This window comes from Niveispirillum sp. GW835-FHT14G11 (assembly GCF_058793615.1).
Genome location: NZ_JBXAFZ010000007.1, coordinates 1 through 57,671, shown reverse-complemented (window position 1 = coordinate 57,671; position 57,671 = coordinate 1). Strand labels below are relative to the sequence as shown.

Below are 57,671 nucleotides of genomic sequence, written 5' to 3'. Positions count from 1 at the left end.
AGGGGTTCGAGGTCGAGCTGAACGGCCGCATCACCACCGAATGGACGATCAGCGGTGGCTATAACTACAACAAGAACGCCGTTCTGTCGGATACCAACCCGCTGCTGGTCGGCACACAGTTCACGCCGGTCACACCCAAGCATTCCATCAAACTGTTCACCGACTATGCCTTCGCGCAGGAAACCACGCTGGCGGGCTTCAGCGTCGGCGGTGCCATCACGCTGAACAGCAAGCAGCGCGGCACCAGCGTTGAACAGGATGGGTATTTCGTGGCCGACCTGCGGGCAGGCTATGATTTCACCGAGAACCTGACCTTGTCGGTCAACGTCAACAATGTGTTCGATAAGAAATATTATTCCGAAATCCGCGACTTGCGTTTCAACAACTGGTACGGCACGCCGCGCAGCGCCTTCGTGACACTGAACGCCAAATATTAATGCCTGAATGCGCCCGTTGGCCGACTGTAGTCAACGGGCGCTTCCCCTTTCCAAAACCGGGATGATCCCATGCTTTCCGCACCCAATTCGGACCTGCGTTCACGGCTGGGCGATGGCACCATCGTGACGGATATGGTCTTCGTCTATGAGCCGCCGATCGGCAATGATGGCAGCCTGTTTGCGCATTACCGGGCGGCGGGGGTTGATTTCATCCAGTGCCATCCCGCCGGTGACGATCATAATATCTCCCAGGCTATCCAGCGCATCGCCCGGCTGCGCCGGGATATTGCGACCCGCTCGGATTGCCTGCTGGTCCACAGCATCGCCGATATCGAACGGGCCAAGGCAGCGGGCAAACTGGCCGTCGGCATCCAGTTGGAAGGGTTCCGCTGTATCGAGCGCAACCTGGACATGATCGATCTTTATTACGATCTGGGCGTTCGTCTTTGCCATCCGATCTTCAATATCGTCAATTCCATCGGCGGCGGCTGCACCGATGGCGATGAATTGGGGCTGACCCGTTTCGGTCGGCGCGTCATTGAGCGTATGAACGATGTCGGCATGATCATCGACGGTGCCCATGCCGGTATGCGGTCGCAACTGGACATGATCGAACTTTCCCGGGCCCCGATAGTCTGTTCCCACCATGGCATGCGCGCCATCCATCCCCACCCCCGCAACCTGACCGATGAAGTGGTGCGGGCCTGTGCCGCGCGCGGCGGGGTCGTGGGGTTGACGGGTGCCGGGTATTATCTGGGCGGTCAACCCGACGCCGACCGTCTGTTCACCCATGTCGACTACGCGGTGCAGATGGTGGGGGCCGACCATGTCGGCCTGGGGCTGGACTGGACCGCCGATGCCGGGCTGCTGGAACGCGCCTTTGCGGCCGCCCCAGATGTCTGGGGAGCGCTGGAACAGTGGCAGCCCATCGCCTTTTTCGGCCCGCAGATGCTCTGGGATCTGGTGGCGAAGATGGATGCTGCCGGCTATGGCGATGCGGCGATTAAGGGCATCATCGGCGGCAACTGGATGCGTATTGCCGGAGCCGTGTGGAAATGAAGCCAATCTTCCGTCTGTTCGTCGCCACCTTTCTGCTGCTGCCGGGATGCGGGACGGCGGGACCGGAAAAGACGGCCGTGCAGGCCGTGGCGACCCAGCAGTTTGACGGCTATCGCCGCGGCGTTCCCTATTACCAGCTGGAAATCGGGGCTGCGGCGGACGGAGAGCGTTACACACTGCGGCGCTGGAACCTGAAGGATGCCATGTGGGGGGCAAATGTCTCCGCGGACGAGGGGGAGATTGCCCAGCATCCGCAGGAGTTCACGCTCAACGGCGCCCTGGCCGGCTTGATCCCAGCCCTGCCCCGGATTAATGCCGTCGGCTGGCGTACCCTGGATGCCGCCTCCTGGCAAGGGTCCAGCGCCATCTATGTCCGCCACGCCCGGATCATGCGGATGATCGGCGGGCAGGAGGTGACGGTGACGCGCTGGGCGCAGAAGGATGCCACCGACCCGATGGACCTGTTCATCGCCGATGACGGCACGCTGGTCGCCGCCATCGATGTCAATGATGATACGGTCCTGGTCCGCCGGGGGTACGAGGCTTTTACCAATGTCGCCGCGTGGCAGGCACCGGGCATGTCGCAGCCGGCCTATGGCTATCAAGCGCTCGACCTGCAGATGATGGCGACGCGCAATGGCGAACGTCTGGCCACGCGCGTCTATCTGCCCAAGGGGGCGGATGCCAAGGGCCCCTTCCCCACCATCCTGGTCCGCAACCCCTATGGTATTTCCGACCTTCTGGGCCGGTATGAACAATATGTGGTCAAGGGCTATGCCGTGGTTTTACAGGCGGTACGCGGTACCGCCTATTGGGACCCGGCGTCACAGTCCGAAGGGACGGCGCGCTTGCAGTTGCAGGAGCGCGATGACGGGGCCGACACGCTGGACTGGATCACCAAACAGCCTTGGTCAAACGGATCCATCTGTATGCAGGGCCTCTCCTATCACGGCTTCACGCAATGGGCCGCCGCCATGGCGCGCAACCCGGCGCTGAAATGCGTGGTGTCGGAAAGCACGCTGGGCACGGCCTTTGGCGATCAGCCCTATATGGGTGGTACCTTCATCCAGGGCACGCCCTTCTACCTGTTCTGGATGTTCGACCGGAAGCTGCTGCCTGGCCGCACCTGGTCGGACGTGCTGCGCCACCGGCCCATCCGCGATCTGGATGTCTATGCCACGGGGGCCGAGCTGCCGGCCTGGCGCGGCGCCGTGGAACATTGGAAGAATGACGAATATTGGCAGCCGCAGGACTGGTTTCAGGACCAGGGCCCGCGTGACTTTGCAGCACTTGAGATCAGCGGCTGGTTCGATGACGATTTCCCCGGCACGCGCAGTACCTGGGCGATGATGAGCAGGTACGGAACCAAGCCCAACCGACTGATGATCGGTCCGTGGAAGCACAGTTACAACCATGACCGCACATTGAACGGCTATGCATTTGGTGCCAACGCGCTGCGCGACGATATCTGGCTGACCAAGCAGAAATGGTACGACCATCATCTGAAGGGCGTGGCCAATGGGGTCACCGACACAATGGTCGATTACTTCGTCCTTGGCAGCAATGAATGGCGTCAGGCCAGCGCTTGGCCACCCGCGGAGGCCCGCCCCCGCGCCTATTATCTGCACAGCGACGGCAAGGCGGCCCGGGATTCCAATGCCGGCCGGTTGAGCAGCACGGCACCGGAAGGGCCGCAGCCGGTGGACGATTATCGCTACGATCCGGCCGATCCGCCGCGCAACTGGTACAATTTTGACCTGATGGGCGAATATGCCGACGTCCAGACATTCCCTTATGATTTCAAGGATATAGAGGATCGCGGCGATGTCGTGACCTATACCAGCGCCCCGCTGGAAGAAGACCTGACCATCGCCGGCGATGTGAAGCTGATCCTCTATGCCTCCACGGATGTGAAGGATACCGACTGGTGGGCGCATCTGTCGGATGTCGATGCGGACAACCGCTCCAACCGACTGACCATGGGCGTCATCCGCGCCCGTTTCCGCAAGCTGGAGGACCCGGATTTCCATGTCTTCGGAAAGAACTTCACCGAGGCGCATCCGCTGTCCGGCCAGTTGAAGGATGTCGTGCGCTATGAGGTCAGCCTGAAAGCCATCGCCAATACCTTCCGCAAGGGCCATCGCATCCGCATCGCAGTGATGAACGCAATGGATAACTACTCCTTCCCCAATTCCAACACCGGCGGGATCGAGGCTGACGTGACCGAGACCAAGGTTGGGCGGATGCAGATCCATCACGTCCCCGGTGCCGCCAGTCATGTGATCCTGCCCGTGATGCCGCAATGAAAGGGTACCGCATGCAGCCGCATTTCCGCCTGGGCATTATCGGTCTGGGACTGGTGGCCAAGGAACATATCGCCGCCTATCAGAAACTGGACGGCGTCCAGATCATCTCCGTCTGCGACGTGAATGCGGATGCGGCCGCACAATGGGGCCAAACGCTGGAGGCAGCATATTATACCGACTATCGGGACCTGCTGGCCAAGGGCGGGATCGATCTGGTCCTGGTCCTGACACCCGCTTCCACCCATCGCCCGATTGTCGAGGCCGCCGCAGCAGCCGGTTTCCCCATCCTGTGCGAGAAGCCGCTGGCCGTGACGGTGGCGGATGGAGTGGCCATGGTTGCCGCCTGCGCCCGCCATGGGGTGAAGCTGTTCTACGGCTCCATCTATCGCTACCTGCCGGCGGTGCAGACAGCCAAGGCGATGATCGACCAGGGAGCCATTGGCAAGATCCAGGTGATGACGGAGCAGATGATCGGGGGCCACGGTGCCGCAGGCTATCGCCAGCTGAGCCCTGTCCACTATCCCCATGGCGGGCCGGGCGGGTCGGGCATGGGGCTGGTCGATCACGGCATCCACCTGATTGACGTCTTTTCCTGGTTCACCGGCGGCGAACCGGTGCAGGTGACGGGCAGCGGCCAGATCTCAGGTGCCCCCTTGCAGTCCGAACATCTGACCATGCGGTTTGCCGGCGGGGCCATGGGGCACCTGATCTATAATGCCGGCACCTACTCCACTTATCTGCCCAATGAGGGCATGTTCGCGGGCGGGATGAGTTGGCTGACCGATGGCAGTCTGGCGCCGCCGGGTACCTGGCTGGGGGAGCCGGGATCAATCTCCGTCCATGGCACCACCGGCAGCCTGCGCATCTTCCATTTCGCCAATGCCCTGTTCTTGAACCAGGGCAAGGGCATGCGCCAGATCCCGCTGGTGGGGCGCCCCTGCCCCGACCATTTCGCCACGCAGTTGGAGGATTGCATCGCCGCCATGCGCGATGACCGGTCGCCCTCCATTGGTGGCGATGACGCGGTACGGGCGCTGCGCGTCCTTGAAGCCGCCTATCGCTGAGCAATTTAGGGAGATGACAATGGACCGGATCGAACTCGCATCCTTCATGAGCGGTCTGCGCGAGACCGTGCGCAACGCTACGCCCGACCAATGCCTGGAACCGATGAACGGCACCGTCACCCAGGTTCGCGGCTTCCAATCCGTCGCCCGGTTCGGCGATGTCGAGACCATTGTCGATGAGCCCACCGTGTTCGGCGGCACCGGCACCGCCCCCAACCCGGCGGAAATCGCTCTGGCCGGCCTGGGCGCCAGCATCCAGGTGACGATGCTGTGCTATGCAGCACATCTAGGCATCGATGCCACCGACATTGTCGTGAAGCTCGCGGGCGCCCTGGATGCGCGGGGTTTCTTCGACCTGTCGCCCGACGTGCCCGTCGGCTTTTACGAGGTGACGGCGGACGTCACCTACAAGGGCTCCGCCAGCGAGCAGCAGGTGGCGGCATTGCTGGACTATGTGAACCGCTGTTGCCCGGTGCTGGCCGTGTTCCGTCAGCCGATGCGGGTGCAATTATCGATGCGGCAGGTCCCATGAAGGGGTGGACGATCCGCGCAGCCCTCTGCGTCCTCTCCCTGCTCTGTGTCGCCCCGGCTTTCGCCACGGCAGCACAGAGCCCGCGCCTTGAGGCGCTGGCTCGCGAAACCAGGCCGGAACGGTTGGCGCGGTTCTGGGCGACGGTGCAGACTGAAGGCACGCCACTGGTCGAACCGTTGGCGGGTGATCCCGGCCGCGTGATCGTCACCTTCCTGTGGCGGGGTTCGGCAGAAGCGTCAGCGCCCGGCGTGTTCGGTGTGTTCAACGCGGAACCGTGGACCAGCGGCGATCCGATGCAACATCTGGCTGGCACCGATATCTGGTTCCGCACCTACATTCTGCCGGCGGCCCTGCGCGCACCCTATACGCTGATCGGCTCCCGCGCCGCCCTGCCGCAATTGGCATGGCAGCGAGAATGGCAGGGGGCATCGGCGCATCACGACCTATTCCTGGACCCGCTGAACAAGCGGACCATCGACGACGTCTATTATCGCCGCCTGACCCACGACAATGTCTTCGAAGGGCCGGCGGCACCGCCGGAAACCTGGCGGAACGCGACCCCATTGCGCGGACAGGTCGTCGAGTTCGAACTGGCCAGCAAGGCCCTGGGCAACAGCCGCAAGATCATTGTGTACCAGCCGCCCATAGACGGGTCTGGTCAAAAGCCGGGATTGCTGCTGCTGTTCGACGGCCTGTCCTACCGCACACCGGGCATGGTGCCGGAGATGCTGGACGGGCTGATCGCGCAAGGCAAAATCCCGCCCCTGGTGGCGGTGATGGTGGACAGCCTGTCCCCCGACAGGCGCCAAACGGAGTTGAACGCCAGCGAACCGTTCGAACGGTTCGTCGCTGCGGAACTGATGCCCATCATCCGGCAGCGCTTTGGCATATCGCCCGACCCGCGCCAGGCCATCGTCGCCGGCGCCAGCCGGGGCGGACTGGCCGCCGGATCGCTGGCACTGCGCCATCCCGACCTGTTCGGCAATGTCATCGCCCAATCCGCCGCCTTCTGGTCCGCCCCGCAGGAAAAGGATCATGAAACCGACTGGCTGGCCCGGCAGTATCTGGCCCTGCCCCAGACACTGCCGATCCGCTTCTATATCCAACCCGGCTCCATGGAGAGTACCGACGGCATGCGCGGTCCCAACCGGCGGTTCCGTGACATGCTGGCGGCCCAAGGCTACCAGGTCTGCTATCGGGAGTTCCTGGGCGGTCACACCTTCTTGCACTGGCGCATGGCGTTACCCGAAGCCATCATCGCGATGGCTCAACCCGGAAATGGCACAGATTTATGCAATGCCGGACTGCCGCCGGACTAAGATTTGGCTGGCGGAAGGGCCGAGCCGACTGTTAAAAAGTACGAAATAATTATCCTGGAGATAATGTTATGCCCCGCCCCAAGGCCGACCATGAAGAACGGCGCGCACGTCTTGCCAAAGCGGCCTGCGAGGTCATCCTCGATATCGGCCTGGAAAATGCAAAATTGTCCGATATTGGCACACGCGCGGGCCTGACGACCGGTGCGGTGCAACATTACTTCCGCAGCAAGGAAGATCTGCTGTTCTTCGCCAAGAACCATGTCTTCGACCTGATCCTGGAAAAATCGAAGGCGCCCCCCCCGGATCTGGCGGGTGCCGAACGGCTCTATTACATCATCCGCCGGCACCTGCCCATCACCAGCGACCACCTGAAGGCGGTCCGGTTGCTGGAGGCGTTTCGCGGCCGGGCCATCGGCAATGCCATCATGTTGCGCAACCAGCACAAACGCGACCTGACCTTCCTGGCCTTGCTGGAGGAGGAGTTGGGCCGGCTGAAAGCGGCGGGCCTGATGCGTGCCGACCTGGAGATCCCGACGGCCGCCCTGGGCCTCAACGCGATCATCGAGGGGATCGGCTGCATCGTGATGGCCGCACCCGGCGCCTACAAGTCAATCAACCTGTTCGGCATCGTCGCCGACTACATCACAGGCGTGCTGGGCGCACCGCCGCCGATGGACAGTGCCGCGAAACCGGCACGGCCGCGCAAACCCGAAGCGGAGGTCCCACCGGAGAAAAAGCCCAGGGTGAGAAAGACCACAGCCTCATCCAACCCATCATGATTGCCGTGGCAGGATTGAGAGAACGCCTGTCACGGATGCGGAACGGGGTCAGGTTGGTTCCATAGCCGGTATCATCGAAGCGGAACATTGGTCGGTCCGCGTGGGAAATGGCGCCAGCTTCGCACTCCTCCTGATATTGCCGGGCAGCATGGCCTGACCATTTGCAGATATCGGCGGAGGTTGACTTGAAATCGTACAGTCTCCGCTTCTCGACCTCATCCTGGGCATCGGATGGCGAGCCGATCGACACCACAATCATCTCCGGTGTGCTGCCCATCTATGATGAAGTGTCCGAAACGGCACGATCGAATGCCCATTCCTGAACTGATGGTGTGGATACCCCTTCACCTGGGGATGGCTGGTTTCCAGGTTAGCGGCACCCGACGATGCCGCCATCGACCGGGATTTCTGTACCAGTGACATAGGCACCGGCGCGCGAGCAGAGGAAAATGACGATGCCGGCGATATCATCGGGCCGACCCAGCCGACCCAAGGGGATGTGCCCCTTCAAGACGCCCTGAGGGACATGGTTGTCATCGCGCAGATGGGCGGTCATGGCAGTCGGGAAAAAGCCGGGCAGGACGGCATTGACCGTGATGTGGCGGTCGGCCAGATCCTTGGCCAATTGCCGGCTCAACTGGTGGATTGCCGCCTTGCTGGCACCGTAGGAATAGGCCTGCAAAGGCTCTATCGCCACGCCGGCCACCGAACCGATATTGATGATGCGGGCCGGGTCGCCAGTTCGTTTGCCAGCGGTCAGATCGGGCAGGAACTGCTGCACCAGCTTGAACGGCGTATGCACATTGACGGTCATGACCGAAGACCAGGCCTTGTCGGGGAAATCCGCGATCGGCGCGCCCCAGGTCTTGCCGGCATTGTTGACGAGGATGTCCAGGCCACCGGCCAATGTCCGATAGCGTTCAACCAGATCGACCACCGCCTCGGGCGTCGACAGGTCCGCCGGCAGGGCCAGACACGGTCCCAGAGCCGACATTTCCGCTGCGGCCCGGGTGCAGATGTCCGGCTTGCGGGACGTGATGACAACCTGCGCGCCGGCCCGCAGCAACCCTTCCGCGATCATGCGGCCCAACCCCTGGGCACCACCGGTGACCAGCGCGCGCTTACCCGACAGGGAGAACAGGTCACCACTCATCTCATGCCCCTTCGATATCGATGATGATCTTGCCGAACCCGTGACCCTGTTCCAGATGGGCCAGGGCCTCGGCGGCGGCGGACAGGGGGAAACGGCGATCAATGGCCGGTGTCAGCCCATGCTGCGCGGCAAAGGCCACCATGGCGGCGAATTCCGCCGGATTGCCGACATTGGTGCCGATCAGGCGCAGGTTCTTCAGGAAAAGCTCCGGCGCATTGACGGTGAAATCCACGCCCCCGGTCGATCCGTACAGCACCACCCGCGCGCCCATGGCGAGCGCCCGCGCATAGTGGGGATAAGACGCGGCGGGCGCCCCATCGAATACGACGTCGATGCCCCCCGACTGTTTCGCCAGCGCCTTGCGCCAGTTGTCTTCACGGTAATTGAACCCCGCGCGCGCGCCCAGAGCGGTCGCCTTTTCCAGCGTCGCGTCCGAACCGCTGGTGACAAACACTTCCGCCCCCATGGCCACCCCGAACAGGAGCGCGAAGGTCGCCACCCCGCCGCCGACACCGGTGACCAGCAGCTTTTCCCCGGCCAGCAAGCCGGCCTTGGTCACCAGCCCACGCCAAGCCGTGATGCCGGCCAGGGGAAGGGCGGCGGCTTGCGCGAAATCCAGATGTGGAGGCAGAGGCACGGCACTGGCGGCCGGCACGCAGACGGACTGGGCGATGGTGCCGGGTCCGGGCATGCCCAGCAGGCCGAATGAAGCCGCGGGATAATCGGGGTCCTCTCCCCAACGCAGACCCGGATAGAGCAGCACACCCTCCCCCACGCGGGCCGGATCGACACCGGACCCGACGGCGTCGATCACCCCCGCCCCGTCGGCCCCCAGGATGGCCGGCAGGGTCATGCCCGGATACTGGCCGCGCGCGATCCACAGCTCGCGATGGTTCAGGGCCGCGGCCTTCAGCGCCACGCGAACCTCCCCTTCGACAGGGTTGGAGGCGGCTACCTCCTCCAGGCGGGCGGCGTCCGGCCCCGTGGCTGAACGCAGGATCAGGGCACGCATGTTGACTCCTCCGATGATGCACCGGAACCAGCATGGGCTGCGACCGGCAAGACATCACCTGTCGGTGGGCAGGGCCCAACGGGTCAGGGCGGCCGACAAGTCCAGCGCCCCGGACGCAGGGCGCACACTGCCCGGCGTGGCGGAAAACCGGGGGGCCGTGCCCGGCTGCGGCACGCCGCCCAGGCTGGTGAAGGTTTCCCGCGCCCGGTTATGCGGATGCTCCGGGGCTTCGGCCAGGGACAGGACAGGGGAGACGCAGGCATCACCCTGGGCAAAATGCGCGGCCCAGACATCGCGTGGCCGGGTCCGGAATATCGCGGCGAAAGCCTGCGTCATGGCGGGCCAGCCGGCCTGGTCATATTGCACGAACCGTCCCGCCGGCAGGCCCAGACCGGCCAGCAATTGCGCGAAGAAGGGCGGCTCCAGGGCGCCGACGGCGACATGGCGCCCGTCGGCGCATTCATAACAGCGATAGAAGGGGGCGAACCCGTCCAGCAGGTTGGCCTCCCGCCGGTCATGCCATTGACCCGTATGCAGGAAGGCCTGGAACAGGCTGGTCATCACCGCCGTGCCGTCGGTCATGGCGGCATCGACCACCTGCCCCTTGCCGGTGCGCGCCGCAGACAACAACCCCGCCAGCAGCCCGGCCAGCAGGAACATGGCCCCACCGCCATAATCCCCGATGACATTCAGCGGTACCGTCGGCGGCTGTCCCGCCGCCCCGATGGCGTGCAGGATGCCGGCGACGGCGATGTAATTGATGTCGTGCCCCGCGCGCGGCGCCAACGGCCCGCTCTGGCCCCAGCCCGTCATGCGGCCATAGACCAGCCTTGGATTGCGCGCCAGGCATTCGGCCGGGCCCAGCCCCATGCGCTCCATGACGCCGGGCCTATACCCCTCGATCAGGGCGTCGGCCCCGGCCACCAGTGACAAGAGGTCGGCCCGGCCCGATCCGGACTTCAGATCCAGGGTCAGACTATGTCGACCCCGATGCAGGATGGCGCCACCCACATCCTCCCACGCCGCGCCGGGATAGGGCGGGCGGGTGATGCGCAGCACATCGCATCCCATATCGGCCAGCAACATGGCGGCCAACGGCACGGGACCGATGGCGTCAAGTTCAATCACGTGCAGCCCGACAAGGGGGCCGGTCGGCGACGGGGTCATGGATATTCCTTTCTGAGAGCCGGATGGCCCTGCGGCTCAGACCATCAGCCCGAGCTGGCGTGCCTTGATCACGGTCTGCGGCCGGCGGCGAACGCCCAGCTTGTCGTAAACCTGCTGCATGTACCATTTCACCGTCCCCTCGGTCAGGCCAAGGCGATTGCCGATCTCCTTGTTGCGCAGGCCGGCGCCCACCATGCCCAGCACCTCCAGTTCGCGGGGTGACAGACGGCTGCTGGGCTGGCTGTCGCCCATCTCTTCCTCGTCCACATCGAGGAAAGGAATGATGCCGGTGAAGGAAGAGGCGAGCTTGGCGGCGAACCGGTCGACCTGGCTGTCCATGACAGGGCCATGGCCATAGGCATCGACCAGCAGGGTGCCCACCGCTTCCCCCTCGTCCAAGAAAATGCGGGTCCAGCCGGCGGGGGCCGCCAGGGTGACCGCCTCACGCACGGCACGGCGCGCCTCCTGCCGGTCACCATCCAGCAGGGCGATCTGGGCCAGCAGCAGCTCGAAGGCCACGGCGGAGCGCAGGGCGCCTGCCCGGCGGACAAACACGCTCCAGCGCTTGGCCACCTTGCGCGCCCGGACCAGCCGGTGGGCATGGATTTCCAGCCGCAGCCAGGCGATGGCGATACTTTCCTGGCGGCGGGTGGGGTTCATGGTGGGCAGCGGCTCGTCATCCAGCGACAGGTCGCCCGCCTCGAACGCGGCAGTGGCCTTCTGCGGCTGGCCGTCGCGCAGCAGCAGGCGCACCTGCTCCGCCACGACATAGGCACGTAGCCGGTCCAGACCGCATTCGATGGCCACCAGATGCGCGCCCTCCAGGGCCGTCAGCGCCGCATCGATCTGTCCGCGCGCCGCCAGCAGCCGGGCCCGGACCAGATAGCCGGCGGCCAGCTGATCCAGGAAGCCCAGTTGCCGCGCCACGCCCACATAGCGCTTCACCAGATCGTCGGCGCCGGCCAGATCCCCGCAATCATACAGCAGTTCGGCCAGCGGCAGGGCCGGCAGTGCTGCCAGCGGTGAGCCCTTGCCGGCGAAATCCTCGGCGATCTCCAGCGCTTCGCGCAGCAGGGCACGGGCGGCCTCCACCTTGCCCTGCACCATGAAGGTGGGGGCGACGGAGGATTTCAGCGCGATCGAGGCGAAGCGCACGCCCGGCAATTCCAGGGCCCGGCGGGTTTCCGCCTCCAGCTTCAGGATATCGCGGAAATGGTACAGTTCCCGCCGCGCCGCCATCAGCTGCGCCAGCATGGTGCAGCTGAGATAGGGATAATCATCCCCCAGTTCCGCCAGCAGCGCCTGCGCCCGCGTCTCCACCATGGTCATGTCGTCACGGGCGGCGGCCAGGATGATGGACCGATGCTCCACCAGACGGCGCAGATGCATCGCCTGATGCGGGGGCAGTATCCCTGTCGCTGCCTGCGCCTCGATACAGGCGGCGGCAGCATCGATCATCTTCTGGGCGGGTGTGAAGGCCAGACCCCGGATACGCCGCCAGGCCAGCAGCAGCAGCAGGCTGGGCCGGCCTTCAAGCTGTGGCCAGGACAGGACGCCGGCGATGCTGTCCAGTTGCAGCAGATGCCCGGCATAGGTGGCCGTCTCCGCCATGGCGTCCAGGCAATCGGCCAGGAAATCCAGATCACCGCTGGCCTGGGCATGAGCGATGGCCGGCAGGGATTCGTGGAGGGACATGAAATAGCGCCCCGCCCGCCGATGCATTTCGGCGGCATGGGCCGGCATATCCTCCGTCAGCCGCCGCAACATCAATTGCCGCAGCAACGGGTTCAGAACATAGCGCCCGGCATCGATATCGACCAGGGTAAGGAACAGACCGGCCGCCTCGATCTCGACCAGAAAGCGGCGGCTATCCTCCCGGCCGGTTAGCACCTGGCAGGAAACCGGGGTCAGACTGTCCAGAACGGCGGTGTCGGTCAGAAAGGCAATGATGGCCGGGTTGATACCGGCCAGGACCTCCTCCGCGAAATAATCACCGACATCGCGGGCGAAACGGGTCCAGCGGCTGGTCTCTTCCAGTCCCGCCAGCCGCTGTGCCATGACCAAGCCGGCAACCCAGCCATCGGTTCGCGCTGCCAGCGACGCGCCCTCCCCCGCTGTCCCGCCATGGGCTGTAACCCAGGCCTGCGTCTCTTCCGCCGTAAAGCGCAGCTCCTGTTCACCCAGCTCCACCAGCATGCCCAGCGACCGCAGGCGGGCCACGGGCACCCTGTTGCGGCCGCGCGCGACGATGATGGTGGTCATGGCATCCCGCATGGTGACGACAAGCCGTTCGATCAAAGCATGCGTGTCGGCGGTCAACAGGTGCGCATCATCCACGATCAGGACCGGGCGGCGGCCCGCATCACCGATCAGCAGGGCCAGCAGATCCTCCGCCGAGCCATCAGCTGCCGGCAAGGGCCGGTCAATGCCACAGGAAGCGGCCGCCGCCCACAGGCAGGACCGGAAATCCTCCGCCCCCCGCATGCCGCCCCTTGCGGCCAGCCACAGGACCGGGCGGTTCCGGCTGCGTAGCCCGTCCGCCCAGCCACGCAGGATGGTGGTCTTGCCATAACCCGCCGGTGCATGCACCAGCGTGACGCGGGACCGGTCGACCGCGTCCAACAGGTCGTCCAGACGCGACCGTTGCACCAGGGGACCGCTGCGCAGGGGCGCGGACCCGACCATGGCGGAGATGATACCCATTGTTTCCTCCCAATGCCTGACGCTGATTTTTGTTTTCGCGGGGCTTGATGGACCGTTCTGATGCCGGGTCGTACCTCCTTGGGCTGAAATGCGGGTGCCGGCCAAAACAGGGCGACAGAAAGGAGCATAGAGGGGCGAACAATGTTCATCCCCTATCCATGGATAGGGTACTGCGTTTGTAATCACCCCGCTACAGCGTGTAGCCGCCGCCACAGGTCAGGACCTGGCCGCTGACATACCCCGCCTCGGGCAGGCACAGCAGATAGACGGCACCGGCCGCATCATCGGGCGTGCCGGCGCGGCCCAGGGGAATGGCGCTTTCCGCCGCACTGCGCAGTTCGGCGCTGATCCCCACCTTGATGGCGCGGCCCGCCATGTCGATGCTGCCGCCGCTCTGGTCCGCGTCGGTCAGCCGGGTCAGGATCACGCCAAAGGCCACGGCATTGACCGTGACATTGTAGCGGCCCCATTCCTTGGCCAGTGTCCTTGTCAGGCCCAGCACGCCCGCTTTGCCGGCGGCATAACCCACCTGCCCCGGATTGCCGCCCAGGCCGGCGATGGAGGAGATGTTGACGACGCTGCGCCGGCGCGGCGGCATCCCCGCCGCCCGTTCCGCTTTGACCGCAGCACCGATGACCGGCTGGGCGGCGCGCAGCACGCGGAACGGCGCGGTCAGGTGGATGCCGATCATGGCCTCCCACTGCTCGTCCGCCGTCTTCTGGATGACATTGTCCCAGGTATAGCCGGCATTGTTGACGATGATGGTCAGGTCGCCGAACCGCTCCACCGCCAGGGCCACGAACCGTTCGGCAAATCCGGACGCCAGCACGTCACCGGCGCAGGCCTCCGCCTGCCCGCCGGCCGCCCGGATCGCGGCGACCACGTCTGCCGCCGGCCCCGCGTCCAGATCATTGACGATGACCGATGCCCCGGCACCGGCCAGCTTCAAGGCGATGGCGCGCCCGATGCCGCGCCCTGCCCCGGTGACGATCGCCACCTCTCCCTGCAAGGGCCCCATGGCGGTTCCCCTCAGAAAGAGCGCGGGAGGCCCAGGCTCTCCGCGATGCCGTTGCGCACCATCTCGTTGGTGATGGGGCCGATGCGCCACAGGCGGCTGTCGCGCCAATAGCGCTGCATGTCGGTTTCCGCCGAATAGCCCATGCCGCCCAGAATCTGGATGCCCAGGTCTGCCGCCTTGTTGGCATTTTCCGACGCGATCAGCTTCAGCATGTTGGCTTCATTGCCCACCGGCTGGCCCGATGCCTGTTTCCAGGCGCAGTAATGCAGCATCAGTTCGGTGCTGGTCTGCATGGTGGCGATGTCGGCGATGTAATGCTGGATGGCCTGGAACTGGCCGATGGTGCGGCCGAAGGCCTGGCGCTGCTTGGCATAGTCCAGCGCATCCTCCAGCACCCCGTCGATGACGCCCAGGCAGAAGGCGCCGACCATGATGCGTTCGTTATTGAGCGTGGGCAGCAGCATGTACCAGGCCTTGTCCGGCTCCCCCAGCACATCCTCATCCGGCACGAACACATCGTCGAAATGCACCGTGCAGGAGCCCATGGACCGCATGCCCAACTTGGCCAGCGACGCCACCTTGATGCCCGGCGACTTGGTGGAAACCCAGAACAGCGACAGGCCCTGGTGGTTCTTGGCGACATTGCGGTTGGACCGGGCAATGACCAGCAGATAGTCGGCGACATGGGCCGATGAACTCCAGATCTTCTCGCCATTCAGCTTCCAGCCGCCCTCCACCCGTTCGGCCGTGGTGCGCATGGAGCCCAGAAGGTCGGTGCCGCCCGACGGTTCGGTGAAGGAGATGGCGGCCCGCAGCTTGCCGGTGGCGATCAGCGGCAGGTACTTCTTCTTCTGCACCTCGCTACCATAGATGCCGATGGATTTCGATCCGGCGAAGGAGGTAATGCCCCAGATCCAGGCCAGCCCGCCCAGCGTGCGCGCCAGTTCACGCGCCAGGATCATCTGCATCAGCACATCGCCGCCCTGGCCGTCATATTCCTCCGGGATACCCACACCATGGAACCCAGCTTCGGAGAACTTGTCCCACAGGGCGAAGGGGTAATTGTGCTCGTCCTTTTCCAGATCGCGTGCCCAGGCCTTGGGCGCCTCCGCCTCCACCCACCGGCGCACGCCGTCGCGGAAGGCGCGATATTCCTCGGGGAGATTGAAATCCATGATGTATGCTCCTTGGGATTTGTTGGTGGGGGGCGCGGCAAGGCTGCGTCCTACCCCATCTTGCGTTCATCCAGCCCCAGGCCCCGGCCGATGATTTCCTTCATGATCTCGCTGGAGCCGGCGAAGATGCGGCTGACGCGGGCATCGGTGTAGAGCCGGCTGATGCGGTATTCCTCCATGTAGCCGGCACCGCCATGCATCTGCACGCCGGCATCGACCATGCGGCCCTCCAGCTCCGTCGCCAGCAGCTTGCATTCAGCCGCATCCTCTCCGGACAACTCGCCCACATTCAGCAGCAGCACGCATTGGTCGATCAGCGTCTGCACGGCGTCGATTTCCGCCCGCAATCCCGCCAGGACGAAACGGTTATGCTGAAAGGCGCCGATGGGCCGGCCGAAGGCCCGGCGTTCGCGCACATAATCCAGGGTGATGTCGAACGCCACCTGTGCCGCCGCCAGCGACCCGATGGCGGCCACCAGCCGTTCCTTGGCCAGGAACCGGGTCAGATAGCGGAAGCCCGATGCCGGATCGCCCAGCACATTGTCCTTGGGCAGTTTCACATGGTTGAAGAACAGTTCGGATGTGTCCTGCGCGTGCAGTCCCATCTTCTTCAGCCGTTGTCCCCGGTCGAAGCCCGGCATACCGGCTTCCACCAGGAACAGGCCCAGCCCGTGCTTCTGATCGGGCACGGTGCGGGCCGCCACGATGACCAGATCGGCCAGGAAGCCGTTGGAAATATAGGTCTTGGCCCCGTTCAGCAGCCAATGGTCGCCCTTGTCCTCCGCCCTTGTCCGCATGCCGGCCAGATCGGAACCGGCGCCCGGTTCCGTCATGGCGATGGCCAGGATGGTGTCACCGGACACGCAGCCGGGCAGGATGCGCTGCCGCTGCTCCTCCGTCCCCAGCGCGTCGATATAGGGGGCGACAAGGTTGGAATGCAGGTTGATGTAAAAGCCGATCTCACCATGGATGATGTTTTCCTCGATGATGATCTGCTCAAACCGGAAATCATCGATCCCCGCCCCGCCAAACCTTTCCTCCGCCCAGGTCAGCAGCAGCCCGGCCTCTCCCGCCTTCCTGTAAATCTCGCGGTCGACATGGCCCTGGGCACGCCAGCGTTCCCCCTGCGGCGCCACCTCCTTCTGGAAGAAACGCCGCGCGCTTTCGCGGAACTGGTCATGTTCGGGCTGGAAGATCAGGCGGCGCATGGCGTGGCCCCCGCCTTGTCATAAAAGGACAGTCCGGCCGCCGCCCGCGCCCGCAGCCAGGCCGACGGGGCATAGCGCGGACCGTGGGCCTGGGCCAGTCGGTCGGCCTCCGCCACGAATTCCACGATCCCGACCGTGTCGATATAGGACAGCGTGCCCCCGGTCCAGAGCGGGAAGCCCCAGCCGTAGACGGCCCCCAGATCGGCATCCTGCGGCGTGGTCAGCACGCCTTCCTCCAGGCAGCGGGCCGTTTCCAGGGCCTGGATATAGAGGAAGCGGCGCGCCAGCTTTTCGGCATCGACATCCGGATGGGACGGGAAATGCTGCGTCAGGCCGGGCCAGAGATGTTTGCGCCCGCCCGCCGGATAGTCATAGAAGCCGCCGCCGGCCTTGCGGCTGCTGCGCTCCAGGTCGTCGCGCAGGCGCCGCAGCACCGGCACGCCGGGCGGCGGGGTGTAGCGATCACCCTCCTCCGCGATGGTCTGGTCCACGATCTTCAACGGCAGGTCCAGCGTCACCTCATCCAGCAGGGCCAGCGGCCCCACGGGCATGCCGGCGGCCCGCGCCGCATTCTCGATCACGGCCGGCGGCACCCCTTCGGCCAGCATCGACGCCCCTTCATGGATGAAGGTCTGGAACACCCGGCTGGTATAGAAACCCCTGCTGTCATTGACGACGATGGGCGTCTTGCGCAGCTGCGCCACGTAGTCAAGCGCCTGGGCCAACGTCTCCGGACTGGTCTTGGCCCCCATGATCACTTCCACCAGCCCCATCCGTTCAACGGGAGAGAAGAAATGCAGGCCGATGAAACAGTCGGGCCGGGCTGATGCCTCCGCCAGTTGCGTGATGGGCAGGGTGGAGGTGTTCGACGCGAACAGGGTGCCGGGCGGGATCACTGCTTCGGCCCTTGCCGTGGTGTCGGCCTTCACGCCCGTATCCTCGAACACCGCCTCCACCACCAGATCGACGCCGACCAGATCGGCAAAATCCGCCGTGGGCTGGATGCGGGACAAGATCGCCTCGACCTCCGCAGCGCTGCGCCGGCCCTTCTCCACCTCCTTGCCCAGCACCTTGGCGGCATGGGCCCTGCCCTTCTCCGCCAGTTCCACCGTGCGGTCCAGCAGCACGACCCCGATCCCCGCCTGGGCGGAGACCAGGGCGATGCCCGCCCCCATCATCCCGGCGCCCAGCACGCCGACCTTGACCACCCGCGAGGTCAGCACCCCAGCCGGCCGGCGCTGGCCCTTCTCGGCGGCCTGCTTCGACAGGAAGCTGGTGCGAATGATGTTGCGGGCCACAGGATCGGTCAGCAGCCGGGCGAAATATTTGCTCTCCACCGACAGGGCGCGATCGAACGGCAATTGCCCGCCCACGAACAGGCAGGACAGGATGGCGATGGCGGCCGGGCTGTTGCGCCCACCCTTGGCCACGCCCGCTATGGTGGCGGAAAACAGGGCCGCCGTTTCCGGCACCAGCAATCCCCGTGCTTCCACACTCGTATAGCCCTTGCGGTCCCATGCCCGTACCGGGTCCGGGCCCGATTGCAGCCAGGACCGGGCGGCATCGGTCAGTTCGGCCGCCGGCACCACCTCATCCACGATGCGCAGGCGCAAAGCCTCTTCCGGGCCGACAGCGCGGCCGGACAGCAGCAGGTCGATCGCCACCTTCAAGCCGGCCAGCCGCAGCAAGCGCTGTGTACCACCGGAACCGGGCAGCAGGCCGACGCCGACCTCCGGCAGGCCGACCACGGCCTTGGGATCATCAACCAGGATGCGGCTGTGGCAGGCCAGCGCCAGTTCGAACCCGCCGCCCAGCGCCAGCCCGTTCAGGGCCGCGACCCAGGGCTTGCCGCTTTTTTCGATGGCGCGGTGCATGGCGGTGGCGCGCTGGCTGAACGCATAGGCCTGCCGCCTTGTCATGCTGTCGAACCCGTCGACCAGCAGCTTCAGATCGGCCCCGGCCATGAAGCCCTTCTTGGCCGAGGTCAGGATGACGCCGGTCACGGACGCATCCTGTGTCAAGTCGGCGATGGCTTCCTGCATCTCCGCCAGCCAGGGCTGGGTGACGAGGTTCACGCTTTCGTCTGCATTGTCGAGCGTCAGGGTGGCGATGCCGTCGGCACCCTTGACGATGGAAACATGGCGCATGTTCACACCCGTTCGATGATGGTGGCGGTGCCCAGCCCGTTGCCGGCGCAGAGCGTGACCAGGGCGGTTGCCTTGCCGGTGCGTTCCAGTTCGTCCAGAACGGTGCCCAGGATCATGGCGCCCGTGGCCCCCAGCGGGTGGCCCAGCGCAATGGCGCCACCGCAGACATTGATGCGGTCATGCGGAATATCCAGGACGCGCATATAGCGCAGCACGACGCTGGCAAAGGCCTCATTCAGTTCGAACAGATCGATATCGCCTTTCTCCATCCCGCAATTGCGCAGGGCCTTTTCGCTGACGGCGGCCGGGGCCGTCAGCATGATCGACGGTTCCGACCCGATGGAGGCGAAGCCGCGGATACGGGCGCGGGGTTTCAACCCGGCCCGTTCGCCGAACCCTTTCGATCCCACAAGGACCGCAGCGGACCCGTCGACGATGCCCGAGGAATTGCCACCGGTATGGACATGGGACAGTGCCTCGATCTGCGGATAGCGCAGCAGTGCCACCTGATCGAAGCCCAGGGCCGCCAGACCGGGAAAGGCCGGCTTCAGATTGCCCAGCCCCTCCAATGTCGTGTCGGGGCGCAGATGTTCGTCGCGGTCCAGCAGCACATCGCCCAGAATATCGGTGACCGGGACCACGGACCGGGCAAAGCGCCCGTCGGCCCAGGATCGCGCCGCACGGCGCTGGCTTTCCAGGGCGTAGGCATCGACATCGGCCCGGCTGAACCCGTCCAGGGTGGCGATCATGTCCGCACCAATGCCCTGGGGGATATAGTAATTGTGCCAGGCAACGCTTGGATCGGCACTCCAGGCGCCGCTGTCGGCCCCCATGAAGGTCCGGCTCATGCTTTCCACGCCGCCGCCGATGCCCGCATTGCTCATGCCCGACATCACCTGGGCCGCGACATTGTTCACGGCTTCCAGGCCGGATGCGCAGAAACGGTGGATCTGCTGGCCCGCGACAGTTTCGGCATAGTCGGCGTTCAGCACGGCGGCCCGCGCGATGACGCCACCCTGTTCGCCGACGGGCTGGGCACAGCCGATGACGACATCGTCCAGCAGGCTGGTATCCAGCCCGTTACGGTCGCGCAAGGCCCGCAGCACCTGGGTCAGCAGTTCGACGGCGGTGACCTCGTGCAATGCCCCGTCGGGCCGTCCCCGGCCGCGCGGCGTGCGCACATGGTCATAGATGAAGGCTTCCATCCTGGTCGGTCCATGGCTTTTGAATTGGGAAGATGTGCCGTCTTCCCATCCCCGTCCTCCAACCGCACCTATCCATGGGCAGGTGGAATCCGACCTGTCCCGTTTCATCCTCCCCTCAACGACAAAGGGGATGGAAACATGCGGGTCATCATCACAGGTGCTGCCAGCGGGATCGGCCAGGCCGTCGCCCAGCGGCTGCAGGACGGGGACATCATCCGGGGCGACCACCGGGTGCTGCTGGTGGACCGGGACGCCGACGGGCTGGCGCGGGTCGCCGGCATCATCGGACCGCCTGCCGCCATCCTTAAGGCCGACGTGACGGACGAGGCCGACAGCGCCATCATCGCGGCCGCCGCCCTGGACCATATGGGCGGTATCGATGGGGTGGTCAGCAATGCCGGCGCCATCGCCGCCGGAACGCTGATGCAGATGACGCCGGCCGAGTATGACCGGCTGTTCGCCGTCAATACGCGGGCGACATGGCTGCTGGCGCGGGCCACATATCCCTATCTGCGCGAAAGCCGGGGGGCGCTGGTGGCCACCGCCTCCATGGCCGCGACCCAGCCGACACCGCCCCTTGGGGCCTATGCCCCGGCCAAGGCGGCCCTGCGCATGCTGATCCGGCAATTGTCGGTGGATTGGGGACCGGACGGCATCCGTTGCAACTGTGTTTCCCCCGGCCCCACCCTGACCGGCATGACGGCCGCCGGCTATGCCGATCCCGTGCGCCGGGCGGAGCGGGAGGCGGCGATGCCGCTGCGCAAGCTGGGCACGCCGACCGACGTGGCCAATGCCATCCTGTTCCTGCTCAGCGCCTATGCCGGCCACATCACCGGGGTCGACCTGCTGGTCGACGGGGGCCTGAGCAATTGCCTGATGATCGCCAATGGCGGCGGTGCGGGTCACGCGCCGTCCGCATCCTGATGGAGGACGGAGATGGATTATCCCCCCGCCCCCAACGTCGCTGGCACCTCGCTGGATGGTGACACGGCCTATATCATCGACCCGGCGGAGAACGCGGCCCTGTGCCGGTCCACCGGGGTGGAACCGGCGAGCGACGGCACCGCGCATCCCGCCTATTACTACATCGCCACCCAGGTCGCGATGGGGCAGACGGTGGCCGGGCTGTGCGCCCTGTGTGATTTCGATGTGGAACAGGGGCCGATGATGGCCAGTTCCAGCGTCCGGTTCCAGGTCCCGCTGCGCACCGGCCGTCCCTACCGCGTGACGGGTGAGATCACCGGCCTGACCCGCAAATCCAGCCGCAAGCTGGGCCTTATGGACCTGCTGGAATACCGGCTGCGCCTGCACGATCCCGATGGTGCGCCGGTATTGGAAACCACCAATGTCTGGGTGCTGCCGCGCCGGGAGCTGATGCAATGACCCCTGGGACCGAGCTTCCCCCCTTCACCATACCGTCCGTCAGCGCCGATGCCATGCGGGAATGGGCCCGTTTCCTGCGCGATCCCAACCCCATCCATCTGGACCCGGATTCTGTCCGGGCCAAGGGACTGGGGGACCGGGTGATCAACCAGGGACCGGCCAATCTCGCCTATATCATCAACATGCTGATGGCAGCCTTTCCCGGCGGGCAGATCAGCGCCCTGGAAAGCCGGTTCATCGACAATGCCTATGCCGGCGACTGCCTGACGGCCGGCGGGCGGGTGGTGGAGGCCGACGGGACCCGAGCCATCTGTGAGGTCTGGCTAACCGCCGATGGCGGCCGCCCCATCATCCGGGGCACCGCGACCATCACCCTGTAACGAACCACCACTACCAGCGGCCTGGGGCCGCATAAGCCAAGCCGCCGGATGGCGGCGCCCGGCGCCTGAGGCGCAATAAAAAGGAAACCCCATGCCAAGCGGCCCCTTCGCCCATGTCTGCCTGCTGGTCCATGATCTGGACAAGGCCATCGCCGACTGGACCAAAATCCTGTCCGTCCTGGACCCGCAGGCCCTGACCGAACCCATTGTGCGCTATGACGGTTTTTCCAGCGGTGCCGACCAGGACATGCGCTGGGCGACCTTCGTCGCCAATCATTCCGCCGAGATCCAGTTGATCCAGCCGGCCCCCGGCACACCGCTGGGCGACCGGCTGGCGGCCAAGGGGGAACATGTCCACCATCTTTGCTTCACTACGCCTGATGTCGCGGGCAGCCTCGCCAGACTGGCGGCGGAGGGGGTGCAGGTGCTGGGTGATGGCACCACGAACCGTGATCCCGCGATGACTTGGCAGGAATGGGGCTGGATCGGCCCGAAAAGTGCCCATGGCGTGCTGGTGGAGGTGGCAGCCCCCTATGAAAGCCATGGTGATGGCCGGTGGCACGCGGCGGGATCGCGCCCTTGAGTTCCTTTCGCACCATCACCCTGCCCGGCGACGGGCTGCGACTGGTGGCCGATGCCATCGGCGACCAGGATGCACCGCCGATCCTGTTCCTGCACGGTGGCGGCCAGAGCCGGCATTCCTGGCGCAACGCGGCGCGGCGGGTGGCCAATGCCGGATATCAGGGTATCAGCATCGACATGCGCGGCCATGGCGACAGCGACTGGGCCCCCGACGGCGCCTATGGGCTGGAGATCATGGCCAGCGATCTGCGCCATGTCCTGCGCAGCCTGGACCGGCCCGCCGGTCTGGTCGGGGCGTCGCGCGGCGGACAGGTGGCGCTGGTCGCGGCGGCGGCGGAACTGGCGCGGACAAGGCTAGTGCTGCTGGCCGATGTGGGCCCGCATATCGACCGGCGGGGGGTGGCTCCGATCCGACATTTCATGGAACGAAGCATCGAAGGGTTTGACGATGTGGAGGCAGCGGCGCAGGCACTGGCCGCTCTGCCCGACCGCGAAGGCCCCGTCGATCCCATCATCGTCTCCCGCGCGCTGCGCCGGGACGACGATGGCCGCTTCTACTGGCGCTGGGACCCGCGTGTGGCCCTGCCGGGCTTCATCAATGCCGACCGGGAAACGGCATTGATGGAAGAGGCGGCGCAAACGATCACCTGCCCCGTGCTGCTGGTTCGCGCCGGTTTGAGCAAGGTTCTGACAGACGCCGGTGTTGCGGCCTTCAAGCGCCTGACACGACACCTGCTTGTAACCACGGCCCCCGGCGTCGGGCACATGTTCACCAATGATCAGAACGACATTTTCGCCGAAGCCCTTCTCGACATGCTTGCAACGGACCCGGGCGGGGGCTGAATACGATGGGGTGTATTCACCGAAACGGTTCCCCCCTCCACGGATAGGTTCGCGGCACGGAGGTTTCGGTCAGAGATGAATATGCAGGCGGGGCTGAACCCGCAGCAGGCCGGCAGGCGGTACAGGCACAAGAAACGCCGCCGGAACGGGTCAACAGGGAGGAAACAATGACATTCGGTTATGACCAGGGACGGCGGCATCGCCATATCAACCATCTTGCCGCCGGCTGTGCCGCGCTTGCCCTTCTCGCCCTGCTGCCAGCGCCTGCCACGGCGCAATCGGCACCTGCCAATCCGAATGCGCAGCCCGCCGCGGAGGAATTCCTGGGCGAGATCATCGTGACGGCCCGCCGGCGCAATGAAACCCTGATCTCCGTGCCCGTGGCCGTTTCCGCCGTCAGCGAGGATACGCTGGCCAATTTCGGCGTGACCGACGTCCGCTCCCTTGCCAACTATTCCCCCGGCCTGGCCATTGACAGGGTCAGCAGCGGCGCCGGTGCCACCATCACCCTGCGCGGGATCGGCACCTCGCCCGGTCAGGCCGGGTTCGAGCAGACGGTGTCGCTGAATCTGGACGGGGTGCAAACCTCGCGCGGGCGCGCCATCACCCAGGGCTTGTTCGATGTCGGCCATGTCGAGGTGCTGAAAGGCCCGCAGGCCCTGTTTTTCGGTAAGAACAGCCCGGCCGGCGTCATCTCCATCACCTCGGCCGGTCCCACGGACGATGTGTCCGGTTATGCGCGGCTGGGTTATGAGACCGTCGCCGACGAAGCCATCGCCGAGGCCGCCGTGGGCGGTCCGCTCAGCGACAGCGTGGGCGCCCGCATGGCCGTGCGCTATCGCAAGATGGATGGATGGCTGCGCAATATCGGCGGCCCGGTCAACACCTCCGTTCCCGGCGTGAAGCGCCCTGGCGAGGAGGAAGCCATGGGCCGTCTGACCCTGACCTGGCAGCCGCCGGAAAGCAATTTCGACGCCACGCTGAAACTGTCGGCCAGCGACTATAGCGATGATGGCCCCGCCGCCGGACAGCAGCTTTTCTATTGCGGCGCCCTGCCCGCCGGCGGCGTGGCCGGCCGTGTCGATCCGTTCGGGGAGTGCAAGTTCGATAAATACTATTCATCTGCGGGTCTGGCCAACGGCGTGGCCGACAATTGGCCCTATGCCAAGCAGCAACCCTATAGCGACGTGAAGGTCTATCTGGCCTCGCTCTCCGCGAACTATAGCTGGGAAAACCTGGCGCTGACTTCCGTCACCGGCTATTTCAGCACGCGGTCGCGGACCAGCGACAGCTACGATGCCACCTCCTACTATATTATCGGTGCTGCCGAGCGGGAGGATTTCGACGCGTTCAGCCAGGAATTCCGCCTGCTCTCGTCCTTTGACGGGCCGGTCAACTTTATGTTGGGCGCCTACTATCAGGATTCCGACCTTAATTTCCTCAACAGCAGCCGCATCGCCCTGCTGCCGGCCGATCCGGCCACCGGCAAATACCATACCTGGGAGAAACCCAGCGGCACCAAGGGCAAGGCCTATTCCGGCTTCGGTCAGTTGATCTGGGCCGTGACGCCAGAAGTGGAAATGGCGGGTGGCGTGCGCTACACACGGGAAACCAAGGATTCCTACCTGTATGATAGCTGGGTCCATCCGCTGCTGACGGCTGCGTTCCTGCCGCCCACAACGATCCTCACGGATAATTTCCGCGATGCAAACTACTCTCCCGAGGCAACGCTGACCTGGCGCCCGACATCGGAGATCACCGCCTATATCGCCTATAAGACCGGCTACAAATCCGGCGGCCTGGGGCTCAGCGCCGTGCTGACGCCGGCCAGCGTCACGGCGGACGATTTCAATTTCGAAGCGGAGAAGGTGCGGGGCGAGGAAATCGGCGTAAAGGCGCAACTGTTCGACAAGAGCCTGACCCTGACCACCGCCGCCTATTCCTATCTCTACAGCAACTTGCAGGTGAACGCCTTCAATGCGGCGCTGGCCTCCTTCACCGTCACCAATGCCGCCAGCGCCCGCAGCAAGGGCTTCGAGATCGACGCCAACCTGCGCGTCACCTCGGACCTGACGCTGTACGGCTCGGTCTCCTACAACCATAGCCGCTACAAGGAATTCATCAGCAGCTGCTATGGTGGCCAAACCTTCACCATGGGCTGCGACTACCGGCTCAGCGTCGGGGCCGACGGTATCGCGGGCACGGCGGACGACCGCTATGGCCAGGATATGTCGGGCCGACCCCTGACACGGGCCGCTGACTGGTCGCTGAATGGCGGCTTCGACTATACGATCCCGCTGTCCGGTGCCTGGGACCTGGGCCTGTCGGGCAATGCCCGCTACACCAGCAAGATCAACGGCACTGACAATTCCAATCCCGGCGGCCTGCTGAAAGGCTATTGGGTGCTGGATGCCGCCGCCCGGCTGGAAATGGACGGGCAGTGGGAAATCTCCCTGGTCGGCCGCAATCTCAACAATGCCATGTATGGCTATTTGCAGGAAAAACCGGGCTCGCCCACCACGCCGGGCACCCCGTCCCAGGTCTTCGCCATCCCCACACGCGGGCGGCAGGTGCTGGTGCAGGTCGGCTACACGTTCTGAGGCTGTCTCTGGACGGGCCAGGGGTTCCCGCGCACCCAACCGTCACCCCGGCGACAGCCGGGGTGACGGTGGAGAAGACGGAGCATATTCCCATGAAAACCATCAAGGAACTGGTGGGGGTGGATTTCCCCCTGTTCGCCTTCAGCCATTGCCGCGACGTGGTAGCGGCGGTCAGCCGGGCCGGCGGCTTTGGCGTGCTGGGTGGCAGCAGCTTCACCCCGGAAACCCTGGAAACGGAGCTGCGCTGGATTGACGAGCATGTCGATGGCAAGCCCTATGGCATCGACATCCTGATCCCGGAGCATCAGCAACTGGGCGGCGGCCTGGATGTCGAGGCGCTGGCCGGCCGTATCCCGCAGGGCCATGTCGATTTCACCATCGACCTGCTGCGCCGCCACGGCATCCATGCCGGGCCGGGCGACGTGGTCACCAAGCAGCTTCCCGCCACCCTGCCGGAGGTGGGGGAGGCGCTGATGGATGTGGCCTTCCGCCATCCCATCCGGCTGATCGTCAATGCCCTGGGCATCGCCCCGCCCTCCATGCTGGCCCGTGCACGGGCCCATGGCGTGCCGGTGGGTGCCCTGGTCGGGGCCAAGGAACATGCCATCCGGCAGGTGCAGGCCGGGGTGGACATCATCATCGCGCAGGGCGGAGAGGCCGGCGGCCATTGCGGGGAGGTTTCCACCCTGGTTCTGGTGCCGGAAGTGATCCGCGCCATCGCCCCTCTGCGTCCCGTTCCCGTCCTGGCGGCGGGCGGCATCATGACAGGGGCGCAGATGGCCGGCTGCATGGCCATGGGGGCTGCCGGTGCCTGGACCGGATCGGTCTGGCTGGCCACGACGGAGGCCGAAACCAGTCAGGCCTTCCGCGACAAGATGGTGGCCGCTAGTTCGCGCGACACGGTGCGGTCGGCCACGCGCACCGGCAAACCGTCGCGCCAGTTGCGGTCGGGCTGGCATGCGGCCTGGGACAAGGAGGGCAGCCCCGGCGCCCTGCCCATGCCGCTGATGGCCATGATCTCCATCCCCACCTTCGAGATGATCGACAAGGCCGCCGAACGGCCCGACGCCCCGGCGCGCGATCTGGTCAGCTATTTCGTCGGCCAGGGCGTGGGGCTGGTGGAGGATGTGCGCTCATCCACCACGATCGTGCAGGACTTCAAGCAGGACTTCGCCGACGCCCTGGGCCGCATGCTGGCCTTTGCCGAGGAGGCATAGGGGGGCTAGAGGAGATTTGCGGGGCACTGACTTAACGGCCTCCACACCATTGCTTCCCCCGCGAAAGCGGGGGCCCAGGAGCCAAGAGCACCCGAGCGTCGTGCTTGTGGCCCCTGGATCCCCGCTTTCGCGGGGAAGGCAGATGAACAGGCGGGCAATCTCTTCCGCATTCTCCAATCGTCGCACAGCCCTTCCACCCGCGAAAGGCATCGCCATGACATCCCATCCGCATCCGCTTGCCCGCCTGTTCGCGCCACGCTCCGTGGCGCTGGTCGGGGCGACGGAGAAATCGGTATGGACGACGCTGATCGTCCGCAATTTCCGCGACTTCGGCTATGGCGGCGCGCTTTATGCCGTCAACCGCAACGGGGTCGATACGTTCGCCATCAAGGGCTATCGCTCCTGCCGCGATATTCCCGAACCCGTGGATGTCGCCTTCATCTTCGTACCCGTCGATGCTGTGCCCGACGCGCTGGCCGATGCGGCGGCGGCCGGCATCCGCAATGTCACCATCCTGACCTCCGGCTATGCCGAAATCGGTGAAGAGGGCCGGCGGCGTCAGGACGCGCTGGTGAAACAGGCGGAAGACCTGGGCGTCACCCTGTGGGGGCCGAACTCGCTGGGCTATAACAACGCCGAAGCCGGCATTCCCGTCTCCGTCATCCCGGCCGTGAAGCCCTTCCTGCCCCCCTCCATCGCCATCCTGTCGCAAAGCGGGGCGACGGCGGCGGAACTGGCCGAATATGCCCAGGGGCAGAATATCGGCGCCAGCTTCGTGGCCGCCACGGGCAACGAGGCACAGATCAGTCTGGCCGACATCATCGATTATCTGGTTGATCATGACGCCACTAAGTCCATCGCCGTCTTTGCCGAAAGCATCCGCAAGCCCGCCGCCTTTGTCCGCGCCGCCGAACGGGCACGGGCCAAGGCCAAGCCTATCGTCATCCTGAAAATCGGGCGCAGCGATCTGGCCACCCAGGTGGCGCAGGCCCATACCGGATCGCTGGTCGGGGACGATGCGGTGTTTGATGCCGTCTGCCGCCGGCTGGGCGTCATCCGCGTCACCTCCACCGAGGACCTGATCAATACCGCCGGCCTGCTGGCCGCCACCGGCCCGCTGCCGGCGGGCGGCATGAGTTTCCTGTCCATCTCAGGCGGGGCCTGTACGCTGGTGGCCGATGCGGCGGAAGGGTTCGGCGTGCCTTTGCCCGCCAATGACCCGGCGACAGTGACGGCCCTGCGCGGTGTGCTGTCGGATCTGGGATCGACCCTGAACCCGCTGGATATTACCGGGGCCGCCATGCGCGACCCGGACCTGTTCGCCCGTGTCATTCCGCTGCTGGCGGCCAACGAACAGGTAGGGCTGATCGGCATCGGCATTGCCGTGCCGACCATGCCGGGGCAGAGCCTACCGCCCGCCCTGACCGCCATCGGCCGGGCCACGGCGGCCATCAAGACGCCGTCGGTCCTGGTCTCCACCTGCGGCAAGTCGCTGAACGATCATGCCCGCGATGCCATCGTCGAGCATGGGCTGCCGCATGTCATGACCGGCATCGATGCCATGCTGCGGGCCGCCGGCCATGCACTGTGGTGGTCGGGACAGTTGAAACGGGCGGCCCCGCCGCCGTCCCTGGAACAGCAGGTGCGGACGGAGGTGCCAAGGCTCGACACCGAACGCGCCGTGCTGGACTTCCTGGCCGCCAGGGGCGTGCCCGTCGTGCCGCAGCATCTGGTGCGAAGCGCAGAAGAAGCGGCCAGCGTCGCCGCCGGCTTCACCGGCCCGCTGGCCCTGAAGATCCTGTCCCCCGACATCGCCCACAAGACAGAGGTGGGGGGCGTCCGCCTGCATGTCCCGCCGGGCGACGCCGCTGCGGTCTTTGCCGCCTTGATGGCCGATGTCGCCCGCGCCCGGCCCGATGCCCGGCTGGACGGTGTGATCGTCGCGCCGATGCGCAGCGGCGGGCTGGAGATGCTGGTCGGTGTGCGGCGTGATCCGACCTGGGGACCGGTCATCGCCGTCGGCTTTGGCGGTGTGCTGGTGGAGATGCTGGCCGATGTCGCCGTCACACCCCTGCCCGTCAATAGGGATCAAGCCAAGGCCCTGTTGCAGGGCCTGCGCGGGGCAAAGCTGCTGCACGGGTTCCGGGGATCGCCAGCGGCCGATATCGACCGGCTGGCCCAGGTGATTGTCGCCATTGGCGAGGCCGCCCTGTCGCTGGGGGGTGGTCTGGCGGAACTGGAAGTCAATCCGCTGCGGGTGGCCGGCGCAGAGATCGAAGCCCTGGACGGGCTTGTCGTCTGGCAGGAGGAAGCATGATGAGTGATCAAGCTCCGGTGACGCTGGAACGTGATGGCAGCGTCGCCATCGTCACCCTGTACCGCCCGGCCGTGCGCAACGCCATCAGCGCCGCTATGGCCGAAAGCATCGAGAAGTTCGTCTACGAGATCGAGGCCGATCCCACCATCCGCGTCGCCATCCTGGCGGCCAGGGGCCCAATCTTCTGTGCCGGCGCCGATCTGGGCGAAGTGGCGGCGGGACGGGGCATGTCGCTGGCCCGCCCGGAGACGGGCTTTGCCGGCTTCGTCGATGCCAAACGGGCCAAGCCCTGGATCGCCGCGGTGCAAGGCCCCACCCATGGCGGCGGGGTGGAGATCACGCTTTCCTGCGACATGGTGGTGGCCGCCGAAAGTGCCAGTTTCACCCTGCCGGAGGTGCGGCGCGGCCTGATCGCCGGGGCCAACGGGTCCTTCCGCATCGCCCGCTATCTGCCCCGACCGCTGGCCATCGAAATGCTGATCGTCGGTCACCCCCTGCCGGCCCCCCGTGCCCACGCGCTTGGCATGGTCAACAGTCTGGTGCCCACGGCCGATGATGTGCTGCCAGAGGCCTTGCGGCTGGCCCGGCTGATCGCGGCCAATTCACCGCTGGCGGTGCGCGAAAGCCTGCGCGTCGTCCGCGCCGCCAGCGACCAGGGGGAACCGGACCTGCTGGCCCTTCAGGCTGACGCCAACCGTATCGTCCTCTCTGGTCCCGACGTCAAGGAAGGTGCCGGCGCCTTCATCGAGAAACGCCAGCCGGAGTGGCGGACATGAACAGGCAGGACCTGCTGCCCGTCATCATCGGGATCGGCCAGATCAATGACCGGCCGGGACCGGACGAGCCGGGGCTGGATTCCGCCGGCCTGATGCTGTCGGCCCTGCGCGCTGCAGAGCGGGATGCCGGCGTTTCCCTGCTGGGCCGGCTGGATTGGCTGGGCATCGAGAACCAGATTTCCTGCCCCGGTGCCGCCCTTGACGAAACGGTGGCACGCGGCCTGCCCGCCCGGCCCGGCCATATCCAGCTGACCGTGGATGCCAGCGGCCATGGCCCCATCGAATTGCTGAACCGGGCCGCCAACGCCATCGGGCGGGGTGAGGTGCGGCTGGCTGCCATCACCGGTGGGGAGGCGCTGCGCACCGCCGCGAAGCAGGCCAAGGGCGGGGGCATGGCCAACGCCCTGGCGGCAGCGGCGGAGGCCGGGGCGACAAGGCTGGCCCGCCGCTACGGCCTGGTGACGCCCGCCGATGTCTACCCCCTGTATGAGAACGCCACCCGCGCCGCATGGGGCCAGACATTGGCAGAGGCGCAGGAAGAGACGGCGCTGATCTGGTCCGGCCTGTCGCGGGTGGCGGCGGACAACCCGCATGCCTGGCTGCGCACGCCCCTGCGCCCCGATGACATTCTGGCCGAAGGGCCGGCCAATCGCATGATCAGCTTTCCCTATACCAAGCTGATGGTGGCCAACAGTGCCGTCAACCAGGGGGCGGCCCTGATCCTGGTCAGCCTGGAAACCGCCCTTTCCCTGGGGGTGCCGCGTGAGCGTCTGGTCTTTGTCGGGCCGGGAGCCGCGGCGCATGAGCCGGCGGATTTCCTCCGCCGCGACGGGTTCACGGCATCGGCCAGCCTGAATGCCAGCATCGACCGCACCCTGGCATTGAACAACCTTGTCACCGGGTTGCTGGACCATGTGGAACTGTACAGTTGCTTTCCCTGCGTGCCCAAGATGGCGCGGCGGCGGCTGGGCTGGCCGGCGGAGCGGCCCGCCAGTGTCTATGGCGGCCTGACCTTCGGCGGTGGTCCCATCGGCAACTGCATGACCCACGCGGCGGCTTCCATGGTGGAAAAGCTGCGGGCAGCACCGGGCAACGGTCTGATCGTCGCCAATGGCGGCTATGCCACCCATAACCACGCCATCGTCCTGACCAGCCACACCCCGGCCACCAACCCCTTCCCGCAGGATTTCGACGCGCAGTCAGTGGCCGATGTCCTGCGCGGCCCCATTCCGGCACTGCTGGATGAGCACACCGGGCCGGGCGTGGTGGAGAGCTTCACCATGCCCTATGGACGCGAGGGCAAGCCCCTGGGCGCCACCATCGTCGCCCGCACACCCGACGGCGCCCGTTTCCTGGCCGCCGTGCCAGGTGATGACGGGGAAGTTCTGGACTGGCTGGCCGAGGGCGAACCGGTGGGCAGTGCGGGCCGCACGGAAGCCATGGCGGATGGGCGTCGGCGCTGGGTGCGGGGCAGCTGACCCCTATCGCCGGACAGGCGCCCGTCGCCCGCCCCCTGCCCCATGATCAAAGAAAAAGCAAGGAACAGGGAGGAAGACATGACGACCGGAAACACCCGGCCAGCGTCCACCCCGGATGACACCATCCTGGATGCGATCATCATCGGCGCCGGCTTCGGCGGCCTTTACATGCTGCACCGGCTGCGCCAGTCGGGCCTGACGGCGCATGTGTTCGAAGCGGCCCCCGATGTCGGCGGCACCTGGTACTGGAACCGCTATCCGGGTGCCCGCTGCGACGTGGAAAGCGTGGCCTATTGCTATTCCTTCTCACCTGAGATCACGGCGGAATGGAACTGGTCGGAACGCTTCGCCACCCAGCCGGAAATCCTGGACTATATCCGCTTCGCCGCCGACCGGCTGGACCTGCGCCGCGACATCAGTTTCAACACCCGCGTCACCGCCGCCCATTATGACGAGGGCGCCAATCTGTGGCGGGTGACGACCGATCAGGGACAGGCCATTGCCGCCCGGTTCTGCATCGCCGCAACCGGGTGCCTGTCGGCCAGCCGGCTGCCTGACATTCCCGGCATCGGCTGCTTCCAGGGACAGGTGATCCAGTCGTCCCACTGGCCCGAGAAGCCTATGGATTTTAGGGCCAAGCGGGTCGGCATCATCGGCACCGGGTCCACCGGCATCCAGATCATTCCCGTGGTGGCCGCCCAGGCAGCCCATACCACCATCTTCCAGCGCACCCCGGCCTACAGCGTGCCGGCCCGCAATGCCCTGCTGTCCGACCATTATCGCGCGGCCGTGAAGGATCATTTCACCGAACTGACCCGTCAGCTCCGCGCCGGCCTGATCCATGGCAACAGCGACCTGCGTATTCCGGGTGAGGAGCCCCTGCCCCCGCCGCTGACCGCCGCCCAGATGACGACCGAAGAACAGCAGGCGGAGCTGGAGCGGCGCTGGCAGCGCGGTGGCGCCTGGTTCATGTTCACCTTCGCCGATCAAGTGTTCGACAAGCACGCCAACGAGGTGGCGGCTGACTTCATCCGCACCAAGATCCGCCAGATCGTGCGTGACCGCGCCGTGGCGGAAAAGCTGTGCCCCACAAGCTACGCCATCGGGGCCAAGCGCATCTGCGTCGACACCGACTATTACGCCACCTACAACCGCCCCACCGTCACCCTGCTGGACCATGGCAGCGCCCCGATCCTGGAAGTGACGGAGACGGGTATGCGCACGGGAAGCGGTGATGTCGAGCTGGACATCATCATCTTCGCCACCGGCTTCGACGCCATGACCGGTGCCCTGCTGTCCATCGATATAAGGGGACGGGATGGTGTCAGCCTGAAGCAGAAATGGGAGGCCGGACCGCGATCCTATCTGGGGTTGGGCATGGCGGGCTTTCCCAACCTGTTCACGATCACCGGGCCGGGCAGCCCTTCGGTGTTCAGCAATGTCGTCGTTTCCATCGAACAGCATGTCGAATGGATCGGCGATTGCCTGGACCATCTGCGTCGGCAGGGGCTTGCCGTCATCGAAGCGACGGAAACCGCCGAGGATGAATGGGTTCGCCATGTGGGGGAAGTGGCCAACGCCACCCTGATCCCCACCGCGAAATCCTGGTATGTCGGGGCCAATATCCCCGGCAAGCCCAATGTCTTCATGATTTATGTGGGCGGCGTCGGCGCCTATCGCGATATCTGCGACAAGGTGGCGGCCGAAGGCTACACAGGCTTCGCCCTGCTGCCCGTCCATCCGAACCGGGAGGAAGTGGCATGATTGCAGGCGAGAGTTTCCTCAGGAAACAACACCGGCACCTTATCGGTGGGCACTGGGTGGAACCGGCATCGGGCAGCATGTTCGACGTGCTGGACCCCACCACGGGAGACATCATCGCCCAGGCACCGGACGGCGATGCCGGCGACATCGACCGGGCCGTCGCCGCCGCCCGTCAGGCGCATGAGACGGGAGCATGGCGCGGCCTGACCGGCGATGCGCGCGCGCGCATCCTCTGGCGCTATGCGGAACTGCTGGAAGCGCATGCGGCGGAACTGGCCTGGCTGGAGGTGCGCAACAATGGCATGCCGTTGGGCTTCGCCCAATGGGCCATCGGGGCGAGTGCGTCCTGGCTGCGCCACTATGCCGGCCTGACCGGCAATATCCTGGGCCAGAACGCGTCGGGTGCCGTGTCGGGTGGGGGCAACAGCCTGCATGCCTATACGGTGCGGCAACCGGTGGGCGTGGCGGGGCTGATCCTGCCCTGGAACGGTCCCATCGGCAGCTTCATCATCAAGGTCGCCCCGGCGCTGGCCGCCGGCTGCTGTCTGGTGGTGAAGCCGGCGGAGAATACGCCGCTGACGGCCCTGCGTTTGGGCGAACTGGCGCTGGAGGCCGGTTTGCCGCCCGGTGTGCTGAACATTGTCAACGGGCCGGGCGCCGTGACCGGTGCCGCCCTGGCAGACCATCCGGGCGTGGACAAGATCTCCTTCACGGGGTCGACGGCCATCGGGCGGCAAATCGTTGCGGCGTCGGCCGGCAACCTGAAACGCGTCACCCTGGAACTGGGCGGCAAGTCACCCTGCATCATCTGCGACGATGCCGACATGGACCGCGCCATTCCGGGTGCGGCCATGGCCATCTTCGCCAATAGCGGACAGGTCTGCTTCGCCGGCTCCCGCCTGTTCGTGCAGCGCCGGTCCTTTGACAAGGTGGTCGCCGGCATCGCTGACATTATCAAGAATATGAAGGTCGGGCCCGGCCTGGACCCGGACACGGCCATCGGGCCCCTGATCTCCGCCCGGCAACGCGACCGTGTGCGGTCCTTTGTGGAGAATGGGCGGGCGCAAGGGGCGGAAATCCTGGCCGGCGGCGGTGTGCCGGACCGGGGCGGCTTCTTCCTGGAGCCCACCCTGTTCGCCAATGTCCAGGCCGACATGCGCATCGTGCGGGAGGAGATTTTCGGCCCCGTGCTGGTCGCCACCCCCTTTGACAGCCTGGACGAGGTGGTCCGGGCCGCCAACGACACGCGCTATGGCCTGGGTGCCGGCATCTTCACCGGCGATGTCAACAAGGCCCACCTGCTGGCCGACCGGATCGAGGCCGGCAATGTCTGGGTCAATTGCTACGGTGTGATGCACCCGACCATGCCGTTCGGCGGGTTCAAGGAATCCGGCTGGGGCCGGGAAATGGGGATGGAGGGGATGAATGCCTTTCTGGAAACCAAATCCGTCTATGTGCAGCTCCATGCTTAGGCGCCTGTCGGCCCTGCTGCTGGCCGGCACCCTGCTGACCGGCACGCCCGTCCTGGCCAATGACCGGATCAAGGCGGCGGAAACCGAACCGCAGAACTGGCTGAGCCATGGCCGCACCTATGGCGAACAGCGCTTCTCCCCCCTGGATCAGATCAATCCAGGCAGCATCGGCCGGCTGAAGCTCGCCTGGTATCACGAATTCGATAGCAACCGGGGACAGGAAGGTACGCCGCTGATCGTGGACGGGGTGCTGTACACGACCACAGCCTGGAGCAAACTGGTGGCCGTCGATGCCGCCACGGGCAAACCGCTCTGGTCGCATGACCCGCAGGTGCCGGGCCGGGCCGCCTACAATAGCTGCTGCGATGTGGTCAACCGGGGGCCGGCCTATGCCGATGGCAAGCTGTTCCTGGGCACGCTGGACGGGCGGTTGCAGGCGCTGGACGCGCGCACCGGCAAACTGCTCTGGTCAGTGCAGACCACCGACCCGGAAAAGCCCTACACCATCACCGGTGCCCCGCGCGTGGCCAAGGGCAAGGTGTTCATCGGCAATGGCGGTGCCGAATATGGCGTACGCGGCTATGTCAGCGCCTATGACAGTGCCACGGGCAAGCTGGTCTGGCGCTTCTACACCGTTCCCGGCGATCCGTCGCACAAGGACGGGGCCGCATCGGACGCCATCCTGGAAAAGCTGGGCCGCGCGACCTGGAGCGGGGAGGATTACTGGAAGAAATATGGCGGCGGTGGCGGTACCGTCTGGGACAGCATCGTCTATGATCCCGACCTGGATCAGCTCTATATCGGCGTGGGCAACGGATCGCCGCTGAACCATGTCATCCGATCGGACGGCAAGGGTGACAATCTGTTCCTGTCCTCCATCGTGGCGCTGGACCCCGATACCGGCGCCTATAAATGGCATTACCAGGAGGTCCCGGCCGAGACCTGGGATTACACCGCCTCGCAACAAATCATGCTGGCCGACCTGCCCCTTAAAGAGGGGCCGCGCAAAGTGATCTTGCACGCGCCCAAGAACGGCTTTTTCTATGTGATCGACCGGCAGACGGGAAAGCCACTTTCAGCGGAGAAATACGCGCCCGCCAATTGGGCCACCCATATCGATCTGACGACCGGACGACCCGCCATCACGGCGGATGCGCGTTATCTTGAAAAGCCCTTCATCGCCACGGTCGGATCTGCGGGTGCCCATAGCTGGCACCCGATGGCCTTCAGTCCGCAGACGGGGCTGGTCTATATCCCTGTGCAACTGATCCCCGGCTATTACCACCGCGACAAGGCCTTCACCTATCGCAAGGGGCGCTGGAACCTGGGCTACGACCTGATGCGCGTGCCCATCCCGCGCGACGCCGAGGGGCGCAAGTCCATGCAGGACAGTTTGCAGGGCTGGCTTTCCGCCTGGGACCCGGTGACGCAGAAGGAGGTATGGCGGGCCGACCATGGCATGGCCTGGAATGGCGGTGTACTGGCCACGGGCGGCAGGCTGGTCTTCCAGGGCACCTTCGATGGCCGTTTCAAGGCCTATGACGCGCGCAGCGGTGCGGAGCTGTGGAGCTTCGCGGCCCAGACCGGGGTGATGGCGGGTCCTGTCAGCTACAGCGTCAATGGCAAGCAATATATCGCCGTGCTGGCCGGCACGGGCGGGGCGGTGCCCCTGGCCCTGCCCAGCTTCCAGGGACCCGTGGCCCGGCCCAATGGCCGTATCCTGGCCTTCGCTTTGGATGGGACAGCCAGCCTGCCGCCGCTGGAAGCCACCATCCCACCGCCCAGCCATGCCAACGTCCCCGCACCACCCGACCGCATCGAACAGGGGCGTTTGCTCTATGCCGACAATTGCGGCGGCTGCCATGGCATGGGCACGCTGTCGGGCGGCATCCTGCCCGACCTGCGCCGGTCGCTGCTGCTGGAAAGCAAGGAGGCCTGGCATCAGGTGGTGATGGAAGGCGCCTTCCAAGACCGTGGGATGATCAGCTTCCGTCCGTTCCTGACCGAAGACGAAGCGGAAGCCATCCGCGCCTATGTCGCCGATGAGGCCGGCCATCTGCGCCGTACAACCAAGGAGCCGTAAGCCATGGTGATGGACCCCGACGCCAGACGCCTGCTGGACATGGCCGCGTCCATGGACGCCCCGCCGCTGGACGCCATGCTGGTGGCCGATGCCCGCGCCGCCGTGCAGGGGATGGCAACGATGCTGCAGCCGCCCGCCGTGCCCCACCGGATGCGGGCGATCGATCTGGGCGGTGTTCCGGCCCGGCTGTACCGTCCCATGGAAGCCGAGGATACGGCCCTGCTGCCCGCCCATATCCATCTGCATGGCGGCGGCTGGGTCCTGGGCGACCTGGACGGATGCCATTCCTTCTGCGCAGAAATCGCATCGACGGCCGGCATCGCCGTGATCTCCGTCGATTACCGCCTGGCCCCCGACCATCCCTTCCCCGCCGGTCTGGACGACACCCTGAAAGCCGTGCGGGAAGCGGTGGCACAGGCACCGGCGCTGGCCATCGACGCCAAACGGCTGTCCATCGGCGGCGACAGTGCCGGCGGCAATCTGGCCGCCGTGGCCTGTCTGGTGTTGCGTGACGCCGGCGGACCCGCCCTGAAGGCACAAGCGCTGCTCTACCCTGTCACCGACCTGCGCATGCAGACGGCTTCCTACAATATTCCCGACAGCGATGGGCTGCTGACGACGGGCATGATGCACTGGTTCCGCGATCTGTATGCGGGCGATGTGTCCGATTGGCGGGTCTCCCCGCTGCTGGCCGCCAGCCATGCCGGCCTGCCACAAGCCTATATCGTCACCTGCGGTTTTGACCCATTGCGCGACGAAGGGCGGGCCTATGCCGCCGCGCTGATCCAGGCGGGCGGCGCCGTTACCCATGTCCCTTATCCCGGCCAGATCCATGGCTTCCTGTTCATGGGTGCGGCTATCGCCGCCGCCAGCCCCGCCATCGCAGACATCGCGGATTACCTGCGCCACGCCTTACGCTGAGGACTCCCCATGCTCTCCTTCGACGACTGGCGCGCCCGCTCGCCCTTCTATGACGAAACTCATGAGGCCGTGGCCCGCTCCGTGGCCAGGTTCGTGGAACGCGAAGTCACCCCCCATATCGACCGCTGGGAGACCGACGGCGAGCTGCCCCGCGAGCTGCACCGCAAGGCAGCGGCCGCCGGCATCCTGGGCTTGGGTTTTCCGGAGGAATATGGCGGCCTGTCGGAAGGGTTCGACATCTTCCACAGCTTCACCCAGGCCGAAGAACTGGCCAAGACCGGGGCCGGCGGCCTGCACGCCTCCCTGATGACCCATTCCATGGCGCTGCTGCCGGTCCTGCAACTGGGATCGGAAGAGATGAAGCGCCGGGTAGCCCCGCCCGTCCTGGCCGGGGAAAAGCTGATTGCACTGGCCATCAGCGAACCGTCGGGCGGGTCCGACGTCGCCAACCTGAAGACGACGGCCCGGCGTGCAGGTGACCATTATGTGGTGAACGGGTCGAAGACCTTCATCACGTCGGGCATGCGGGCCGATTATTTCATGACGGCGGTCCGCACCGGCGGGCCGGGCATGGGCGGCATCTCGCTGCTGCTGCTGGAGGCCGACATGCCGGGCTTCGGCCGGACCAAGCTGGACAAGATGGGCTGGCGCTGTTCCGACACGGCCACACTGTATTTCGACAATGTCGAGGTGCCGGCCGACAATTTGATCGGGCCGGAAAACAAGGGGTTCCAGCGTATCGTCCGCAATTTCAACGATGAACGGCTGCTGATGGCCATGCAATGCTGTGCCCATTCCAGGGTCTGCCTGCGTGAGGCGGCGGAATGGGCGCTGGTGCGGGAGACGTTTGGTAAGAGGCTGGTCGAACACCAGACCATCCGCGTGAAGCTGGCCAATATCGCCCTGATGATCGAGGGCACCCAGGCCTGGGTCGACCATTGCGCCTGGATGCACCGGGAGGGCAAATTGGCGCCCGCCAGTGCCGCCATGTTGAAGGTGCAGGCCACCCGCACCCTGGAACTGGCAGCGCGCGAGGCGGCGCAGGTGCTGGGCGGTGCCTCCTACATCACCGGGTCGAAGGTGGAGCGCATCTATCGCGAGGTGCGGGTGAACGCCATCGGCGGCGGGTCGGAGGAGATCATGCTGGACCTGGCGGGCCGTCAGCTTTTCCGGTGAAATTCTCCAGCGAGATACAGAACCGGGGCGGTCATCCCGCCCCGGTCCCGATCCATCAATAATCCGCCGTCAGGCGCAGGCCCCAGACACGCGGGGCGCCGGGGAACATGTTCTGGCCCAGGAAGCCCAGGGTTGATCCCCAGAAGGCGTATTTCTCCTTCGTCAGGTTCTTGCCATAGGCCGACACGGTCCACACCCCCGACGGGGTGGTGTAGTTCAGGTTGGCATCGACCAGATTGTAGGATTTCTGCTTCAGCAGGTTGGGGTCGTCGAAGAAATAGGTGCCCGTATAGGAGCTGGACAGGTTGGCCTTGAACGCCCCGCCATCGGCCAGGGTGCGCTCATAGCTGGCCGTCAGGTTGAAACTGTCCTGGGGCACACGCACGAACTGCCGGCTGCCCGGATTGGCCACGCCCGCGAAGCTTTTATATTCGGCGTCGGTATATCCATAGCTGCCGGACACCGACAGATGCGGTGTCAGGATCGCCGTCGCCTCCACCTCCACGCCCCGGATGGTGGCATCGGCGGCATTAAAAACGGACTGCACCACGCCCAGCGTCGGGCTGACGCCCAGCACGGTCCGCTGCAAATCCTTGTAATCATTGTTATAGGCGGACAGGTTCAGGCGCAGGTGCCGGTTCAGCAGGTCGGCCTTGTAGCCCAGTTCATAGGCGGTGACCTGTTCGGCCTTGTACGGCTCAATGATGGCCGTGCCGCGCAGGGAGAAGCCGCCGCTGCGGAAGCCGCGCGTGGCCGAGGCGAACAGCAGCTGGTCATCCGTCACCTGATAGGACAGGCCCAGCTTGGGTGACAGGTTGCTGTCGTCGGTCTTGGCCTGTGGCGACAGGGTGCAGGTGGAGAAATCCAGGGCGCAGGCCCCGAACGGTGCGGAACGAGCCTTCTTGTTCTCCTCCGTATAACGGGCGCCCAGGGTCAGTGTCAGCTTCTCCAGCGGGCGCCAGTCGGCCTCCGCGAAGGCGGCAAAACTGTCATTGTCCAGCAGCGACCGCGTGGCAACGCGCTGCCCGCCATTGTTCAGGCTGCGCCCTTCGCGGAAATTGAAGCTCTGCTCAAAATAATAAAGGCCCGTCGTGAAATCGAAACTGTCCGACAGCGGCATGGCATAGCGCAGTTCGGAACTGAACTGGTCCTGGTCCTGCGCGATGCTTTGCAGGAAGGAACGGCTGGGCGTGCCGTCGAAATCGGTCAGCACGCGTGTGCGCACGTCACGATAGCCGGTGACGGAGGTCAGCACCCCGTCGCCCAGGGTCCAGTTCAGTTCCAGCACCCCGAACAGCACGTCGATATCGTTGCTGCCGCGCGTATCGGGCGCCACGGTCCAGAAATCGGCCGGGGTGATATAGCCCTCCTGCTGCGGCAGGGTCATGGGGGAGCCCGGCAGGGTGGAGGGCGACACACCCCGCGCCACGACGGGATCACCCTTTTCCGAATACCATTCCCCGATCAGCGTCACGTCCAGATTGTCGCTGGGCGTGAAGCGCAGGCTGGGCCGCAGGATCACGGAATGGCTCTTGCCATAGTCGTTGTCGGTGGTCGCATCGGTGAAATAGCCGTCCAGCCACCGGCTCTGCACCGCCAGGCGGGCGGCCAGCTTGTCTGCCACCAGCGGCCGGTTCAGCACCGCCGACGCCTCGTAAGTACCGTAGTTTCCGATGCCGACCGTGGCCTTGGTGGTGTCCGTGAAGGAAGGCCGCGCGCTGCGGAAGGAGACGGCACCCCCCGTGACATTGCGCCCGAACAAGGTGCCCTGGGGGCCGCGCAGGATTTCCAGGCTTTCGACATCGAACAGGTCGCCCAGCGCACCATAGTTGGAGCCCCAATAGACCCCGTCCTGAAAGATGCCGACGGCCGGCTCGTCCGACGGAGTTGATCCCGATACACCCATGCCGCGGATGGCGAAGTTCTGCACGCCCTTCTGGGCCGATGGCTGCAGGGCAACGGACGGGGCCAGACGGCCGATATCGACGATATCCTTGACGAGGAAATCCTCCATCTGGGTCGGGCCGAAGGCCGTGGCGGAAATCGGTGTCTCCTGCAGGCTTTCGGCCCGTGCGCGCTTGCGCGCCGTCACCACGATCTCATCCAGTTGCATCACGTCATCGGTTGCGGGGGCCGATTGCGCCCAGGCCGCTTCAGCGCCCAAAAACAGTATCAACAGGGAAATGCCGCATGACCGTCCGGATTTCCTCATCATTCAAACCTCCCCTTGCACACCCTTCGCGGGATTGTGCTGTTTTTGGAAGGATTGACCCGCATCGCCTTGGCAAGGCAAGCCGTATCCATACCAATGTCTTCGTGACGGGATCTGCGGCGATCATTCATCGGCAGCATGGCAGACCCCGCCCTACTGTCCCTTCCCTGTCCATCTGCGAAACCTGCCAATCGATAGGTTCACGACAAACAGCCCCCGCCTAGGCTGCCTTCAGAAATCACAAAAGGGATGGAGGGACAGATGCCCGATGGCCGGATGACACCGGATAGGCCGGAAGAGTGCCCACATGCGACCGGCATCCTGGATTTCACGGACAAGGACCCGTTCGGGTTCTACGCCCGCCTGACATCCGCCGGCCCCGCCCCGGTATGGGATGATACGGCGGGCGCTTGGCTGGTGCATGATTTCCAGCAATGCCTTGATTGCCAACGCAATGAAAACCGCTTCGTCAACATGTACCTGGATGCCGACCCGATCACGGTGGCCATCAAGGGCGGCGGCGCCAACATCACGCTGAGCCAGGGGCAGGACCATCTGAAGCTGCGCCGGTTCCATTTCCGGCTTCTGTCCGCCACCAATGTCGAACGGTTCCGGGAAGCCCATGTCCGCCCCATCATCAAGGGAATGCTGGACAGGTTCCCGCCGTCCGACAGGGTCGATCTGGCCGCGGACTATGCCGCGCAGATCCCGCCCCGCGTCATCTGCGCCTTGCTAGGCATGCCCACGGACGATGGTACCGTCATGGAAATCCTGGACGCGAACGAGGCCATCGTGCGCTTCATCGCGTCGGGATACCGCGACAAGACCCTGCGGGACCTGGCCCTGGCCGCGTCGCAGCGCCTGAATGACCTGCTGCTTCCCCATGTCCGGGCCCGGCGCGAAGCACCCGGAGATGATTTCATCAGCCGTGTCTGGCAGGAAGCGCCCACCGATGGCATCGACCTGGACGAAGCCGGCGTCATGGGCATCTGCCGGGAGCTTTTCTTTGCCGGGTCCGATACCAGCGTCCATGGCATCGCCAACGCCCTGTACCTGATCCTGTCCGATCCGGCCCTGAAGGCGCGGGTCCTGACGGACCAGACCACCGCCCTGCCCGCCCTGGTGGAGGAGGCGTTGCGGTTGTTGAATGTTGTGCAGTTCCGCCACCGGCGTTGTCTGGAGGATACTGACGTGGGTGGGGTGCCCATCGCCAAGGGCCAGATCATCATCCTGCTGCATGCCGCCGCCAACCGCGACGCGCAACGCTTCCCCTGCCCCGACAAGGCCGATCTCGACCGGCCGGACCCGACATCGCATCTGGCCTTCGGACGGGGCATCCGGTCCTGTGTGGGCGCACAGCTGGCGCGGGCAGAAATGCAGGAGGCGGTGGCCATGCTGCTGGCCCGGCACCCGTCCGTCTCACTGTGTCCGGCGGGGCTGGCCCCTTATTTCCGGGCGCTCTACATGCGGTCCATGGGGCCGCTGCATGTTACGCTGGACGGACGATCAAGAGGCCGCTGACGGCCCGAAATGGCAGTTGGAAGGAAACGAGACCCATGCATGGTGCTTCTCCGGCACGGTCCGCGCCTGCGGACCGGCTGAAATACTATACCCTCGTCATGATCATGGCGGTGGCCTTCATCAGCTATGTTGATCGCCAGATCGTCACCATCCTGATCCAGTCGATCAAGGCCGACCTGGGCCTCAGCGACACGCAGATCGGCCTGCTGACAGGGGTGTTCTTCTCCGCCTTCTATATGGCGGCCGGCATCCCCCTGGCGCGGATATCCGACCGGGGTAACCGCCGTACCCTGATTGCGGCCTGTGTCGGGTTCTGGAGCCTGATGACCATGTTCTGCGGCATGGCCACCAGTTATCTGCACCTGGCCATCGGCCGCATGATGGTGGCGACGGGCGAGGCGGGCAGCGCGCCCGCCAGCTATTCCCTGCTGACGGACCTGTTCCCGCCGCATCTGCGCACCCGCGTCTTCGCGTTGATGAGCTGTGGCAGCGCGTTCGGCATCGCCTTCGGTGTGTTCCTGGGCGGCACCTTGAACGATGTGCTGGGCTGGCGCGCCACCTTCCTGATCGTCGGCGCACCCGGCATTCTGGTGGCGCTGCTGTTCCGGTTCACGGTGCCGGAACCGGCCCGCCCGGCAGTGGGGCCGGCGCAAACGCAGCCCCTGGTCAACACCTTCCTGTCCTTCCTGCGCCTGAAAACCTACCGGCTGCTGATCCTGATCGCCATCCTGGCGTCGGTTTCCGCCTTTGCCATGCTGTCCTGGATGCCGGCCTTCCTGATCCGGGTGCATGGATTGTCGACAGCCGATGTCGGGCTGAAAATGGGGTCGGCGCTGGCCGTGGGGTTACTGCTGGGCAATCTGTGCTGCGGCACCATGGCCGACAGGCTGGGCGCGCGCGATATGCGCTGGCTGATCTGGACGGCCGGATGCGGGCTGCTGGCCTGTGTGCCGACCGGACTTTTCTCCCTGTATGGGGCGGATGCCGATGGCGCCATCCTCTGGTTCGGGGTCTTCACCTTCTTCCTGGGTTTCTGGGCCCCGCCGGTCATCACCATCGTCATGGGCCTGGTCCAGCCGCGCGCACGCGCCCTGGCCGCCTCCACCATCCCCATCCTGCAAAGCCTTGGCGGCGCCTTGGGTCCCCTGGCCGTGGGCATGGCCAGCGATGCCCTGACGCCCGAGCATGGGCCGGGGGCGTTGCGCCACGCCATGGCAATATCGCTGGCCGGGTGTCTTCTGGGCGGGGTGGCAGCACTGGCGGGCGGACGGCTGCTGGTCCGGGAATACCGGACCAGCAACACCCCCTACACGGATCAGTAGAGACTATCCAGCGCCTCCTTGGTGAAGGGCTTCATCTGGTCCAGCCGCCCGTCACACAGCTTGCGCGCCCATTCTGGGTCGGCCAGCAGCGAGCGGCCGACGGCCACCAGATCGAACTCCCCGGCTTCCAGCCGCGCGATCAGGGGAGACAGGTCGGTGGACACCTCCGCCCGTTCGCCCACATCGGTGACCGACATGGGGCCGGCCATGCCGACGCTGCCCACCGTAATGGTGGGCTTGCCCAGCAAGCGACGCATCCAGCCGGCAAGGTTCATGTCCGATCCGGGGAATTCAGGTTCCCAGTACCGGCGCTGGGAACAATGGAACATGTCCACCCCGGCATCGGCGATGGGCTGGAAAATGGCTTTCAGCTTCTCCGGCGTATCGGCCAGCCGGGCGCCATAATCCTGCTGCTTCCATTGGGAGATGCGCAGGATGACCGGGAAATCCGGTCCCACGGCGGCGCGCACAGCCGATATCACCTCCACCGCGAAACGCGTGCGGGCCACTGCATCGCCACCATATTCATCGTCGCGGATATTCAGCCCGTCCCACAGGAAGGCATCCAGTATATAGCCATGGGCGCCATGGATCTCCACCCCGTCGAAGCCAAGCGCCCGCGCATCGGCCGCCGCGCGGGCGAAGCTGTCCACGATCTCCCTGATCTCCACCTTGGTCAGCGGTGCCGACGCCTGTTTGCCGCCGGGCCGGAACAGGCCGGACGGGCTGGCATTGGGCAGGTGCCGGTTGGGATAATCGTTGCTGGGATGGCGCATGGGGCCGACATGCCAGATCTGCGGCACGATGCGCCCACCGGCCGCATGCACCCCGTCCACCACCCGCCGCCAGCCGTCCAGGGCGGCCCCGTGAAAGGCTGGCACGCGGACGGAGTAGGAGGAGGTGGGATGGTCGATGGTCGTCCCCTCTGTCACGATCAGCCCCACACCATTCTCCGCCCGACGGCGGTAATAGGCGGCGACGTCGGGGCCGGGAAACTGATCGGGGGATTTCCAGCGCGTCATCGGGGCCATGACGATCCGGTTGCGCAGATGCAGTGGCCCCAGATCAAAAGGTCGGAAAAGGGCGTCGAAGGCGTTCATCATTCCATCCGCCAAAGGTGGGAAACCATGCTGGCAGACAACCATGCCCCGTGTTGTCCGGCCCCTATCCGATGGCGGTGGGGCGATACGGATCGGGCAAAAGTGCGCGCAGGCGGAATTTCTGCACCTTGGTGGACGACATCGGCCATTCGCTGACAAAGACCACGGCGCGCGGGATTTTCCAGCGTGCCAGTTCCCCCTGGCACATGGCGATCAACGCGTCTTCCGTCACCATGCCGCCCGGCACCCGCTCCACAAAGGCAATCGGCACTTCGCCCATCTTTGCGTCGGGGGCGCCGATCACCTGGACCAGCTTCACGTCGGGGTGCCGGGTCAGGAAGAATTCGATCTCGGCAGCGGCAACATTCTCCCCGCCCACTTTCAGCATGTCCTTCAGGCGCCCGGCATAATGCAGCCAGCCATCGGCATCGATCCGGCCCCGGTCACCCGTGCGGACCCAATCACCGGGCAGGATGGTGGCCGCCGTGGCGTCAGGGTCGCGGTAGTAATTCAGAAAGGCACCGCCGCCCCGGAACTGAATCTCCCCCGTCACCTCCGGCGGACAGACCTCACCGCTGTCGGGATCGACGATGCGGATGTCCGTATGGGCGGGTGGCCGGCCACTGGTCACGGCCCGCCGCTCCGTTGAGGTGTCGGCGGGGGTGAAGGTGATGATGCCCGCCCCTTCCGTCATGCCGAACAGGTTCAGCAGCACCGCACCCGGCGGCAGCAGCTTCTGCACCGCCTGCTGCGTGGCCGGCGGCCCGACATTCAGCATCGACCGGACAAAGCCGAACGCGTCGCGCGAATAGGATGGATGCTGCAGCACCGTCAGCGACATTTGCGGAAAGCCGGAATAGAGATGCGCGATCCGGTGGCGGCGGATCAGGTCCACGGCCCCCTCCGGTTCGAAATGCGGTTGGGTCATGAAGGCCGCACCGCGCGAGAGGACCGCCGTCATCGGTCCCACCCCGCCCGTATGGAAAAAGGGCATGGGCATCCAGATCCTGTCCGCCGCCGACAGATCGACCGTCTCCGCGAACGTGTACCAGCTGCGCTGAATGCCAGCATGGGACAGGACACAGCCCTTGGGTGCGGAGGTGGTGCCAGAGGTGTAGATGATGACGGCCGCATCCTCTGGCGCCACCGACCGCCAGGCGGCTTCGACCACACTGTCGGAAATGTCCTTGCCGGCATCGGCAAGATCATCTTCCGACAGAAAGCCCTTGTGACGCCGGCGTCCCATCAGCAATGCGTGACGCAGGGCGGGCGCCCCGGCATCCCCCCCTTCCGTCAGATGGGGCAGGGTCTGTTCCAGCAGCCCGACAAAATCGACATGGTCGTCGATGGCATCGGTGGTGAACAATATCCGCGCCTGGCAATGGGCGATGGCATAGGACAGTTCATGGCGCTTGTAGCGGGCGTTCAGCGGCACCATGACGGCGCCGGCATACAGACCGGCGAAGAAGCAGGGCAGCCAGTCGGCGCAGTTCGGCATCAGCGTCGCGACATGGTCCCCGGGCCGGATGCCCAATGCGATCAAGCCCTTTGCGAGGGTCCAGGCCCGGGCATGCAATGCGCCATAGGTGATCTGACTGTCGGGAAAGATGCCGAAGATCGCATCGGGCGTCAGCGTCGCCTGTAAAGCCAGCAGGCCGGCAATAGTGGTTTCCCCCGCTTCAGGCCGGGTGTTCTTCTGCGTCATCCTGGTATCCCTTCCCCGATCATCGCGTCACGTCCAGACGATCCTTGGTAGGGGCGGATGGCGGCGGGGACACCCATCCAAAGTTAGGTGATGCGGCCCTGTTTTTGGCGAAAACTGATCGCGCAGGGCGTCAGTGGGCCGCCTCCACAGGGACAATCCCCGATGAATGCCAACCTTTCCATCCTCCGGCGCTATGTGACCGGTTTCGTGAACCGGCATGATTTCTCGGTGATCGCCGACATCATGCACCAAGATTACACACTGCATACCGGTGGCCATGTGATCAGCGGCCGCGACGATGCATACCGGTCAGCTGTGGCCCGACAGTTCCAGCAGTTTCCGGGCCTGGTTTTCACCCCGCATGAGGTGATGGTGGCCGGCGATTGCATCGCGCTGCGCTTCACCGAACATGGCGCCTCGGTCCGGCACGGCGGGCGGCCGGCGGCATGGGAAAGCATCGGCCTCTACAAGCTGCGGGACGGCAAACTGGCCGGTTGCGCCATCGAGCAGGATTATTTCTCGCGGCGGCGGCAATTGGAAGAAGGTCCCGCCATGATGGTGGATCATCCCGCCATCGCCCCCTGGGACAGCCGACAAGAACCACACAGCCCGTTGGACGAACAGGTGGTCCGAGATTGGCTCCTGTCTGGAAATATAATTAATATCAATAGCTTACAGATAGATGATCAACGCGCCACAAACCGCGTAGAACCAATCCTTTCGCAAACATCCATCACCATTACCGACCTGATCTCCGCTGGTGACCGCGTCGCGTTCCATGCCCGGCAGGATGGTGTGCTGATGGACAGGTTCGGTGATGGAGACCGTGGCACGCCGGCCTGGATGCATTGCGCCGGCATTGTCCAGGTTCGTGACGGTGCCGTCACGGGGGGCCATGTCCTGCGCGACCGATGGGGGCTCTACCGTCGTCTGGCCGCCAATTCCGCGTAATAAATACACGATACGACATTGGAGAATATGAATGACGATCGAGATCACCTTTATTGATCCCCATGGTCAACGACACCTGCTTGATGCCGAGGAGGAACAATCCATGATGAAGGTCGCCGTAGAGAACGGCGTGCCGGGAATTGATGCCGATTGCGGCGGATCATGTGCCTGCGCGACCTGCCATGTCCATATCGATCCGGTTTGGTCCGCCAGGGTCGGCGCACCCGGCGACGAGGAAAAGGACATGCTGTCCTGCGCCGTGCACCTGTGCGAGACATCGCGCCTGTCGTGCCAGATCGAAATGAACGCAGCGCTGGACGGCCTTATCGTCCATATTCCGTCCAGCCAGCGTTGATCCACCGCGTTCAAGGGAACGTCTGGCGACGCGGACCTGCCCGCCGCCAGCGCTCCTGTGACCTGTGCGGTTTCGGACAAGGTGTCTCCGGACAGCAGAAAAGCCAATTATCTCATTGAGACAGAAGGACTTTTTGATGCGCGGGCTGGATTTGACCAATGGTATGCCGACCTATCCGTCAATATTCAGTCAGACACTTCATCCATTGGCCCGGTCCCGGCGCTGGGCTTTTCCCCCATGCGCCGGGATCTGCCTTAGAACCAAACGGCGTCCCGCCGTTCAGACGGTACACATTACAGGAACAGGAAGTCGTCGGTGCCCCAATTGGCCATGGCCGCCAATCCGGTATCGCCGGACAGGCTGGTGAAGTTGGCCAGGATGGTGATGTCACCGCCATTGGCCAGGTCGGTGGAATGCACCAGACGATTGAAGCCCAGGTTGCTGTTGAAATAGATGAAAAAGCCAGCGCCGCTGGTGATATTGGCATTCGCGGCGATCGCCGCCGCTGCCGCACCGGCATTGGCGAAGGGGGATGTTGCAACGATGAAATTACCATTGGTGGTGAGATCGGCCGCGGCGCCGGACACCATGGTAATGGGCGTATCGACCCCAAACCCGGACAGGTGCAGCATGACATCATCGTCACCAAAGGTGAAATCGGTGATGCTGTCCGCCAGATTGCGCCCGCGGATGCCAGAGGTGCCGATGGCACCGACAGTGACGGACGTATCGGTGATGCTGTCGGCGAAGAAGGCGAAGACATCATGCCCCGCCCCACCGGTCATGCTGTCACTGAGGCCTGGCCCGGCATTCGCCCCTCCCTGAATGAAATCGTCGCCGGCACCCCCGGACATCGTGTCGGCACCAAGGCTGCCCACCAGATAATCCACCCCGTTGCCACCGATCAGCACGTCATTGCCCAGATCGGCCAGCAGGATGTCCACGCCGTCGCCACCGAACAGCACATCGTCGCCGGCACCGCTGGAGATGAAGTCGTCCCCCGCATCGCCGATGATCTGGTCGGCCGTCGTGCCGCCGCTGATAATGTCGTTGGCGCTCGTGCCTTCAAAAATTGCCACGATCCTCTCCTTGCGTGATGGCCCCTGCATGATGGCCGGTTTCCTCCCCCCGGTTGGTGGGGTGGTCGCTCACAGAGACGGGCGCTTTGATCGGTTTATTCCATCGCGGCAAATTTTCTTGGGGGGCCCCCGATGCGGTCGCCGGTTTCGCTGGATGGATAGGACAGTGCGCCGTGGGGCCGATCAATGTCGTGGCGGCGTCGGGCTTGGCCTCCAGCCCCCGAACCGACAATTCGAAAATTTTCCCGTTGCCATGGGAATAAACTGCCCTCGTTCCCGTCTTCATGGTGGAAACCACTTTGCGGGATATGACCATGACGAACCGCCTCGTCTCCCTTTTGGTGCGCAGCCTGACGTTGGTCTTTACCGGGCTGGCAGGACTTGCGACGCCGGCGCAGACGCTGGAGATCAACGGTCAGGCTCTCATCGATGCCCGGCTGGTCAGCAATGGTGGCGAGCGCGGATGGCTTGATGGTGGGTTAGGCAAAGGGCGGTATGGCCAGGGCGATGCGGCCCTTCGCATCGGGGAGGCCCACCTGCTGGCCGATCTTTCACTGGTGGACGGGCTGTTGATGCATGGCCACATTCGTGCGGAGATCGATCAGAAAACCGTGGCCGACGTGATCGAGGCCTATGCCCGCTGGCAGCCCTCGTTAGACGGGCGGTCGCGGCCGCTGACGGTGAAACTGGGCGCCTTCTTCCCGCCCATCAGCCTGGAGAATGACGGTCTCGCCTGGAGCGCGCTCTACACGATCTCCCCGTCCGCGATCAATAGCTGGGTCGGGGAGGAGTTGCGGACAATCGGTGCGGAGGCCACCTATGTGTGGCAGCCGGGCCGACTTCGCGTCGATCTGACCGGTGCGATTTTTGGCTGGAATGACCCGGCCGGCACCTTGCTGGCGGATCGGGGCTGGGCTCTGCATGATCGCTGGGCCGGTTTGATCGAAAGTACGCGTCTGCCGGACAATTTCGGGCCGGGCGGGCGCGGTCCGGCCCGTCTGAAGCTGTTCCGCGAGATTGACGATCGACCGGGCTATTATGCCGGTCTCACGCTTCGCCAGCGCGGCTGGCCACGCTTGTCGGTGCTCTGGTACGACAATAATGCCGATTCAACGGCGCTGCGGGTGACCCGCGCCTGGGACACGCGTTTCTGGAACATCGGCCTGGACATGCGGCTGACCGCCAATCTGCAACTGCTGACACAGGCCATGGTGGGTAAAACGATCGTGACGCCGAACGCCGCCAATCGACGCGACACGGATTTTCACGCCTTCTACCTGCTGCTTGGCTACACCGATGGCGACTGGACCTATGGCGGCCGTGTCGACCTGTTCGGCAGTGACGAGAATACGCGGGCATCCCGCGCCGTGCGGTTCGGGGAACATGGCAAGGCCCTGACTGTGTCTGCCAACCGACGGCTTGGCGACCATCTCAGCCTTGCTGGCGAAGTGCTGCACACCGACAGCTATCGCGCCCATCGCCGCCTGTTCGGTGACGGACCGGATCGCGCCGATACCCGCGCGCAACTGATGTTGCGTGCCACCTACTGATGACTGACCTGCCAACTTGGGAGTGCTGACCATGATCCGCAATAAATCCATCCTCCTCGCGCTGTTCGGCGTGGCCATTGCGACCGGAGGCAGCAGCGTGGTTGCCCAGTCGCCAGCACCAGCAACCCATGTCATCGGCCAGCGCGGCAGCCAGTTCAATCCGCCGGCAATCACCATCCGCAAGGGCGACACGCTGGTTTTCGTGAATGACGACAACAAACCCCACCATATCGTCAGCCACACGCCAATTCACACGTTCGACCTCGACCTGCTTCAACCCGGTTCAGAGGTGCGCCAGGTCATGGACCAGGCCGGTGAAGTGGTGATCGGCTGTGACGTCCATCCCAGGATGGAGACCATCGTCACGGTTGTTGAATGACAGCGCCCCCTGTCGGCGCTTAAATTGAGAACGGATTGAAAGGGCTTTCCGCACGGCGGCTTCTTAATGTGGTGGCGAAAGGGAAATCCGGGATGTTTCCCATACTGGACGCAGGGCGCCGGCATTGGCGCAAAGCGAGCCTACTGACCCTGGCACCGTCAATCATCGGGGCTGTGGCCGCCACCGGTATGGACACAACCTGGTATTGGGTGGGGGATGTCCGGGCCGTTCCCGTCACGCGGGAGCGAAGCTGGATGGATGGCGGCCTGGGCAAGACCCGGTATGGAAAAGGCGATGGAGGGCTGCAACTGGCGGAATCGCATCTTCTTGGATACCTGACGATCGCCGATGAGCTGGAAATCTATGGTCACCTGCGGGCGGAGGCGGCACAGAAGACCGCCGTCGATGTGATCGAGGCCTTCGTCCGCTGGCAGCCGATGATTGACGATGACCTGCCGCTGACCGTGAAAGCAGGCGCCTTTTTCCCACCTATCAGTCTGGAGAATGAGGTGCTGGCCTGGGCAGGGCTCTATTCCATCACGCCTTCCGCCATCAATAGCTGGGTCGGGGAGGAACTGCGCACCATCGGCGTCGAGGCATCCTATATCTGGACGCTTGACGCTGTGGAGGTTGGCTTGACCGGGGCCCTTTTCGGCTGGAACGATCCTGCCGGCGCGCTGCTGGCAGATCGGGGCTGGGCCTTTCATGATCGTTGGACCGGACTGATCGAGGAGGTGCGCCTGCCTGACAATTTCGGGCCGGGTGGGCGCGGGCCGGTTCGGCTGCCGCTATTCCGCGAGGTTGACGATCGGGTGGGCTGGTACGCCGGGATCAATCTGCGCAGCCCGGGCAAAGGGGGCCTGTCTGTCCTCTATTACGACAATAACGCCGACCCGACAGCCATTGATCTTGTCCGCGCCTGGCGCACGCAGTTCTGGAGCGTCGGGGTTGATCTCAAGCTGGCACCGGGTCTGCAGATGCTGGCGCAAGCGATGGTCGGCAGGACGCGGGTCGATCCCAATCCGCAGAACCGCCGGGACACGGATTTCCATGCCGCCTATGTGATGGTCGGGTACACAAGAGGTGACTGGACCTTCGGCGCCCGCGCCGATCTCTTCGGCAGCACGGAAGAGACGTTGGCGGCCCGACCGACGCGATTTGGTGAACATGGGCATGCGATGACCTGGGCGGTGTCACGCCGTCTTGATGACCATGCCAGCGTGACACTCGAACTCCTGCACGCCAACAGTCACCGGGCGCAACGACGCCTGTTCGGTGAAGCGGTTGATCAAGCAGGCACCCAGATGCAGACCGCCCTGCGGATCCGCTTCTGATCATCACCCGTGGAGAGCCGCATTTGTTTTCGGGCGATATTCTGTTGTCGGTGGAATATCGCCGAGGGCTCGCCCGTCCTTATCATTGAGCAATGAATCGGGGCACGGCCCTGTTATGCGGGCGAAGGTGGTTATATGCTGACAGGATGGGATAGCGGCGGGAAACGCCTGTGGCGTACCCGTTCCTGGCAGGGGAATGGGGCATCGTGACAGGTCCGCAGCAGTTTGTGAATGCGCTTGTCACGCACCTGCCGGGGTTGCGTCGCTATGCTGTTGGACTGTCGGGGAATTTCGCGCTGGCCGATGATCTGGTTCAGGATTGTATCGAACGCGCGTTGAGGCAATCTGCGCAATTGCGCGACCAGCATAGCCTGTCGGCATGGCTGCGCCGTATCCTGCGCAACCTGTACCTGGATGAGATCCGCAAGGGTCGGACACGGGGAGTGGAACAGGATATCACGGCGCTGGTCGACAATGTGGCGTTGAGCGCCCAGCCGGTGGACACGGACGCCGCGCGGGATTTCGCCGCCACCCTGTCGCGCCTGGCGCCGGAACATCGCGAAATCTTGCTGCTGGTCAGTGTCGAAGAGCTGAGTTATCGCGAGATCGCGGAGGAGTTGAAAATACCCTTGGGCACCGTCATGTCGCGACTGGCGCGGGCCCGTGAGCGATTGCGTACAGTCATGCACGAACGGGACAATGTCGTAACGGCTTTCACCAGCGGATCGAAAGACAGCAAGTGAGCAAGCATCCCCCCATTGATCAGACGGTGACGGAGGCGGAACTGCACGCCTTCATTGATGGCGAGCTTGTCTCCGATCGCGCCCATGTGGTGGAGGCGGCGATCCAGGCCGATCCCGCATTGGCCGATCTCGTCGCCGCCTATCAGGCTGACAAGCTGTTCATGAAACGCTTATATGGCCCGTTGATCGACCAGCCCGTACCGCAGCACCTTGTCGATCTGGCGCGGGCCGGCGGGTCTTCCGATATTGGTGCTGCGCGTCCGGGTGGCCGCTGGCGGATTTATGGTGCTGTTGCCGCCATGTTGGCACTGCTGGTGACAGGGGCCGGTCTGCTGACCCGGGTGCCGGGCAGCGATGTTGTCAGGGAGGCGCTGGATGCACGGACGCAGACCCTGGCGCTGGCCGAGGATATCGGGCGCTACAATGAAGACCTGAGCCGCATTGTCGATGCCAAGGTGAAAGTACCGGACCTGTCGCGGGCTGGATATCAGCTTGTTGGGGTCGGCATCGAGCACGATGCCGCCACCCTTGCCTATCGTGACGGTCAAGGCGGTCTGTTCACCATCTATCTGCGCAGTTCGGACGGCACCGTGCGTTTTGACCAGTTCAAGCAAGCCGACCTGCGGATCTGTGTCTGGCAGGATGATCGCGTGAGCATGGTGATGGCAGGTGAGATGTCGGCCGCCATCATGCAGAAACTGGCCAGCCTGGCCTATGTGGGGCTGACAGCCTGACGGGCCATTGATGACCCTGGGCCATGCACCGTCATCGCCCGGCCTGCGCCGGTAGGGCACTGGGGCTGAACAGGGCGGCGGGATGGGGATTGGTCAGCCGGTAATGGAACGGTTCGTCGTTGAAGGCAAAGGTGAAGGCATAGCCGCCCAGCTCGAAATCATGCACGATCTGGCTGCCGATGACGACGGCGGGTACATCCGGCATCACATACATGGTGGCGTGGGCAAACTTCCACAGCGTGCCATTCTCGTCCCAACTGTCGGCATAGACCGCCATCCATGTATCTTCGTCCAGATACAGCAGGCGGCGCGACACCACATCATGCGCGTCCGGCGCCACCGTCCCCTCCACCACCCAGACGCGGTGCAACTCGTATCGCAAGGCTTCGGGGTTGGGATGGGTCTTGCCCAGCACCTGCGACAGGGGCATCTGGTACAGCCGGTTATTATTGTATGGAACATACATCTCTTTCTTGCCCACCAGCCTGAAGCTGTAATGGTCCATACCGCCGAAGAACATGTAATATTCGTTCTGGTTCATGTAGCCGGCGGCAATCGGGTCGGGCACGTCATAGGAAATCGGGGGGGCTTTGCGCACACGCTGCTCCCCCGGCAACAGCCGCCAGGCCGCCAGGTCGTGGCGCTTGATATTCAGCGACTGCCAATAAAGATAGGCTTCACCGAGGCGGTTGGCCGGTGCGGTCGCGATGCGGATGGTCTTGAAATAATAGCCGCCCAACTGTTCTGGCGTCATGGACCGATAGTAATAGGGGAAGTCCGCAATCTCACGATAAGCGCCGGTCAATTCCGGTGCGCCATCCGCCGGAACGACGTAGGTCCCCACCGTCACTTCGCGCGCCGCACCCCAGAAAGCCAGCAGATGATTCCATACCGCCTGGTAGCCATCCTTGGGAATTGGGAAGGGGATGCCACCGACCGCCCCTTCGATGCCATAGCGGATTCCCTCCGCAGCCGGGCGGGCAAGCGTGGCGTTGCGGAAGATGTTGTCGTACACCCAGCCGGGTGCCGCTGCCGTCCGGTGCGTCGGATAGATCTCCATCCGGTAGTCCGGCCGTGTCTGGAACAGATGCCTAGCCCCTTCCGGCAACCGGTCGGCATGGTCGCGCCAATTCTGCGCTGTGATGGCGAACAACGGCTTTTCCCCGGCGAACGGATCGCGCCTGGGCCCCTGCTGGGGCGGCGGCGTTGGGTCGACCAGCCCCCCTGTCCATGCCGGAATACTGCCGTCAGCATTGCCCGCGCGCTCAGCGCCCACGGGCGTCAGGCGACCGGTCAATTGTGCCGCTTCCTGTTCCGACACCTGAGCGATGGCGGATTGGCACAAGAGGGTAGCGATCACGGCGATGGCAAAGCGGAGTTTGTGGCGCATCATTCCAGGCGAAGCGGTTGCGGCGATGCCGGCGGCATAGGGATAATGTCGGTGAATGACGGCGTTCCGGCTATTCCCGATCCGGCGGGTTCCACGGTGTGGCATCGCCAAGACCATAAGGATCATTCCCGACAGTGCAACAGGATACAGGCGATGGCCGTGCGGCGTCGGTGCGCGACCGCCGTAATTATGCCGTTCGTCGGCCTGATCCTGTCCCTGTCCTATGGAACGGTCGCCCGTGCGACCGACCTGACCGTCAACGATGGGCCGCAGATCAGGCTGACCACCATGGTTCGCTATACGGTGGCCATGCGGCTTCTCGAGCGTGCGCCTGCATTGACGGCGCCCCTGAACTGGGGGGATGGCGATCGCAACTTCGCCCCTGGACTGGTCTCGAACCGGCTGGATCTGTTGACCGGCCTGGATGTCGATCTGCGGGGCTGGGGCGGTCATGTCAGTGTTGCCGGATGGTATGACGATGTCTATCGGCGGGGTACCGATTCCGGCCCCAGCGCCATCATCAATAGTGGTTCGACCCCATCTGGTCAGTTTCCCGCGGCAACCCGGCGGTGGCATGGACGTGACCTTGAACTGCGCGATGCGTTCCTGCGCGGCGGGTTCGACATGGGCGGCATGCCGGTCAGCTTTCGTGTCGGCCGACAGACGCTGGCCTGGGGTGAGGCGCTGTTCCATGATGCGCAATCCATTGCGTCCGCTCTGGCGCCCGTTGACTATACACGGGCCATCACTGCGCCAGGCACCTATCGCAACGACCTCTACCGGCCGGTGGCGCAGGCGGTCGCCACCCTCCAGCCCAGTGCCGATCTGGCATTGTCCGCCTATCACCAGATGGAATGGCGCCCGACGCTGTTGCCCGGCAGCGGCAGCTATTTCAGTTACCTTGATCATCTGGGGGTTGGTGGCGACCGGTTTCTGCTGACATCCAGCCGATACCTGGTCCGCCGGCGCGATCAGGAGCCTTCGGTCCGTGGGCAGTTCGGGCTGTCGCTGCACATGAATATCGGCGATGTGGATTACGGCCTTTACGCCCTTCGCTACAATTCGATGGAGCCGCAATATTTCCTGCAGATGGAAAGCCGGGCATCGGTTGGCCCGGTCGGGTATTACCGCGCGGTCTATCCGGGTGGCGTGCGGCTGTATGGCGTCAGCCTGAGTACGGTAATCGCCGAGGCGACGCTGGCGGGTGAACTGTCCTTACGTCGCAATGCGCCGCTGGTACTGGCCCCGGCCGGGCGGCCCCCCGATAGTCTGGCCCCCTATGACGGCTATGTGAAAGGAAGCATTGTCCACGGCCAGATGTCCGTCAGTGCAAAGGTCGGCCGCACCGGCATTTGGGACAGTGCCGATCTCAGCGCGGAGGCGGCCTTCGACCATGTGGCCGATCATGAACCGACCGATGTCGACCGGCCCTGGCGCCATACGGCCTCGCGCCTGCGTCTACTGATCGAGCCGCGCTATTTCCGGGTGCTGCCCAATGTCGATGTCACCCTGCCTGTCGGGATCGGCTATAACTTGTCCGGCCACAGTCTCAGCTACCGCGTACAGAATGCCGGCGGCGGCGATATGCAGATGGGTATCGCCGCGACCTATGATTCGACCTGGAAAGCCAGCCTGACATTGACGCGCTATCTGGGAACGACCAGCGAACAATGGCTGACTGACCGCGACCATCTATCCTTCAGTTTGGAACGAACCTTCTGAAAGGATGCAGGGGGCGGCTCTGCGTTCCGGCATCGGGTCTTGACAGATGCGGCATGGGCCCTTGCGGGGTAAGCATCCGGCGTAGGCCCATTCAGGGTTTTGCCTTCCAATTCCATGGCAAGAGTTCGGCGATTGCCTTTGCTGGATGGTCGTGGATGCGGGCGAGGGTGTCGGCGAGCCAGGCTTGGGGATCGACGTCGTTGAGCTTTGCGGTTTCGATGAGGGTGTAGATGGCGGCGGCCCTGTCGCCGCCGTCATCGGAGCCGCAGAAGGTCCAGTTCCGTCGTCCGACAGCGAT

48 protein-coding genes (1 of these 48 running past the window's edge) are annotated in these 57,671 nt (G+C 64.8%); 33 read left to right on the top strand and 15 right to left on the bottom strand.

What is annotated here, in order from left to right; all coding sequences use genetic code 11:
- The 8 genes from AC1Q7F_RS14230 to AC1Q7F_RS14195 form a co-directional block, all read left to right on the top strand.
- A protein-coding gene (locus AC1Q7F_RS14230; protein WP_492507902.1) for a TonB-dependent siderophore receptor crosses the window boundary here: on the top strand, window positions 1-437 show its final stretch. Its footprint begins 1,705 nt before the window's first position; 437 of the gene's 2,142 nt are visible here — the last part of the coding sequence; its start codon lies off the left edge, out of view; its stop codon occupies window positions 435-437.
- A gap of 69 nt (window positions 438-506) precedes the next feature.
- Complete coding sequence (locus tag AC1Q7F_RS14225; RefSeq protein ID WP_492507900.1) at window positions 507-1,496, top strand: dipeptidase; 990 nt, start codon at window positions 507-509, stop codon at window positions 1,494-1,496.
- Window positions 1,493-3,802 carry a CocE/NonD family hydrolase gene (locus tag AC1Q7F_RS14220; protein ID WP_492507898.1) on the top strand — a complete coding sequence of 770 codons (2,310 nt, stop codon included), beginning with the start codon at window positions 1,493-1,495 and terminating at the stop codon, window positions 3,800-3,802. The genes AC1Q7F_RS14225 and AC1Q7F_RS14220 overlap by 4 nt, the downstream gene beginning before the upstream one ends.
- A gap of 11 nt (window positions 3,803-3,813) precedes the next feature.
- Entirely contained in the window at window positions 3,814-4,866 is a 1,053-nt protein-coding gene (locus AC1Q7F_RS14215) for a Gfo/Idh/MocA family protein (RefSeq protein WP_492507896.1), read from the top strand.
- 19 nt (window positions 4,867-4,885) lie between these two features.
- Entirely contained in the window at window positions 4,886-5,398 is a 513-nt protein-coding gene (locus AC1Q7F_RS14210; RefSeq protein WP_492507894.1) for an OsmC family protein, read from the top strand.
- A complete protein-coding gene (locus AC1Q7F_RS14205; protein WP_492507892.1) occupies window positions 5,395-6,717 on the top strand; it encodes an alpha/beta hydrolase in 1,323 nt (440 codons plus the stop codon). The genes AC1Q7F_RS14210 and AC1Q7F_RS14205 overlap by 4 nt, the downstream gene beginning before the upstream one ends.
- Before the next feature lie 68 nt (window positions 6,718-6,785).
- Window positions 6,786-7,496, top strand: a complete 711-nt coding sequence (locus tag AC1Q7F_RS14200; protein ID WP_492507890.1) for a TetR/AcrR family transcriptional regulator — start codon at window positions 6,786-6,788, stop codon at window positions 7,494-7,496.
- Between the two features lie 185 nt (window positions 7,497-7,681).
- Complete coding sequence (locus tag AC1Q7F_RS14195; RefSeq protein ID WP_492507888.1) at window positions 7,682-7,819, top strand: hypothetical protein; 138 nt, start codon at window positions 7,682-7,684, stop codon at window positions 7,817-7,819.
- A 47-nt stretch (window positions 7,820-7,866) separates the two neighbouring features.
- Here AC1Q7F_RS14195 and AC1Q7F_RS14190 read toward each other — a convergent pair whose 3' ends face one another.
- The 9 genes from AC1Q7F_RS14190 to AC1Q7F_RS14150 form a co-directional block, all read right to left on the bottom strand.
- Entirely contained in the window at window positions 7,867-8,649 is a 783-nt protein-coding gene (locus AC1Q7F_RS14190) for an SDR family oxidoreductase (RefSeq protein ID WP_492507887.1), read from the bottom strand.
- 1 nt (window position 8,650) lies between these two features.
- Window positions 8,651-9,661 carry a zinc-binding dehydrogenase gene (locus tag AC1Q7F_RS14185; RefSeq protein ID WP_492507886.1) on the bottom strand — a complete coding sequence of 337 codons (1,011 nt, stop codon included), beginning with the start codon at window positions 9,659-9,661 and terminating at the stop codon, window positions 8,651-8,653.
- Window positions 9,662-9,715: 54 nt separating this feature from the next.
- The gene (locus AC1Q7F_RS14180; protein WP_492507885.1) at window positions 9,716-10,828 is read right to left on the bottom strand and encodes a CaiB/BaiF CoA transferase family protein; all 1,113 of its coding nucleotides are present in this window, start codon (window positions 10,826-10,828) and stop codon (window positions 9,716-9,718) included.
- 36 nt (window positions 10,829-10,864) lie between these two features.
- Window positions 10,865-13,531 carry a winged helix-turn-helix domain-containing protein gene (locus AC1Q7F_RS14175; RefSeq protein ID WP_492507883.1) on the bottom strand — a complete coding sequence of 889 codons (2,667 nt, stop codon included), beginning with the start codon at window positions 13,529-13,531 and terminating at the stop codon, window positions 10,865-10,867.
- Between the two features lie 190 nt (window positions 13,532-13,721).
- Window positions 13,722-14,549, bottom strand: a complete 828-nt coding sequence (locus AC1Q7F_RS14170) for an SDR family NAD(P)-dependent oxidoreductase (RefSeq protein WP_492507881.1) — start codon at window positions 14,547-14,549, stop codon at window positions 13,722-13,724.
- 11 nt (window positions 14,550-14,560) lie between these two features.
- Window positions 14,561-15,724 carry an acyl-CoA dehydrogenase family protein gene (locus AC1Q7F_RS14165; protein ID WP_492507879.1) on the bottom strand — a complete coding sequence of 388 codons (1,164 nt, stop codon included), beginning with the start codon at window positions 15,722-15,724 and terminating at the stop codon, window positions 14,561-14,563.
- A 50-nt stretch (window positions 15,725-15,774) separates the two neighbouring features.
- Window positions 15,775-16,932: an acyl-CoA dehydrogenase family protein gene (locus AC1Q7F_RS14160; RefSeq protein ID WP_492507877.1), complete on the bottom strand. Its 1,158-nt coding sequence runs from the start codon at window positions 16,930-16,932 to the stop codon at window positions 15,775-15,777.
- Window positions 16,920-19,079, bottom strand: coding sequence for a 3-hydroxyacyl-CoA dehydrogenase NAD-binding domain-containing protein (locus AC1Q7F_RS14155; protein ID WP_492507875.1), 2,160 nt, complete (start codon window positions 19,077-19,079; stop codon window positions 16,920-16,922). The genes AC1Q7F_RS14160 and AC1Q7F_RS14155 overlap by 13 nt, the downstream gene beginning before the upstream one ends.
- Window positions 19,080-19,081: 2 nt before the next feature.
- Entirely contained in the window at window positions 19,082-20,284 is a 1,203-nt protein-coding gene (locus tag AC1Q7F_RS14150) for an acetyl-CoA C-acetyltransferase (protein ID WP_492507873.1), read from the bottom strand.
- Window positions 20,285-20,422: 138 nt separating this feature from the next.
- On the opposite strand from AC1Q7F_RS14150, the gene AC1Q7F_RS14145 reads away from it, so the two are divergent.
- From AC1Q7F_RS14145 to AC1Q7F_RS14075, 15 genes are all read left to right on the top strand, one after another.
- Entirely contained in the window at window positions 20,423-21,208 is a 786-nt protein-coding gene (locus AC1Q7F_RS14145; protein WP_492507871.1) for an SDR family NAD(P)-dependent oxidoreductase, read from the top strand.
- A gap of 12 nt (window positions 21,209-21,220) precedes the next feature.
- Entirely contained in the window at window positions 21,221-21,667 is a 447-nt protein-coding gene (locus AC1Q7F_RS14140) for a hotdog fold domain-containing protein (protein WP_492507869.1), read from the top strand.
- The gene (locus AC1Q7F_RS14135) at window positions 21,664-22,047 is read left to right on the top strand and encodes a MaoC family dehydratase (protein WP_492507867.1); all 384 of its coding nucleotides are present in this window, start codon (window positions 21,664-21,666) and stop codon (window positions 22,045-22,047) included. The genes AC1Q7F_RS14140 and AC1Q7F_RS14135 overlap by 4 nt, the downstream gene beginning before the upstream one ends.
- A 91-nt stretch (window positions 22,048-22,138) precedes the next feature.
- The gene (locus AC1Q7F_RS14130) at window positions 22,139-22,630 is read left to right on the top strand and encodes a VOC family protein (protein WP_492507865.1); all 492 of its coding nucleotides are present in this window, start codon (window positions 22,139-22,141) and stop codon (window positions 22,628-22,630) included.
- Window positions 22,627-23,472 carry an alpha/beta fold hydrolase gene (locus tag AC1Q7F_RS14125; RefSeq protein ID WP_492507863.1) on the top strand — a complete coding sequence of 282 codons (846 nt, stop codon included), beginning with the start codon at window positions 22,627-22,629 and terminating at the stop codon, window positions 23,470-23,472. Before AC1Q7F_RS14130 ends, AC1Q7F_RS14125 begins: the two co-directional genes overlap by 4 nt.
- A 167-nt stretch (window positions 23,473-23,639) precedes the next feature.
- Window positions 23,640-26,072: a TonB-dependent receptor gene (locus AC1Q7F_RS14120; RefSeq protein ID WP_492507861.1), complete on the top strand. Its 2,433-nt coding sequence runs from the start codon at window positions 23,640-23,642 to the stop codon at window positions 26,070-26,072.
- 92 nt (window positions 26,073-26,164) lie between these two features.
- Window positions 26,165-27,289, top strand: a complete 1,125-nt coding sequence (locus AC1Q7F_RS14115) for a nitronate monooxygenase (protein ID WP_492507859.1) — start codon at window positions 26,165-26,167, stop codon at window positions 27,287-27,289.
- A 214-nt stretch (window positions 27,290-27,503) separates the two neighbouring features.
- On the top strand, window positions 27,504-29,606 hold the full coding sequence (locus tag AC1Q7F_RS14110; protein ID WP_492507857.1) for an acetate--CoA ligase family protein: 2,103 nt from the start codon (window positions 27,504-27,506) through the stop codon (window positions 29,604-29,606).
- On the top strand, window positions 29,606-30,382 hold the full coding sequence (locus AC1Q7F_RS14105) for an enoyl-CoA hydratase-related protein (protein ID WP_492507855.1): 777 nt from the start codon (window positions 29,606-29,608) through the stop codon (window positions 30,380-30,382). The genes AC1Q7F_RS14110 and AC1Q7F_RS14105 overlap by 1 nt, the downstream gene beginning before the upstream one ends.
- A complete protein-coding gene (locus AC1Q7F_RS14100) occupies window positions 30,379-31,860 on the top strand; it encodes a hypothetical protein (protein ID WP_492507853.1) in 1,482 nt (493 codons plus the stop codon). The genes AC1Q7F_RS14105 and AC1Q7F_RS14100 overlap by 4 nt, the downstream gene beginning before the upstream one ends.
- Window positions 31,861-31,938: 78 nt before the next feature.
- Entirely contained in the window at window positions 31,939-33,624 is a 1,686-nt protein-coding gene (locus AC1Q7F_RS14095) for a flavin-containing monooxygenase (RefSeq protein WP_492507851.1), read from the top strand.
- Window positions 33,621-35,096 carry an aldehyde dehydrogenase family protein gene (locus tag AC1Q7F_RS14090; protein ID WP_492507849.1) on the top strand — a complete coding sequence of 492 codons (1,476 nt, stop codon included), beginning with the start codon at window positions 33,621-33,623 and terminating at the stop codon, window positions 35,094-35,096. Before AC1Q7F_RS14095 ends, AC1Q7F_RS14090 begins: the two co-directional genes overlap by 4 nt.
- On the top strand, window positions 35,089-37,179 hold the full coding sequence (locus AC1Q7F_RS14085) for a PQQ-dependent dehydrogenase, methanol/ethanol family (RefSeq protein ID WP_492507847.1): 2,091 nt from the start codon (window positions 35,089-35,091) through the stop codon (window positions 37,177-37,179). The genes AC1Q7F_RS14090 and AC1Q7F_RS14085 overlap by 8 nt, the downstream gene beginning before the upstream one ends.
- A 3-nt stretch (window positions 37,180-37,182) precedes the next feature.
- A complete protein-coding gene (locus AC1Q7F_RS14080) occupies window positions 37,183-38,100 on the top strand; it encodes an alpha/beta hydrolase (protein ID WP_492507845.1) in 918 nt (305 codons plus the stop codon).
- Window positions 38,101-38,109: 9 nt separating this feature from the next.
- Window positions 38,110-39,276 carry an acyl-CoA dehydrogenase family protein gene (locus AC1Q7F_RS14075; protein WP_492507843.1) on the top strand — a complete coding sequence of 389 codons (1,167 nt, stop codon included), beginning with the start codon at window positions 38,110-38,112 and terminating at the stop codon, window positions 39,274-39,276.
- Between the two features lie 55 nt (window positions 39,277-39,331).
- Here AC1Q7F_RS14075 and AC1Q7F_RS14070 read toward each other — a convergent pair whose 3' ends face one another.
- Complete coding sequence (locus AC1Q7F_RS14070) at window positions 39,332-41,491, bottom strand: TonB-dependent receptor (protein WP_492507841.1); 2,160 nt, start codon at window positions 41,489-41,491, stop codon at window positions 39,332-39,334.
- A 258-nt stretch (window positions 41,492-41,749) separates the two neighbouring features.
- Between AC1Q7F_RS14070 and AC1Q7F_RS14065 the strand changes: the two genes are divergently transcribed.
- Together AC1Q7F_RS14065 and AC1Q7F_RS14060 are read left to right on the top strand one after the other, a co-directional pair.
- A complete protein-coding gene (locus AC1Q7F_RS14065) occupies window positions 41,750-43,009 on the top strand; it encodes a cytochrome P450 (protein WP_492507839.1) in 1,260 nt (419 codons plus the stop codon).
- 35 nt (window positions 43,010-43,044) lie between these two features.
- Window positions 43,045-44,331, top strand: coding sequence for a spinster family MFS transporter (locus AC1Q7F_RS14060; RefSeq protein WP_492507837.1), 1,287 nt, complete (start codon window positions 43,045-43,047; stop codon window positions 44,329-44,331).
- Here AC1Q7F_RS14060 and AC1Q7F_RS14055 read toward each other — a convergent pair.
- Together AC1Q7F_RS14055 and AC1Q7F_RS14050 are read right to left on the bottom strand one after the other, a co-directional pair.
- Window positions 44,325-45,431 (bottom strand): NADH:flavin oxidoreductase, encoded by a 1,107-nt coding sequence (locus AC1Q7F_RS14055; protein ID WP_492507835.1) that lies wholly within the window; start codon window positions 45,429-45,431, stop codon window positions 44,325-44,327. The genes AC1Q7F_RS14060 and AC1Q7F_RS14055 overlap by 7 nt on opposite strands.
- 64 nt (window positions 45,432-45,495) lie before the next feature.
- Window positions 45,496-47,136 carry a class I adenylate-forming enzyme family protein gene (locus AC1Q7F_RS14050; RefSeq protein ID WP_492507833.1) on the bottom strand — a complete coding sequence of 547 codons (1,641 nt, stop codon included), beginning with the start codon at window positions 47,134-47,136 and terminating at the stop codon, window positions 45,496-45,498.
- A gap of 162 nt (window positions 47,137-47,298) precedes the next feature.
- On the opposite strand from AC1Q7F_RS14050, the gene AC1Q7F_RS14045 reads away from it, so the two are divergent.
- A complete protein-coding gene (locus AC1Q7F_RS14045; protein WP_492507831.1) occupies window positions 47,299-48,087 on the top strand; it encodes a nuclear transport factor 2 family protein in 789 nt (262 codons plus the stop codon).
- A gap of 31 nt (window positions 48,088-48,118) precedes the next feature.
- The gene (locus AC1Q7F_RS14040; protein ID WP_492507829.1) at window positions 48,119-48,442 is read left to right on the top strand and encodes a 2Fe-2S iron-sulfur cluster-binding protein; all 324 of its coding nucleotides are present in this window, start codon (window positions 48,119-48,121) and stop codon (window positions 48,440-48,442) included.
- A 293-nt stretch (window positions 48,443-48,735) separates the two neighbouring features.
- Here AC1Q7F_RS14040 and AC1Q7F_RS14035 read toward each other — a convergent pair whose 3' ends face one another.
- Window positions 48,736-49,521: a calcium-binding protein gene (locus AC1Q7F_RS14035; protein WP_492507827.1), complete on the bottom strand. Its 786-nt coding sequence runs from the start codon at window positions 49,519-49,521 to the stop codon at window positions 48,736-48,738.
- Window positions 49,522-49,835: 314 nt separating this feature from the next.
- Here AC1Q7F_RS14035 and AC1Q7F_RS14030 point away from each other — a divergent pair, with 314 nt between their 5' ends.
- The 5 genes from AC1Q7F_RS14030 to AC1Q7F_RS14010 all read left to right on the top strand — a co-directional run bounded on the left by AC1Q7F_RS14030 (window position 49,836) and on the right by AC1Q7F_RS14010 (window position 54,261).
- Window positions 49,836-51,071, top strand: coding sequence for a hypothetical protein (locus AC1Q7F_RS14030; RefSeq protein ID WP_492507825.1), 1,236 nt, complete (start codon window positions 49,836-49,838; stop codon window positions 51,069-51,071).
- Window positions 51,072-51,102: 31 nt separating this feature from the next.
- A complete protein-coding gene (locus AC1Q7F_RS14025; RefSeq protein WP_492507823.1) occupies window positions 51,103-51,450 on the top strand; it encodes a cupredoxin domain-containing protein in 348 nt (115 codons plus the stop codon).
- Window positions 51,451-51,542: 92 nt separating this feature from the next.
- A complete protein-coding gene (locus tag AC1Q7F_RS14020; RefSeq protein ID WP_492507821.1) occupies window positions 51,543-52,784 on the top strand; it encodes a hypothetical protein in 1,242 nt (413 codons plus the stop codon).
- Between the two features lie 170 nt (window positions 52,785-52,954).
- Entirely contained in the window at window positions 52,955-53,527 is a 573-nt protein-coding gene (locus tag AC1Q7F_RS14015; protein WP_492507818.1) for an RNA polymerase sigma factor, read from the top strand.
- On the top strand, window positions 53,524-54,261 hold the full coding sequence (locus tag AC1Q7F_RS14010; RefSeq protein WP_492507816.1) for an anti-sigma factor family protein: 738 nt from the start codon (window positions 53,524-53,526) through the stop codon (window positions 54,259-54,261). The genes AC1Q7F_RS14015 and AC1Q7F_RS14010 overlap by 4 nt, the downstream gene beginning before the upstream one ends.
- A gap of 31 nt (window positions 54,262-54,292) precedes the next feature.
- Here the strand turns inward: AC1Q7F_RS14010 and AC1Q7F_RS14005 are convergent, their stop codons facing one another.
- Complete coding sequence (locus AC1Q7F_RS14005) at window positions 54,293-55,651, bottom strand: DUF1329 domain-containing protein (protein ID WP_492507814.1); 1,359 nt, start codon at window positions 55,649-55,651, stop codon at window positions 54,293-54,295.
- 153 nt (window positions 55,652-55,804) lie between these two features.
- Between AC1Q7F_RS14005 and AC1Q7F_RS14000 the strand changes: the two genes are divergently transcribed.
- The gene (locus AC1Q7F_RS14000; protein ID WP_492507812.1) at window positions 55,805-57,373 is read left to right on the top strand and encodes a DUF1302 domain-containing protein; all 1,569 of its coding nucleotides are present in this window, start codon (window positions 55,805-55,807) and stop codon (window positions 57,371-57,373) included.
- A gap of 91 nt (window positions 57,374-57,464) precedes the next feature.
- On the opposite strand, the gene AC1Q7F_RS13995 is transcribed toward AC1Q7F_RS14000, so the two are convergent.
- Window positions 57,465-57,671 (bottom strand): transposase domain-containing protein (locus AC1Q7F_RS13995; RefSeq protein WP_492507810.1); only part of this gene is annotated, 207 nt, incomplete at its 5' end.

What these genes read in the sequence shown, in the direction of transcription:
- AC1Q7F_RS14180 (WP_492507885.1), bottom strand. Translation starts at nt 10,828, where the DNA reads ATGACCCCGTCGCCGACCGGCCCCCTTGTCGGGCTGCACGTGATTGAA.
- AC1Q7F_RS14085 (WP_492507847.1), top strand. Translation starts at nt 35,089, where the DNA reads ATGCTTAGGCGCCTGTCGGCCCTGCTGCTGGCCGGCACCCTGCTGACC.
- AC1Q7F_RS14055 (WP_492507835.1), bottom strand. Translation starts at nt 45,431, where the DNA reads ATGAACGCCTTCGACGCCCTTTTCCGACCTTTTGATCTGGGGCCACTG.
- AC1Q7F_RS14205 (WP_492507892.1), top strand. Translation starts at nt 5,395, where the DNA reads ATGAAGGGGTGGACGATCCGCGCAGCCCTCTGCGTCCTCTCCCTGCTC.
- AC1Q7F_RS14170 (WP_492507881.1), bottom strand. Translation starts at nt 14,549, where the DNA reads ATGGGGCCCTTGCAGGGAGAGGTGGCGATCGTCACCGGGGCAGGGCGC.
- AC1Q7F_RS14185 (WP_492507886.1), bottom strand. Translation starts at nt 9,661, where the DNA reads ATGCGTGCCCTGATCCTGCGTTCAGCCACGGGGCCGGACGCCGCCCGC.
- AC1Q7F_RS14000 (WP_492507812.1), top strand. Translation starts at nt 55,805, where the DNA reads ATGGCCGTGCGGCGTCGGTGCGCGACCGCCGTAATTATGCCGTTCGTC.
- AC1Q7F_RS14120 (WP_492507861.1), top strand. Translation starts at nt 23,640, where the DNA reads ATGACATTCGGTTATGACCAGGGACGGCGGCATCGCCATATCAACCAT.
- AC1Q7F_RS14175 (WP_492507883.1), bottom strand. Translation starts at nt 13,531, where the DNA reads ATGGGTATCATCTCCGCCATGGTCGGGTCCGCGCCCCTGCGCAGCGGT.
- AC1Q7F_RS14005 (WP_492507814.1), bottom strand. Translation starts at nt 55,651, where the DNA reads ATGCGCCACAAACTCCGCTTTGCCATCGCCGTGATCGCTACCCTCTTG.
- AC1Q7F_RS14160 (WP_492507877.1), bottom strand. Translation starts at nt 16,932, where the DNA reads ATGCGCCGCCTGATCTTCCAGCCCGAACATGACCAGTTCCGCGAAAGC.
- AC1Q7F_RS14050 (WP_492507833.1), bottom strand. Translation starts at nt 47,136, where the DNA reads ATGACGCAGAAGAACACCCGGCCTGAAGCGGGGGAAACCACTATTGCC.
- AC1Q7F_RS14065 (WP_492507839.1), top strand. Translation starts at nt 41,750, where the DNA reads ATGCCCGATGGCCGGATGACACCGGATAGGCCGGAAGAGTGCCCACAT.
- AC1Q7F_RS14060 (WP_492507837.1), top strand. Translation starts at nt 43,045, where the DNA reads ATGCATGGTGCTTCTCCGGCACGGTCCGCGCCTGCGGACCGGCTGAAA.
- AC1Q7F_RS14130 (WP_492507865.1), top strand. Translation starts at nt 22,139, where the DNA reads ATGCCAAGCGGCCCCTTCGCCCATGTCTGCCTGCTGGTCCATGATCTG.
- AC1Q7F_RS14090 (WP_492507849.1), top strand. Translation starts at nt 33,621, where the DNA reads ATGATTGCAGGCGAGAGTTTCCTCAGGAAACAACACCGGCACCTTATC.
- AC1Q7F_RS14155 (WP_492507875.1), bottom strand. Translation starts at nt 19,079, where the DNA reads ATGCGCCATGTTTCCATCGTCAAGGGTGCCGACGGCATCGCCACCCTG.
- AC1Q7F_RS14025 (WP_492507823.1), top strand. Translation starts at nt 51,103, where the DNA reads ATGATCCGCAATAAATCCATCCTCCTCGCGCTGTTCGGCGTGGCCATT.
- AC1Q7F_RS14210 (WP_492507894.1), top strand. Translation starts at nt 4,886, where the DNA reads ATGGACCGGATCGAACTCGCATCCTTCATGAGCGGTCTGCGCGAGACC.
- AC1Q7F_RS14070 (WP_492507841.1), bottom strand. Translation starts at nt 41,491, where the DNA reads ATGATGAGGAAATCCGGACGGTCATGCGGCATTTCCCTGTTGATACTG.
- AC1Q7F_RS14100 (WP_492507853.1), top strand. Translation starts at nt 30,379, where the DNA reads ATGAACAGGCAGGACCTGCTGCCCGTCATCATCGGGATCGGCCAGATC.
- AC1Q7F_RS14200 (WP_492507890.1), top strand. Translation starts at nt 6,786, where the DNA reads ATGCCCCGCCCCAAGGCCGACCATGAAGAACGGCGCGCACGTCTTGCC.
- AC1Q7F_RS14020 (WP_492507821.1), top strand. Translation starts at nt 51,543, where the DNA reads ATGTTTCCCATACTGGACGCAGGGCGCCGGCATTGGCGCAAAGCGAGC.
- AC1Q7F_RS14135 (WP_492507867.1), top strand. Translation starts at nt 21,664, where the DNA reads ATGACCCCTGGGACCGAGCTTCCCCCCTTCACCATACCGTCCGTCAGC.
- AC1Q7F_RS14075 (WP_492507843.1), top strand. Translation starts at nt 38,110, where the DNA reads ATGCTCTCCTTCGACGACTGGCGCGCCCGCTCGCCCTTCTATGACGAA.
- AC1Q7F_RS14095 (WP_492507851.1), top strand. Translation starts at nt 31,939, where the DNA reads ATGACGACCGGAAACACCCGGCCAGCGTCCACCCCGGATGACACCATC.
- AC1Q7F_RS14110 (WP_492507857.1), top strand. Translation starts at nt 27,504, where the DNA reads ATGACATCCCATCCGCATCCGCTTGCCCGCCTGTTCGCGCCACGCTCC.
- AC1Q7F_RS14105 (WP_492507855.1), top strand. Translation starts at nt 29,606, where the DNA reads ATGAGTGATCAAGCTCCGGTGACGCTGGAACGTGATGGCAGCGTCGCC.
- AC1Q7F_RS14145 (WP_492507871.1), top strand. Translation starts at nt 20,423, where the DNA reads ATGCGGGTCATCATCACAGGTGCTGCCAGCGGGATCGGCCAGGCCGTC.
- AC1Q7F_RS14115 (WP_492507859.1), top strand. Translation starts at nt 26,165, where the DNA reads ATGAAAACCATCAAGGAACTGGTGGGGGTGGATTTCCCCCTGTTCGCC.
- AC1Q7F_RS14190 (WP_492507887.1), bottom strand. Translation starts at nt 8,649, where the DNA reads ATGAGTGGTGACCTGTTCTCCCTGTCGGGTAAGCGCGCGCTGGTCACC.
- AC1Q7F_RS14220 (WP_492507898.1), top strand. Translation starts at nt 1,493, where the DNA reads ATGAAGCCAATCTTCCGTCTGTTCGTCGCCACCTTTCTGCTGCTGCCG.
- AC1Q7F_RS14165 (WP_492507879.1), bottom strand. Translation starts at nt 15,724, where the DNA reads ATGGATTTCAATCTCCCCGAGGAATATCGCGCCTTCCGCGACGGCGTG.
- AC1Q7F_RS14215 (WP_492507896.1), top strand. Translation starts at nt 3,814, where the DNA reads ATGCAGCCGCATTTCCGCCTGGGCATTATCGGTCTGGGACTGGTGGCC.
- AC1Q7F_RS14045 (WP_492507831.1), top strand. Translation starts at nt 47,299, where the DNA reads ATGAATGCCAACCTTTCCATCCTCCGGCGCTATGTGACCGGTTTCGTG.
- AC1Q7F_RS14030 (WP_492507825.1), top strand. Translation starts at nt 49,836, where the DNA reads ATGACGAACCGCCTCGTCTCCCTTTTGGTGCGCAGCCTGACGTTGGTC.
- AC1Q7F_RS14225 (WP_492507900.1), top strand. Translation starts at nt 507, where the DNA reads ATGCTTTCCGCACCCAATTCGGACCTGCGTTCACGGCTGGGCGATGGC.
- AC1Q7F_RS14140 (WP_492507869.1), top strand. Translation starts at nt 21,221, where the DNA reads ATGGATTATCCCCCCGCCCCCAACGTCGCTGGCACCTCGCTGGATGGT.
- AC1Q7F_RS14150 (WP_492507873.1), bottom strand. Translation starts at nt 20,284, where the DNA reads ATGGAAGCCTTCATCTATGACCATGTGCGCACGCCGCGCGGCCGGGGA.
- AC1Q7F_RS14040 (WP_492507829.1), top strand. Translation starts at nt 48,119, where the DNA reads ATGACGATCGAGATCACCTTTATTGATCCCCATGGTCAACGACACCTG.
- AC1Q7F_RS14080 (WP_492507845.1), top strand. Translation starts at nt 37,183, where the DNA reads ATGGTGATGGACCCCGACGCCAGACGCCTGCTGGACATGGCCGCGTCC.